The sequence below is a fragment of the Oculatella sp. FACHB-28 genome (genome assembly GCF_014696015.1).
GTDB lineage: Bacteria > Cyanobacteriota > Cyanobacteriia > Elainellales > Elainellaceae > JAAUTN01.
The window spans coordinates 1-49525 of record NZ_JACJPJ010000103.1 but is presented as its reverse complement, the minus strand read 5'-3'; the positions used below and the strand labels follow the sequence as shown (position 1 = coordinate 49525).

General features: G+C 49.1%; 37 protein-coding genes and 3 pseudogenes. 23 read left to right on the top strand and 17 right to left on the bottom strand.

Translation table 11 applies throughout. From position 1 onward, the window contains the following. Nucleotides 1–105: pseudogene (locus tag H6F88_RS30505) on the top strand (IS1 family transposase); the annotation flags it as partial. Nucleotides 106–210: 105 nt separating this feature from the next. Here H6F88_RS30505 and H6F88_RS30500 read toward each other — a convergent pair. Beyond that, nucleotides 211–450, bottom strand: a complete 240-nt coding sequence (locus H6F88_RS30500; RefSeq protein ID WP_190646585.1) for a hypothetical protein — start codon at nucleotides 448–450, stop codon at nucleotides 211–213. Nucleotides 451–507: 57 nt separating this feature from the next. Here H6F88_RS30500 and H6F88_RS30495 point away from each other — a divergent pair, with 57 nt between their 5' ends. Next, the gene (locus H6F88_RS30495; RefSeq protein ID WP_242050776.1) at nucleotides 508–1938 is read left to right on the top strand and encodes a glycoside hydrolase 100 family protein; all 1431 of its coding nucleotides are present in this window, start codon (nucleotides 508–510) and stop codon (nucleotides 1936–1938) included. Here H6F88_RS30495 and H6F88_RS30490 read toward each other — a convergent pair. Beyond that, a complete protein-coding gene (locus tag H6F88_RS30490) occupies nucleotides 1914–2396 on the bottom strand; it encodes a DUF2721 domain-containing protein (RefSeq protein WP_190646584.1) in 483 nt (160 codons plus the stop codon). The two genes, H6F88_RS30495 and H6F88_RS30490, sit on opposite strands and share 25 nt — an antisense overlap. 584 nt (nucleotides 2397–2980) lie before the next feature. Between H6F88_RS30490 and H6F88_RS30485 the strand changes: the two genes are divergently transcribed. From H6F88_RS30485 to H6F88_RS30460, 6 genes are all read left to right on the top strand, one after another. Continuing rightward, the gene (locus H6F88_RS30485; protein ID WP_190646587.1) at nucleotides 2981–3763 is read left to right on the top strand and encodes a glucose 1-dehydrogenase; all 783 of its coding nucleotides are present in this window, start codon (nucleotides 2981–2983) and stop codon (nucleotides 3761–3763) included. Nucleotides 3764–3765: 2 nt separating this feature from the next. After that, a complete protein-coding gene (locus tag H6F88_RS30480) occupies nucleotides 3766–6423 on the top strand; it encodes a glucosidase (RefSeq protein WP_190646583.1) in 2658 nt (885 codons plus the stop codon). Nucleotide 6424: 1 nt separating this feature from the next. Then, nucleotides 6425–7249: an aquaporin gene (locus H6F88_RS30475; RefSeq protein ID WP_347277766.1), complete on the top strand. Its 825-nt coding sequence runs from the start codon at nucleotides 6425–6427 to the stop codon at nucleotides 7247–7249. Nucleotides 7250–7374: 125 nt separating this feature from the next. Then, the gene (locus H6F88_RS30470) at nucleotides 7375–8946 is read left to right on the top strand and encodes a GMC family oxidoreductase (protein WP_190646582.1); all 1572 of its coding nucleotides are present in this window, start codon (nucleotides 7375–7377) and stop codon (nucleotides 8944–8946) included. Between the two features lie 37 nt (nucleotides 8947–8983). Continuing rightward, nucleotides 8984–10078, top strand: a complete 1095-nt coding sequence (locus H6F88_RS30465) for a VOC family protein (RefSeq protein WP_190646581.1) — start codon at nucleotides 8984–8986, stop codon at nucleotides 10076–10078. Nucleotides 10079–10089: 11 nt separating this feature from the next. Beyond that, nucleotides 10090–12096, top strand: a complete 2007-nt coding sequence (locus tag H6F88_RS30460) for an amylo-alpha-1,6-glucosidase (protein ID WP_190646580.1) — start codon at nucleotides 10090–10092, stop codon at nucleotides 12094–12096. Here H6F88_RS30460 and H6F88_RS30455 read toward each other — a convergent pair. The 5 genes from H6F88_RS30455 to hisG form a co-directional block, all read right to left on the bottom strand. Then, nucleotides 12086–12490: a hypothetical protein gene (locus H6F88_RS30455; protein ID WP_190646579.1), complete on the bottom strand. Its 405-nt coding sequence runs from the start codon at nucleotides 12488–12490 to the stop codon at nucleotides 12086–12088. The genes H6F88_RS30460 and H6F88_RS30455 overlap by 11 nt on opposite strands. A 47-nt stretch (nucleotides 12491–12537) precedes the next feature. After that, entirely contained in the window at nucleotides 12538–12918 is a 381-nt protein-coding gene (locus tag H6F88_RS30450) for a cupin domain-containing protein (protein WP_190646578.1), read from the bottom strand. 280 nt (nucleotides 12919–13198) lie between these two features. Beyond that, nucleotides 13199–13546 carry a hypothetical protein gene (locus tag H6F88_RS30445; protein WP_190646577.1) on the bottom strand — a complete coding sequence of 116 codons (348 nt, stop codon included), beginning with the start codon at nucleotides 13544–13546 and terminating at the stop codon, nucleotides 13199–13201. A gap of 94 nt (nucleotides 13547–13640) precedes the next feature. Beyond that, entirely contained in the window at nucleotides 13641–15518 is a 1878-nt protein-coding gene (locus tag H6F88_RS30440; protein WP_190646576.1) for an ABC transporter ATP-binding protein, read from the bottom strand. 141 nt (nucleotides 15519–15659) lie between these two features. Continuing rightward, entirely contained in the window at nucleotides 15660–16304 is a 645-nt protein-coding gene (gene hisG / locus H6F88_RS30435) for an ATP phosphoribosyltransferase (protein WP_190646575.1), read from the bottom strand. A gap of 529 nt (nucleotides 16305–16833) precedes the next feature. On the opposite strand from hisG, the pseudogene H6F88_RS30430 reads away from it, so the two are divergent. Together H6F88_RS30430 and H6F88_RS34760 are read left to right on the top strand one after the other, a co-directional pair. Next, nucleotides 16834–17688, top strand: a pseudogene (locus H6F88_RS30430) (chloride channel protein); the annotation flags it as partial. Continuing rightward, the gene (locus H6F88_RS34760; RefSeq protein ID WP_347277765.1) at nucleotides 17663–17896 is read left to right on the top strand and encodes a chloride channel protein; all 234 of its coding nucleotides are present in this window, start codon (nucleotides 17663–17665) and stop codon (nucleotides 17894–17896) included. The pseudogene H6F88_RS30430 and the gene H6F88_RS34760, both read left to right, overlap by 26 nt. A gap of 325 nt (nucleotides 17897–18221) precedes the next feature. Here H6F88_RS34760 and H6F88_RS30425 read toward each other — a convergent pair whose 3' ends face one another. From H6F88_RS30425 to H6F88_RS30400, 6 genes are all read right to left on the bottom strand, one after another. Continuing rightward, the gene (locus H6F88_RS30425; protein WP_190646574.1) at nucleotides 18222–18611 is read right to left on the bottom strand and encodes a hypothetical protein; all 390 of its coding nucleotides are present in this window, start codon (nucleotides 18609–18611) and stop codon (nucleotides 18222–18224) included. An 82-nt stretch (nucleotides 18612–18693) separates the two neighbouring features. Next, the gene (locus tag H6F88_RS30420; RefSeq protein ID WP_190646573.1) at nucleotides 18694–19566 is read right to left on the bottom strand and encodes a hypothetical protein; all 873 of its coding nucleotides are present in this window, start codon (nucleotides 19564–19566) and stop codon (nucleotides 18694–18696) included. Nucleotides 19567–19591: 25 nt separating this feature from the next. Continuing rightward, on the bottom strand, nucleotides 19592–19945 hold the full coding sequence (locus H6F88_RS30415) for a peptidoglycan-binding domain-containing protein (RefSeq protein ID WP_190646572.1): 354 nt from the start codon (nucleotides 19943–19945) through the stop codon (nucleotides 19592–19594). A 1038-nt stretch (nucleotides 19946–20983) separates the two neighbouring features. Next, nucleotides 20984–24391, bottom strand: a complete 3408-nt coding sequence (locus H6F88_RS30410) for a HEAT repeat domain-containing protein (RefSeq protein ID WP_190646571.1) — start codon at nucleotides 24389–24391, stop codon at nucleotides 20984–20986. A 404-nt stretch (nucleotides 24392–24795) separates the two neighbouring features. After that, complete coding sequence (gene uvrA / locus H6F88_RS30405; RefSeq protein WP_190646570.1) at nucleotides 24796–27909, bottom strand: excinuclease ABC subunit UvrA; 3114 nt, start codon at nucleotides 27907–27909, stop codon at nucleotides 24796–24798. Between the two features lie 313 nt (nucleotides 27910–28222). Next, a complete protein-coding gene (locus H6F88_RS30400) occupies nucleotides 28223–29326 on the bottom strand; it encodes a calcium-binding protein (protein ID WP_190646569.1) in 1104 nt (367 codons plus the stop codon). A 448-nt stretch (nucleotides 29327–29774) separates the two neighbouring features. On the opposite strand from H6F88_RS30400, the gene H6F88_RS30395 reads away from it, so the two are divergent. The 3 genes from H6F88_RS30395 (at nucleotide 29775) to cysE (ending at nucleotide 32575) form a co-directional block, all read left to right on the top strand. Then, a complete protein-coding gene (locus tag H6F88_RS30395; protein ID WP_190646568.1) occupies nucleotides 29775–30893 on the top strand; it encodes a hypothetical protein in 1119 nt (372 codons plus the stop codon). Between the two features lie 228 nt (nucleotides 30894–31121). Then, nucleotides 31122–31610, top strand: a complete 489-nt coding sequence (locus H6F88_RS30390; RefSeq protein WP_190646567.1) for a hypothetical protein — start codon at nucleotides 31122–31124, stop codon at nucleotides 31608–31610. A 137-nt stretch (nucleotides 31611–31747) separates the two neighbouring features. Then, nucleotides 31748–32575 carry a serine O-acetyltransferase gene (cysE, locus tag H6F88_RS30385; protein WP_190646566.1) on the top strand — a complete coding sequence of 276 codons (828 nt, stop codon included), beginning with the start codon at nucleotides 31748–31750 and terminating at the stop codon, nucleotides 32573–32575. Between the two features lie 127 nt (nucleotides 32576–32702). Here the strand turns inward: cysE and H6F88_RS30380 are convergent, their stop codons facing one another. Beyond that, complete coding sequence (locus tag H6F88_RS30380) at nucleotides 32703–33284, bottom strand: Npun_F5749 family FMN-dependent PPOX-type flavoprotein (protein ID WP_190646565.1); 582 nt, start codon at nucleotides 33282–33284, stop codon at nucleotides 32703–32705. 257 nt (nucleotides 33285–33541) lie between these two features. Here H6F88_RS30380 and nrdJ point away from each other — a divergent pair, with 257 nt between their 5' ends. The 4 genes from nrdJ (at nucleotide 33542) to H6F88_RS34245 (ending at nucleotide 38776) form a co-directional block, all read left to right on the top strand. Further along, entirely contained in the window at nucleotides 33542–35716 is a 2175-nt protein-coding gene (nrdJ, locus tag H6F88_RS30375) for a ribonucleoside-triphosphate reductase, adenosylcobalamin-dependent (protein ID WP_190646564.1), read from the top strand. A 134-nt stretch (nucleotides 35717–35850) separates the two neighbouring features. Then, nucleotides 35851–36066 carry a hypothetical protein gene (locus H6F88_RS30370; RefSeq protein WP_190646563.1) on the top strand — a complete coding sequence of 72 codons (216 nt, stop codon included), beginning with the start codon at nucleotides 35851–35853 and terminating at the stop codon, nucleotides 36064–36066. A gap of 657 nt (nucleotides 36067–36723) precedes the next feature. Next, nucleotides 36724–38436, top strand: coding sequence for a GH3 auxin-responsive promoter family protein (locus H6F88_RS30365; RefSeq protein ID WP_190646562.1), 1713 nt, complete (start codon nucleotides 36724–36726; stop codon nucleotides 38434–38436). A 211-nt stretch (nucleotides 38437–38647) separates the two neighbouring features. Beyond that, complete coding sequence (locus tag H6F88_RS34245; protein WP_277882253.1) at nucleotides 38648–38776, top strand: hypothetical protein; 129 nt, start codon at nucleotides 38648–38650, stop codon at nucleotides 38774–38776. An 88-nt stretch (nucleotides 38777–38864) separates the two neighbouring features. Here H6F88_RS34245 and H6F88_RS30360 read toward each other — a convergent pair whose 3' ends face one another. Continuing rightward, nucleotides 38865–39176 carry a hypothetical protein gene (locus tag H6F88_RS30360; RefSeq protein WP_190646561.1) on the bottom strand — a complete coding sequence of 104 codons (312 nt, stop codon included), beginning with the start codon at nucleotides 39174–39176 and terminating at the stop codon, nucleotides 38865–38867. A 699-nt stretch (nucleotides 39177–39875) separates the two neighbouring features. On the opposite strand from H6F88_RS30360, the gene H6F88_RS30355 reads away from it, so the two are divergent. Beyond that, complete coding sequence (locus H6F88_RS30355) at nucleotides 39876–40037, top strand: hypothetical protein (protein ID WP_190646560.1); 162 nt, start codon at nucleotides 39876–39878, stop codon at nucleotides 40035–40037. A gap of 217 nt (nucleotides 40038–40254) precedes the next feature. Here the strand turns inward: H6F88_RS30355 and H6F88_RS30350 are convergent, their stop codons facing one another. Together H6F88_RS30350 and H6F88_RS30345 are read right to left on the bottom strand one after the other, a co-directional pair. After that, on the bottom strand, nucleotides 40255–41592 hold the full coding sequence (locus tag H6F88_RS30350) for an AAA-like domain-containing protein (RefSeq protein ID WP_190646559.1): 1338 nt from the start codon (nucleotides 41590–41592) through the stop codon (nucleotides 40255–40257). Between the two features lie 271 nt (nucleotides 41593–41863). Continuing rightward, nucleotides 41864–42082: a hypothetical protein gene (locus H6F88_RS30345; RefSeq protein ID WP_190646558.1), complete on the bottom strand. Its 219-nt coding sequence runs from the start codon at nucleotides 42080–42082 to the stop codon at nucleotides 41864–41866. A 235-nt stretch (nucleotides 42083–42317) separates the two neighbouring features. On the opposite strand from H6F88_RS30345, the gene H6F88_RS30340 reads away from it, so the two are divergent. The 5 genes and pseudogenes from H6F88_RS30340 to H6F88_RS30320 all read left to right on the top strand — a co-directional run. After that, nucleotides 42318–43406, top strand: coding sequence for a cyclic nucleotide-binding domain-containing protein (locus tag H6F88_RS30340; RefSeq protein WP_190646557.1), 1089 nt, complete (start codon nucleotides 42318–42320; stop codon nucleotides 43404–43406). A 34-nt stretch (nucleotides 43407–43440) separates the two neighbouring features. Further along, the gene (locus H6F88_RS30335; RefSeq protein ID WP_190646556.1) at nucleotides 43441–44043 is read left to right on the top strand and encodes a hypothetical protein; all 603 of its coding nucleotides are present in this window, start codon (nucleotides 43441–43443) and stop codon (nucleotides 44041–44043) included. Next, complete coding sequence (locus H6F88_RS30330; protein ID WP_190646555.1) at nucleotides 44043–46274, top strand: NHLP family bacteriocin export ABC transporter peptidase/permease/ATPase subunit; 2232 nt, start codon at nucleotides 44043–44045, stop codon at nucleotides 46272–46274. The genes H6F88_RS30335 and H6F88_RS30330 overlap by 1 nt, the downstream gene beginning before the upstream one ends. After that, nucleotides 46271–49225, top strand: a complete 2955-nt coding sequence (locus H6F88_RS30325; RefSeq protein WP_190646554.1) for an NHLP bacteriocin export ABC transporter permease/ATPase subunit — start codon at nucleotides 46271–46273, stop codon at nucleotides 49223–49225. Before H6F88_RS30330 ends, H6F88_RS30325 begins: the two co-directional genes overlap by 4 nt. A gap of 85 nt (nucleotides 49226–49310) precedes the next feature. Then, a pseudogene (locus H6F88_RS30320) lies at nucleotides 49311–49525 on the top strand (IS6 family transposase); the annotation flags it as partial.

Here is a 49525-nt window from a genome sequence, read left to right as displayed (position 1 = left end):
CACCGTAAAACCTTGTGCTACTCCAAATCCCTTGAGATGTTGAAATGTTCACTCCGTTTGCTGCTTCACTATTTGAAGTATCGAGCTATTCCTCTACCTACTTAACCATTACGGTTTCAGCAACGCCCGAAATTCATACTGCTTACCCTGGTCAAAGTCAACGCTAAGTTTGGAGTTGCTAAGTTTGAAAGTTAGTAGTGTTAAGCAGGCTTAAATAGCTTGGATTGAGCCATGCACAACCCCAACAGGTGTAAATGTTGGATACACGTTGGATAAATGTTGGATAAATGTTGGATAAATGTTGACAACTACAACCCGCATCATGAAGGCTTGATAGGATAAGGTCACATACGCCATGACCATCCATTTGAAGGCTCCTGAGTTTGTAGAGGTAAGGATGTTTTCTTTAATTTCACGCCGATTTGAGAGAAGGCGATCGCATTTTGACATCAGGCACACCCGTCAAGTTTGAGTGAGTGGAAAGCAAGGTGGGACAAACTGCACGCAATGTACAGACAGATGATTGATGAGGCTCAAACAGCACTTGAAGCCGCCATTCTTTATTATCAGGGTGAGCCGATTGGCACAGTAGCCGCTCGCGATCCCGAAGCGGAGGCACTGAATTATGATCAGTGCTTTGTGCGTGATTTTGTCTCGTCTGCCCTAGTTTTCCTCATGCAAGGCAAGCCAGACATCGTTCGTAACTTTTTAGTAGCAGTGTTGGGGCTTCAGAGCCGCGAACGACGACTAGATTGCTTTCAGCCCGGACAAGGACTGCACCCTGCCAGCTTTAAAGTGGAAGTGCAGGCAGGGGAAGAATATCTAGTGGCTGACTTTGGGGAGCAGGCGATCGCCAGAGTTGCCCCAATTGATTCCTGCTTTTGGTGGTTAATTCTCCTGCGGGCTTATGTCAAAGCGACAGGTGATTTAGCCCTGGCTCACCGTGCCGACTTTCAGCAGGGCATTCAAATGATATTGCAGCTTTGTCTGGAAGCTCGATTTGACCTATTCCCTACGCTACTGGTGCCCGACGGATCATTCATGATCGATCGGCGTATGGGGGTGTATGGGCATCCGTTAGAAATTCAGGCACTCTTTTATGCCGCCTTGCGGACAACCCGTGAACTGCTGTTACCAGACGGTACAAGCAAGACTTATCTAGAGGCAGTTGAGGCTCGACTCAGTCATCTCACCTATCATGTACGGAAATATTACTGGATTGACCTTCAGCGCTTAAATGAGATTTACCGTTACAAAGGTGAAGAATTTGGTGATATGGCCGTGAATCGATTCAATGTTTACCCAGATACCATTCCTTCCTGGCTGATTGAATGGCTCTCTGGCACCAGCGGCTATTTGGCAGGGAATCTTGGCCCAGGGCAAATTGACTTTCGCTTCTTTGGACTGGGTAATTTAATGTCTGTGATTGTTTCACTTGCCACTGGGCAACAATCTCAGGCGATTGTGAATTTGATTGAACAACGCTGGCAAGATTTGATTGGATACATGCCGCTAAAAATTTGCTTTCCGGCAGTAGAAGGTCAGGATTGGAAAATCATAACGGGCTGCGATCCTAAGAACATTCCCTGGTCATATCATAATGGTGGCAGTTGGCCCGTTTTACTCTGGTTTCTAACTGCCGCAATGTTAAAGATGGGCAGAGACGATCTAGCTTATAAAGCATTAGAAATTGCTGAGAAACGCCTATTGCCTGATCAATGGCCCGAATACTATGACGGCAGAACGGGGAAACTGATTGGCAAGGAAGCCAGGAAATATCAGACCTGGACGATCGCCGCTTTTCTGGCTTCTAAAGCGTTGCTAGAAAATCCTAGTCACCTTTCTCTGATTAGTTTTGACGAAGATCTAGAAGTAGATGCTTGCCTAATTAAAGGTTCGCCTGTGAAAGGGACTCATTTCCCTAACGAGGTGATTTGATAAACTTCATAGCAAATTGCCCGATGAGACATCCGAATTTCTAGCCCCATGAGGAATATGCCTACTAGCAAAACGCCTGTGCCAATCAGAAACAATATCAATGCGATGGTTCCAATTGCTCCTGCTTTCAGTACGACAGATAGGGCGATCACAAACATAGTGAAGATAAAAATGGTGGTTGCACTGTAAGCTAACAACGCTGACCGTTGAATCAATCGATGACGGTGAATCAGGATAGGAAGCTGGCGATCGATCGCTTGCAGTCGTTCTAAGGTGAACGTGTTCCCTGTTTTCTCAGAGCGCACTAACTCAAACCGTTCGTGGGATAGCGCACGGATGCCCTGACCAACGCTGGCGTATCGTGCCAAAGCTCCATTTTGAAACAACATACAGGCTGTAATTAATACGACTGGAGCAATAATTAGTTGAATGGTTTGAGCAATATCCACCGCAGTCATCAGCACTGTTCACTTTTTGCTTAAAAACTTGAAGAATTTGCCAAATCGAGTTCGGGGTCTTTGACCCCAAAGCACACCGTTATCGTAATTCTATAACTTAGACCTGACCAAAAGTTGGGAGGCAACCTATCTTTAAGAGTAGGTCAAAACTGATGGCTTTAATGATCAGAAACAGTCTCACCTATAAGTGACATTTAGCGATTAACTTTGTAAGCTGCTCAGGGGAGAATTACGATCAGCAAGCAAGATGATTGCAACCCTGCTAGAAACGACGAAAGTATCATGAATGTCATTTTTTTAGGTTAACTTTGATGTAATTTAAGTTTGAGTGTGATAGGGTCGTTCTATCCCTGAAGTAAAAAGCTGTCCATCAACGTCTGTAGAGCGTTTGAAGTATTCGTAATAGGCGTAAGCCATTCAATATTTCACAAATGAACCTTTAACTTCTCTAACTTACGTTGCATTTAAGCAAATCATAGGATTCAAATTCTTTGAGCTTTGCTTAATGCTTCATGAAAGCATTTCAAAAAGTTTTAACTCATCCGTTCATTCGTGATCGCATTAACAGCATCATTGGAGTAAGTATGAAACTGGAAGGCAAAGTTGCACTGGTTACGGGTAGCAGCCAAGGAATTGGACAGGCGATCGCCATTCGTCTCGCTCAAGAGGGAGCAAGCGTTGTGATTAACTATCGCTCCCATCCTGAAGGGGCAGAGGAAACCCTTTCAAAGGTAAAAGCAGCGGGTGGTGAATGTCATATGGTTGATGGCTTCACCGTTCAAGCCGATACGGGTATGGTTACTGATGTGCAGCGCATGATCGCAGATAGCATCGCTCACTTTGGCAAGTTAGATATCTTAGTCAACAATGCCGGGATTGAGAAGAATGCAGACTTTTGGAATGTGACCGAGGCAGATTACGATGCCGTAATGAATGTGAATTTGAAGGGCGTATTCTTTGCCACGCAGTCTTTCGCCAAACATGTGATGGAGGCAAAGCAACCGGGCAAAGTGATCAACATTAGCTCGGTTCACGAAGAATTGCCCTTTCCTCACTTTGCGGCTTATTGCGCCAGCAAGGGCGGCTTAAAAATGCTCACTCGCAACCTTGCGGTTGAGCTGGCTCCCTTCGGGATCACGATTAACAATGTGGCTCCAGGAGCGATCGAGACACCCATCAACACCAAACTATTAAACGATCCAGAAAAATTAGGCGCACTGCTGAGTAACATTCCGCTGGGGCGATTGGGCAAGCCGGGAGATGTCGCCTCGATCGTCACGTTTTTAGCATCAGCAGAATCCGATTATGTGACGGGCACCACTTTCTTTGTGGATGGTGGGTTGTTATGGAACTACCAGGAGCAGTAGTCATGACTCCAGAAGAAGTTCGCCTACAGCAAGATCGAGATCGGACTGCCTACTGGAAACGCTGGGGTCCTTATCTCAGCGAGCGTCAGTGGGGAACTGTGCGAGAAGATTACAGTCCCTATGGCTCAGCCTGGGATTACTTTTCACATGAGCAGTCGCGATCGCGCACTTATCGCTGGGGCGAAGACGGCATTGCGGGCATCTCAGACAGTCGGCAGCGATTATGTTTTGCGATCGCCCTCTGGAACGGTAATGATCCCATCCTAAAAGAGCGGCTATTTGGCTTGACGGGCAGTGAAGGAAATCACGGTGAGGATGTCAAAGAGTATTACTTTTACCTCGACAATACTCCTACCCATTCCTACATGAAGTGCCTGTATAAGTATCCGCAGCAGGCATTTCCCTATGCTCAACTGGTGGAAGGAAACCGCAATAGAAGCAAAAATGAGCCAGAATTTGAGCTGCTGGATACTGGGATTTTTGCTGAAAATCGATACTTTGATGTGTTTGTAGAATATGCCAAAGCCTCACCTGAAGATATTTTGATTCAGGTGGCGATCGCCAATCGCGGCTCAGAAGCCCACACCTTACATCTCTTACCCACGCTATGGTTTCGCAACACCTGGGACTGGGATTCAGAGAGTGAAAAACCGTTCATCAAAGTGGTAGACGAGAAAGAATTCAGCGTGGTTGAAGCGGCTCATCCCACTTTGGGAACTCGCTGGCTTTACTGTGAAAGTGGCTCAGACTTGCTTTTTACGGATAATGAAACAAACTACGACCGGCTGTTTGGGGTGCCCAATAAATCACCTTATGTGAAAGACGGCATCAATGATTATGTGGTTCAGGAAAAACAGGATGCCGTGAATGGCGATCGCATTGGCACCAAGTTTGCGGCTCACTATCAGCTATCGATTGCACCGGGAGAAACAAAGACAATTCGTCTACGCCTGAGTGATGTCGCGACGGTTGCTGAGCCGTTTGGGGCAGAATTCACTCATCTTTTCGATACGCGCAAACAGGAAGCCGATGAGTTTTATCAGCGGATTAATCCATTCCCCATGTCAGAGGATGAACGCAATATCCAGCGACAGGCGTTTGCAGGCTTACTGTGGAGCAAACAGTACTATCACTATGTGGTGCAAGACTGGCTCAATGGCGATTCTGGGCAGCCACAACCCCCACCTGAACGCAAAGCAGGACGAAACCGCGAGTGGAGCCACTTGTTCAGTGAAGACATTCTCTCGATGCCTGACAAATGGGAATATCCCTGGTTTGCCGCATGGGATCTGGCGTTTCACTTAATTCCGCTGGTGGTGATTGATCCCGATTTTGCCAAGATGCAACTCGATCGCCTGACTCGCGAATGGTACATGCAGCCCAACGGTCAGTTACCCGCCTACGAATGGGCATTTAGTGACGTGAATCCGCCTGTGCAAGCATGGGCAGCATTGCGGGTGTATCAGATTGAGCAAAAGTTTTATGGACGCAAAGATCGCCAGTTTCTCCAGCGAGTCTTTCACAAACTGCTGCTCAACTTTACCTGGTGGGTCAATCGCAAAGATGTGGCAGGCAAAAATGTCTTTCAGGGTGGCTTCTTAGGACTAGATAACATTGGAGTATTCGATCGCAGCAAAGAACTGCCTACGGGCGGCTATCTCAACCAGGCAGACGGCACCAGTTGGATGGGAATGTATTGCTTGAATATGCTGGCGATCGCCCTAGAACTGGCAAAGGAAGATAATTCTTACGAAGACATTGCCAGTAAATTTTTTGAACACTTTCTCTATATTGCTGACGCGATCGATGGCATTGGAGATGCCAATATTGCTTTATGGAATGACGAAGACGGGTTCTACTACGACGCGCTGCAATTGCCCCACGGACAGCAGTTGCCGCTCAAAGTGCGATCGATGGTGGGATTAATTCCCCTCTATGCCGTGACGGTTCTGGAATTAGAAACATTAGAGCAATTTCCAGGTTTCAAAAAGCGGATGCAGTGGTTCATTCAGAATCGCCCAGATCTGAAAGACAATGTTGCCTGCATGGAAACTCCCGGTATGGGAGCCAGACGATTGTTGTCGATTGTGTACGGCGCAAAACTACGGCGAATCTTGGAGCGAATGTTAGATGAAAGTGAGTTTTTCAGTCCTCACGGCATTCGAGCTATTTCCAAATATCATCAGGAACATCCCTATGTGCTGGAATGTCCTGGGGAGAGCTACTACGTCCACTATGAACCAGCTGAATCAACGACTGGTTTGTTTGGTGGCAACTCCAACTGGCGCGGCCCAATCTGGTTTCCAGTCAATTATCTGATTATTGAAGCGCTTTGGCAGTTTCACAGCTATTTTGGTGATCAGTTTAAGGTGGAATGTCCGACAGGTTCGGGGCGGGAAATGACGCTACGGGAAGTGGCGATCGCCCTTTCTCACCGTTTAGTTGCCCTGTTTGAGCAAAATGAGTCGGGTCGCCGTCCGCTCTATAGCGACTTAGAAACTTTTCAATCCGATCCGCATTGGCGCAACTATATTCTGTTTCACGAATATTTTCACGGTGACAACGGTTCAGGGTTAGGAGCCAGTCACCAAACTGGATGGACAGGATTAGTGGCTGCCATGATCCTGCAGAATGCCGAACACCGGGCACAAGGAGGTTAAAGTGAACACACTTAAACAGCATTGGCCCGAATACTTGATGGAAGCGGCACTGCTGGGGCTGTTTATGATTTCTGCCGGAGTGTTTACAGTCATCTTTGAGCATCCCCATTCACCGATTCATCAAGCGATCGCCAATGCTGATTTGCGTCGATTCCTGATCGGTGTGGCAATGGGAATGACAGCGATCGCCCTAGTTTATTCTCCCTGGGGTAAACAATCTGGCGCACACATGAACCCCGCCGTCACACTCACCTTTTACCGACTGGGCAAAGTAAAACGACAGGATACTGCCTTCTACGTTCTATTTCAATGCTTGGGTGGATTGCTGGGGGTTTACCTGGTCGCCTTAGCCTTCAGAAATGGATTTACGCAACCGCCCATCAACTACATCGTCACCATACCCGGAGCAATGGGCTGGATTGCCGCCCTGCTAGGTGAATTTGTGATTGCCTTCATTATGATGCTCACAGTCTTACTCACCAGCAACCACAAAAAGCTCAGTCGTTATACAGGCATCTTTGCAGGTTGTCTGGTAATGCTCTACGTCTTCCTAGAAGCCCCGCTCTCCGGGTTTGGCATGAACCCCGCCCGCAGTTTTGCCTCTGCTTTTCCTGCCCAGGTTTGGACGGCATTTCCGCTCTATATCTTTGCTCCATTGATTGGCATGTTTTCTGCTAGTGAATTATATCTGTCTGTATTTGGGCAACGGGCCGTTAAGTGCGCCAAGCTCAATCACCATACGCACAAACGCTGTATTTTTCGCTGCAACTACAACCAGGAGGGTGAGGTCGATTTAAGCGATCGCCTCTCACTCCCTAAACCGTAGGTTGGGTGAACCAAAGCATAACCCAACATCCACAGAATCTACACATTAGCGAAATTCTACACGTTGAGTCTTGTTCCTTAACCCAACCTACATCTTTTAATTCCTCATCTCTAAAAGTAGCTTCTATGATCCCCAACACTCACTACGACCTCATCATTATCGGTACAGGTGCAGGCGGCGGCACACTCGCCCATCAGCTTGCCCCTACCGGAAAGAAGATTTTGATTTTGGAGCGTGGGAGCTTCTTACCGCGCGAAAAAGCTAACTGGAGTGCCAAAGAGGTTTATCAAAAAGAGCGATACCACACTGATGAAAAGTGGTACAACCTTGAGGGCAAATCCTTTCGTCCAGGTGTAGGGTATTGGGTTGGCGGTAACACCAAGGTTTACGGTGCGGCACTCCTGCGAATGCGAGAACGAGACTTTGATACAGTCACTCACCATGAGGGGGTTTCCTCTGCCTGGCCCTTAAAATATCAGGACTTCGAGTCCTATTACACGGAAGCAGAAAAACTCTACAACGTACATGGGTTGCAGGGTGAAGACCCGATTGAACCACCCATGAGTGAGGGCTATCCCCATCCTCCCGTGAGCCATGAGCCTCGGATGCAAGATATCAGCGATGGTTTTCGGCATCAGGGCTTGCATCCCTTTCATTTGCCATTAGGAATCAAGCTGGATGAAACAAATCCAGACTTTAGTCCTTGCATTCGCTGCAATACCTGTGATGGCTTTCCCTGCCTAGTTCACGCTAAAGCCGATGCTGATGTAAATGCAGTGCGTCCGGCTCAACAGCACAGCAATGTCACTCTAGTAACCCAAGCCAAAGTGGTGCAACTGCACACCAGCGCATCGGGACGAGAAGTGACTGGTGTGGAAGCAGAAATTGAGGGAAAATCACAGCTTTTCACCAGTGATATAGTCGTAGTTTCCTGTGGCGCAATTAACTCTGCGCTTTTACTGTTGCGTTCTGCCAATGATCAGCATCCCAATGGTTTGGCAAATCGCTCAGATCAGGTAGGACGCAACTTTATGAAGCATTTGGCAACGGCAATTCTGGCACTTAGTTCCAAGCCAAACCCCGCCGTCTATCAAAAGACGATCGCCATTAACGACTTCTACTGGGGCGAACCAGATTTTCCTTATCCAATGGGGCAAGTCCAAAATACGGGCAATGTGCTGGGAGACATGATTCCGGCTGAAACACCTGCTGTATTAACACCGCTTGTTAAACTGGTTCCAGGCTTCGGGCTTGAACAAATTGCCAGCCATTCAACGGGTTGGTGGCTACAGTCCGAAGATTTACCTGATCCAGACAATCGGGTTCGGGTAATGGGTGACAAGGTCTGTTTAGAGTACAAACCCAACAATACAAAAGCGCACGATCGTTTGGTGCAGCGCTGGATCAAAGTATTGGAAACCAATGATCACTCGATGCAGCCTTTTATCATTCCAATGGGCATTTATCCACGTAACAGCATTCCCTTACAGGCAGTGGGACATCAGTGCGGTACCTGTCGTCTGGGCGAAGATCCAACCACCTCAGTGCTTGACCTTAACTGTCGCACTCATGATGTAGACAATCTCTATGTGGTAGATGGCAGTTTCTTTCCCTCAAATTCTGGCGTGAATCCCACATTGACGATTATCGCAAATGCGCTGCGAGTCGCAGATCACTTAAAAGATCGGGTGAAATAAAAGCCTAAACAATTGTATTCCTTCAAAAATCAGAATAATGCCAGGATTCGGTAAGATACTCAAGCGAACTTTTTTCTCTTTTGGGGTGGCGGGGGCGATCGCCCTAACTGCTCCTAATCGCGCCATTTCCCAAAATCAGCCACGTCAAACTTCATCAGCCCCAATTATCCTCACTCAAGCGACTGTCGCAGAGTCAACGGTTCAAGCGGTAGCCAGTGTAGGAATGACAGTATCAGACATGGAGAGCATCCTGGAGTTTTACACCGAAGTCTTACCCTTCCGCAAAATTTCAGATGTGGAAGTATGGGGCAGTGAGTATGAACAACTGCAAGGTATATTTGGGGTGCGAATGCGAGTGGTGCAGTTACAGCTAGGCGATGAGGTAATTGAACTGACGGACTATCTCACCCCTGAGGGGCGACCGATTCCAGCCGACTCACGCAGCAACGACCATTGGTTTCAACACATTGCAATCGTCGTGAGCGATATGAATGAAGCATATCAACATCTGCGACAACACAACATTCAGCACGTTTCTACCGCCCCACAACAACTACCCGATTACATTCCAGCCGCCGCAGGGATTGAGGCGTTTTATTTTCGCGATCCAGAAGGACACAATTTAGAAATTATTTACTATCCAGAGGGCAAGGGCGATCCTCGCTGGCAAGAATCTAGTAATGAGTTGTTTTTAGGAATTGACCATACGGCGGTCGCCATCTCCAACACATCAGCCAGTCTCGCATTCTACCGTGATCTGCTAGGACTAACAGTTGCAGGCGAAAGTGAGAACTACGGCATGGAACAAGCCCATCTCAATCAAGTATTTGGGGCACATTTGCAAATCACTGGACTGCGGGCACCTTTGGGCATGGGCGTTGAATTTTTGGAATATCTCACGCCTTCTGATGGGCGATCGCTACCGAATGATGCTCAGGCAAATGACCTGATAGGCTGGCAAACTACATTGGTAGTTGAAGATGTAGATGCAACGGCACAGCGAGTGCGATCGGGTGGCTATGATTTCGTCTCATCAGGTGTAATTCGGTTGCCGGATGATCAGCTAGGATTTCGCGAAGGCTTTCTAGTGCGCGATCCTGATGGTCACTTGATCCGAATTGTGGAGCAATAAGACTTTTACACATGAATATTGAATTTGGGCGAGAAATTTGCGGTACGCTGCCAACAGCCGAATCGCGAGAATGGCTAGTCACCAACGGTATTGGCGGATATGCCTCTGGCACAATTGCAGGACTGCTGACCCGTCGCTATCATGGCTTACTCATGGCAGCACTAAATCCACCATTAGGACGTACCTTACTCGTCACCAAATTGGATGAGACTGTTTACTACAACGAACAGTCTTATTCGCTTTTTACAAATCGTTGGGTAGGCGGTGCGGTCAGTCCGGTGGGATATTATCACATCGAGCGTTTTTTTCTAGATGGAACGACTCCCGTTTGGCAGTTTGGCTTTAGCGATGTCCAACTCGAAAAGCGAATCTGGATGCAGCCCGGAAGCAATACCACCTATGTGCAATACACGCTGAACCGCGCCACGCAACCGCTGCAACTCACGCTTCAGGCATTTGTTAACTACCGCGATTATCACGGCAGTACTCAAGGCGATAGCTGGCAAATGAGCGTTGAGGCGATCGCCCAAGGCATCCAAATTACTGCTTTTCCGGGTGCAGCTCCAATTTATTTACTGAGCAATTCTGCCAGCGTCACTCCGGCTCATGAATGGTATTACAACTTTGATTTAGCGGCAGAACGCGCTCGCGGATTAAGCGATCGAGAAGACCATCTCCATGCTGCAACCTTTGCTGTCACTCTCGATCCAGGGGCATCTGTCACAATCGTTGCCAGCACTGAGCCGCAACCTAGTTTAGAGGGTGAGAGCGCTCTTAAATTAAGAACAGCTCATGAGCAAAAGTTAATTCAACTGTTTGAAATTAGCCGTCCGATTCACGCGGAGAAAACTCCAGACTGGATTCATCGACTGGTGTTAGCTGCCGATCAGTTTATTGTTGATCGCGAAGCGTATGCAGAGCACTCTCGCTCTTCACCCAATGATCCTGTGGGCAAAACTATTATTGCTGGCTATCACTGGTTTGGAGACTGGGGACGCGACACGATGATTAGTTTACCGGGACTGACGTTGTCTACAGGTCGCCCAGCAATCGCCCGGTCGATTCTTCACACCTTTGCCCAGTATGTCGATCAGGGAATGTTGCCTAATCGCTTTCCTGATGCCGGAGAAACCCCCGAATACAACGCGGTTGACGCGACGCTCTGGTACTTTGAAGCCATTCGCCAATACTATGGTGCAACGGAAGACGATGACTTGTTGCGCGACCTGTTTCCTGTGTTGGCAGACATCATCGATTGGCACTGTCGCGGCACTCGCTACAGCATTCATCTGGATGCGGCAGACGGCTTGCTCTATGCCGGAACAGCGGGTGTGCAGCTAACCTGGATGGATGCCAAAGTTGGCGATCAGGTGATTACCCCTCGGATTGGCAAACCGATTGAGATCAACGCGCTCTGGTATAACGCTCTTCGTACTATGGCAAAGTTTGCGCGGCAGATTGGTAAACCGCATCAGGAGTATGAGGCGATCGCCGATCGCACCCTAGCCCAATTCTCTCGCTTCTGGAATAACGCAACGGGCTATTGTTACGACGTAATTGACACGTCCGATGGAGATGATGACTCCCTACGACCGAATCAAATCTTTGCCGTGTCGTTACCTCAAAGCCCGCTCACGCCATTTCAGCAGCAGCGAGTGGTGGATGTCTGTGGGCAAAAGCTGCTCACTTCTCATGGGTTGCGATCGCTCTCGCCTGACCACCCTGACTATGCAGGATGCTACGTTGGGAATGGAGCCGAACGCGATCGCGTTTACCATCAGGGAACCGTTTGGGGTTGGCTACTCGGTGCCTTTGCCCTGGCACATCTGCGAGTCTACAACAATCCTACACAGGCGCAAAAGCTCCTAGAACCGATGGCAAATCACCTCACCACACACGGACTAGGAAACCTCAGCGAAATTTTTGATGGTGATGCTCCCATGACTGCAAAAGGCTGCATTGCCCAAGCCTGGACAGTTGCAGAAACTTTGCGTGCCTGGTTAGCGATTAAGAATTAGAAGATAACTTATGTTTGATCAATTTGATTGCTGAAACGACCAGCAGAAATAACCCACAGCACAGTGCCGCAACCAGGTTTTCTCCTATTCTTGACGAGAAGATAATGATAAATCCTTGATCTTTAATTAACGCTGAAAAACTTGAAACACAAAACGGCATCAAATAGAGCCTGAACGTTTGCCAATGATCCCATTTACCATGACTCGGCTTTCCAGATGAGACGCTTAACAATAGAGCCGTTCCAATCACAGCGCTGATGCCAATTGCGTTAATCCAGATCTTAGGTGAGGGATCAAAGTAGAAATAAACAATGGCAACATACCAAATCAAGTAGCACCAAAGAATAGCTTTATTTGACTTGATCTTATAGAAATACTGAATTAGCCCTTTCATATCTCATTCAGCACTCTTCTAGCTTCCCTGATCTGGAAAATGAGTGTTCAAAGATGTAGCGTGACAGTCGTTTCTATCAAAATCGGTTGGTATCCCGCATCACCAGGTGACACTACAGAAATGAAAACGAGTGGCTTATCTCCATCGTTGAACACACCATGTACGCAGCCCACTGGAGCAACAACAACATCTCCAGCGGCGATCGCCTTCATCGTTCCCGCCTTGTCCAGATAATATTTGCCGCTTCCCTCTAAAATAGTCCAGGTATCCTGCCCGTTAGGATGAAGGTGTGGAGAAATCTCCTGTCCTGGTTTAACGTACCAGGCAACCACAACCGCATCCTGAGATTCTGTGATCACTGAGCGGATGGGTTCCCCATCTGCTGGTTGAAGAAACTGAGAACTGTTGAATATTCTAGTGATACTCATCCTTGCGCTCTACCTTGCTAAGAATGGGGCAGATTCACCAACATAGTTCTGGTTTTCCCAGATATTTCTACAATACGGAATCCGTTTCGTAAAAAAGCAATATTTGGTGTACGGGCGAAGCATTCGGCAAAAGAATTGTGCTTTAGGGGTAGGGACTGTGACCGAATGCTCCGCCCCTACCGATGCCGCTACTCTACAGACAGATTTGGTATAGGACGATTATTTCACTGAATACCCTAAAACATTGTTTCATTAGTAACCTTTGGACAATCGAGATGGCTCAAACCCGTGTTCCAGCTAAGCGTTCTGCCCAAGTTTCGTTTTGATCTAAGGATAAAACAACCCTTTGGTAAAACTCATCTTTGAGATCGAGGACGAGGTAGTGGCGATCACCCGTCACATACCAAAACTCTCTGCCGCGATCGCTGTAATAGGTGCCTGCCGCAAATAAACCAGGAATCGCAGTTCCAGGCATTCTATACTGCAACCGAGAAGAGGGTTTCTCGGTTGAAACTTGCTCGATTTGAGCAAGAGGAATCTCAAAAGCGTAGTTAAACTGTAGCGCTAACAGTTTTTCTAAAAAGGTTAGGTTTATTTTGAGGCGATCGCCTTCTATTTGTAAATTCATTTGAGCCTCCTCATCCCCAATTCCAACGTCTTCTGGAGTGTGCCTAGAGTTAGCTTTTCGCGCAAAGCGCGAAAAGCTAACTCTTAAAGAGAACCTAAGCCTCCAACATTTGCAGGCGATACAGGCTGGCATAGAGTCCGCCTTGTTCCAGCAATTCTTCATGGCTGCCCGATTCCACCAGTCGCCCTTGCTTCAGAACTAAGATGCGATCGACCTTGCGAATCGTTGAGAGGCGGTGAGCAATAATGATTGCAGTTCGCCCAATCAACAGTTTATCTAAAGCCTGCTGAATCATCGCTTCTGTCCCTACATCCAGGTTAGCTGTCGCTTCGTCTAACACCAGGATGGGAGGATTACGGATTGCCGCCCGCGCAAATGCTAAAAGCTGCTTTTGTCCGCCCGACAGGTTTGTACCCCGCTCCCGCAGCAACGTATCGTACCCCTCAGGTAGTTGCTCGATGAAGCTGGCGACGTTAGTCTGCTCCGCTGCGGCTTTGATTTGCTCGATCGAGTAGGTTTCTCCCAAAGCAATGTTGCCCTTAACATCACCCGCAAATAGAAAACCATCCTGCAAAATCACAGCCATGCGGCGACGCAACTCTCCCTGAGGCATGTCTCGCACATCAACATTGTCGAGTAAAATTTGTCCTCGATTGATTTCATAGAGACGGCAAAGCAGGCGAATGATTGAGCTTTTTCCTGCTCCTGTTGGTCCGACCAGCGCTACTTTTTCACCAGGACGAATGGCGAAGTCTAAGTCTCGCAAGACATATTCATCTGGCTTGTAGCCAAACCAAACGTGGTTAAAGCAGATTTCACCAGGAACGGTCGAAGAAGGAGGAAGGATCAGGGATGAGGGACGAAGGGAAAGGTCTTCGGGAGCGATTTTGGTGCGAGGGGATGAGTCAGTGGAAAGGGTAGGAGTTTCGGGATCGCGAATTTCGATCGGTTCGTTGAGGATGTCGCTAACTCGCTCTAGGGCAGTGAAGCCTGCCTGGATAGCGGTAAACCGTTCGGCAAACTGACGCAGCGGGTTAAATAGGCGTTGGGCAAACAAGATGAAGGTTGCTAGAGCGCCCAGAGATAGGTTGTCTTGCAGGACGAGTAAGCCGCCCAGCCAGAGCACTCCCCCGATCGCCACCAGCGCAATCCACTCTAGTGTGGCTGAGACGGCAGAGTCATAGAAAATGGTTTTGTCAACTTCGGTAATGTAGCGTTGGTTGACAGTGCGAAATAGTTCGGAGTTAAACTGCTCTCGCCGAAACAGCTGAACCACTCCAATGCCGACAATGTTTTCTTGCAGGGTGGAGTTGAGAGCAGACAGTTCCTCTCGCGCTTTGTAGTTGGCAACGCGAAACTGATGCTGAAAGAAAATCGTCAAACCTGTCACCGGGATCAGCATCAACACCAGCATCAGGGCAAGCTGCCACTGCAAGGTAAACATGATGACGGTGATCACCAGCATCGAGAACAGATCGCTGACGATGCCGACCGCCCCCGTTGAGAACACATCTCCTAGCGCATCTACGTCACTAGTGAGGCGTGTAATCAGGCGTCCTACAGGAGTGCGGTCGAAAAATCGGGCCGCAAGGGAGGTGACGTGATAAAACAAGTCATCTCGAATCGCTGCTGTGATCCGCTGTCCCACCTTCTGGATCAGGTAGCCTTGCACGCCGTCTAACGTTAGCCGAACGGCGATCGTCAGCATGAGCAAAACGACCAGAATGTTAAGCCCCTGAGAGAGCGATCGCCCTTCTAGAAACCAGCTCACAGGTTCTTCGCGCAGCAGAGAAATCGCCTGCCCCACCAGAATGGGCTGAACGGCTTCTGCTAAAGAAAGTGGTACGAGGAAGGTGAGGGCGATCGCCAACAGCCGCTTATTCCGCAACGCATAGGGAACTAGCCGCCGCAATAGCCGCCAGTCTGTTTCTTGAATTCGTCTGCCCCGAGCCTCTGTCGTTGTGCTGGTCATGCCAACCCCTGAACGTCAACCGCGTCGCCCAAAGCCACGCATCCCAACTGTAACGCAGGAGACTTTTTATTTGATACTAGCTCTTGCTGACTTAGCCAAAATCTAAGCCCTTACAGGGACACGCGCTTCTTTTCAGACTGACTAAACGGGAGCCAGCGTGGCAGCTCTAATCTGCTCGATTCGCTCCTGTAAGCCATCCTGATTGAGCCGATAGCTGAGAGGATGGGCAACCAGACGGGCTGTACTGTCGAATAGGCGATCGATTTCAGTCAGGTTATTCTCCTTCAGCGTTCGCCCAGTTGCTACCAAATCAACGATCGCTTCTGACATTCCAGTAATTGGACCTAGCTCGACCGAGCCATAAAGCGGCACAATTTCTACGGGCAAGTCCAGGCTTTGAAAATATTCGTAGGCACAACGGACAAACTTGGACGCGACCCGACTGTGCGGCGGTAGATCCAACGCTGAACGATAGGAACTGGCAGCATTCACCGCAACCGACATCCGGCACAGCCCAAATCTTAAATCTGCCAGGTGAGCCACTTGAGGCTGCTTTTCACGCAAAATGTCATAGCCGACAATTCCCAACTGCGCCTGACCATATTCCACATAGACGGGCACATCATAGTTTCGCACCAGCAGCGCTTTAGCTGTGTGGCTAGCATCCCAGACCTCTAGCTGGCGATTGGAGGAATCTAGCAGAATGCTAAAATCCAGTCCCACTTCTTTCAACAACCGAACGCTGTCTCCCAACAGCCCACCTTTGGGCATTGCAATAGTCAACATAGAACCAAAATAGGAATGAGGGTTTGGGCAAAAGCCATCTTGATAGAGCGTATCATCAAGCAAATCCCCTCTACCATTTTTGGCGATCGCTTTTATCCGTAGACTTGCATCAAGTTAGTTTGTCGCTAAGTAATCATTTAAGTAACTATCTAATTTCTCAGTGCACTCTGGCAAATTTCTACGTCCTAACCCAATCCGAAAATTTTGCTTCCCATAATCAAAATAGGGACTGGGTAAAAGTAGAACTCCTTGCTGATTAACTAAATCGACGCAAAACTCTTCCACATCCCCTGCTTGCTTCAGGCTTGGAAAGGCGTCGATCCTCCCTTGGGTGCTGCCCAATTGAAAAAATCGGCATGGCTCGCAAAGAAGCGATCGCATGTTTCAATTCCAATTGTTTGATAAGTTTGTGCGATCGCCTGCCGTAGTTCTGGGCTTCTTTGCGTTTCTGTATAGCCTTTTCTGGTTAAGTTGACAGTATCCTATTGATTAGTTTTGTAGGTTTAGCAACATAAACCAAGAATAGGTGATGAAACAAAATCCGCTGGTTTTCACTCGATCGGTATTGTTATGGGCAAGCCTTGGCATCATTTGCGGCTTATTTGCCTCTATATATTGGATTGTTTTATCGGGAATGATTCAATTTCTTGCCCCAATCAATGGGCTGTCTCTGTTGTTTGTAATGCCACTAGCGGGCTTGCTGATTGGCTTGGTGATTGCTCGATTAAGAAACCCAGGTGAAATTGGACTCATTATTGACAACATTCACCTGAACAAAGGACGACTGGCAACCCGCGAAAATCCTTCTATGATTTTATCCTCACTGATCAGCATTGCCAGCGGCGGAAGCGCAGGGCCAGAATCACCGATGGTGCAAGTGACAGGTTCAGTTGAGACATGGCTCGCCGATCGCTTTCAGCTTAAGGGAGAGGCACTTAGAAGCCTCAGTATTGCGGGTATGGCATCTGGCTTCACGGTCTTATTTGGTGCGCCACTGGGTGGAACGTTTTTTGCCTTAGAAATCCTGCATCATCATCATGTTGTCGAGTATTACGAAGCAATTTTGCCTGCGATCGTTGCCAGTTGTGCCAGCTATACAATCTTTGCAGCCATTACTCAGCTTGGCATCGGTCCAATCTGGCACTTTCCTCAATACAACATTGACAACATCGACGATTTTGCTCAAGCAATGCTGTATGGAATTGTGGGAGCAGTCGTAGGCTGGTTCTTTATCATTGTGTTTCGCAAATGTGAGTACTTATTTGAGAGGCTGCGTGGACCTATCTACTTACGCACTACTCTGGCAGGGTTAGGGCTTGGCATCCTAGCAATGGGGTTTCCGTTAACTCGCTATTTTGGTGAATACCAACTCGAAGAAATTGTCAAAGGAACCTTTAACCACGACATTTCTTTTACAATTAGCAGCAGCCAAAATACTGGCGATTTGCATTACAGTCACCGGAGGCTGGCGGGGCGGAATTATTATTCCCCTATTTTTCACGGGAGCTTGTTTAGGAAAGGCGATCGCTGTTGTTTATCCTGAATCTAACGCCGCTCTAGCCATGATTTGTCTCATGGCATCTCTCAAGTAACAGTCACTCGCACTCCAATCAGTACAACGCTACTGCTCTCAAAGTTGACAGGCTTCAGCACGCTCACGCCAATTCTCTTTGCTAGCATGGTTGGTTTTTTCCTGGCTCCTCGCATTCCTTTTATCGCATCTCAGCTCAAAGCAAATGAGCCTATCAAAGAAGCCGATTAAGGGTTCTGTCGATACTGTCAACCTAACTGCTAAACAGTTCTATCAGTCACATAGTCATTCACAAAAAGAGATCACATGGACAATAGTTTTCAATTCACGCAGCACCGTAGGATTGAGGTGAGTACTTAGCCGCGCAAATTGGTTAGAAGTTTGTCTCACACTGAAGGGTTTCGCCAAAAGATAACACCAGCAATGAGCAAGAGAACTATCGACACTGCGTCAAAGTAAATGATCCGTTGAAGTCCCTGCGTTAATTCTGGTGTAGTGATACATAGTCCAATGAAAGCAAGTTTGCTGACTACAGCAGCAGTAATAACCATCATTCGCAAATGATGGAGAAATGCTCCGTAAACTAAGGCAGCACCGAGTACCCCCAGCATGACCTGACGATGCCTGACTAGCAGCAAGATGGCATCATCTTCAAAAGTAACATTGTACAAAGATGTGATTCCAGTTGGATTTAATGCAGTGATGACTGGAGAAGCTGTAATCACACCAATGATTACTAAGATTGCGATCGCTGCATTTCGACCTGGTTTAGACATTCAAGTTTCTACTGAAAGCAGTTCCATAGAGGATACGATGCCTTTGATGTGAATCTCGGCTACCCTCCATAAGTTGTCCATTTTACTGGTTGAAGCGTAATACTTGCTGAATCGTGTTAAGTCGTCGTCTTTGATCCTGCTCTAGCCACGCGATGTCGTTGTCAAATCCAGGCGCTTCGAGTTCTCCAGTCACAGGGTCATAATAGGAGTAAATCCGAGCACACAATAGTGCCTCCTCTAGCTGACTGCCTCGCTGACATTGCTTGAAGTTTTCTACAAAGTCAGCTCCGGCTTCAGGTGCTTGGTTCCATAGATCGACTGCTTGTACCAAGATTTCAGGCTCTAACGTTATGCCTTCTCGTTGAGCATCTTGAAGAATGTGAGGAATAACTTCGTTCTGGATGTGGTGAATTGCGGCTTGGTCGGCTGCCTCTGGTGATGCTGCTTCCATCTGCCAAGCAAAGGTGCCTTGGTTGATTACTCCATTGCCTGAATCAATATGGCTGCTCCAACTTTCAGTTTGCTCACCCTCTATTGTTCGAGTTCCTTCAGCAACCCCTATGGCGATCGCTCCAACACTATCAGCATGGGCAAACAGTTCATGGGCTTCTGCTCTGAGGTCAGGAATTGGAACCGAGGAAACGGAGTGACTACTGTCGCTTTGAACGTGGGGTGTCACGTCTTGAGAAGTTAGCTTGTAAGCAACTGCCAGTATGACCAGAGTCGCTGCACCAACCAGTGCTCTAATCCTTTTAAAGCGCGCTGTTGTGGCAGTTCGACGATAGCGGCGCGATCGCGAGTGACACCTCCGCGATGGATCTACAATGCGCTCGGTGCGCTTTTTCGCTCTGCACATACGCTCTCGACCCCAGTATTGCTCTGGGACTTGAGTCTGGTGCAGCGGGTTGGCTGTGTATACTTGTTGTGGCAAAATATCGTTACTACGCGTCAGCAATTTTTTCTTGTCTCGCAGAGCGAAACTACAAATTAATCATTGCTTTCCAGGTCTGAAAGCCGACAATTCCATCTGCTGGAAGGTTTGCCTGCTTTTGGAACCGCTCAACAGCTGCATCTGTTTCACTACCAAAGATGCCGTCAATAGCTCCATTATAAAGTCCAGTCTGTTTCAGGAAGCGCTGGACATCAGCAACAGGCTGTCCTGTTTCACCACGTCTTAGCACAGGTACTGCATCTGTTGCAGCGTAGTTGCTCAAGGGATAACCCGCTTGCATGAGCAACTGTGGCTCAACCCGTGGGGCTTCTGCTCGGACAGATAAACTAGCTACAAGCAATAGACTACAAGCAGAAAGACCGATCAAAGCTGAATTTAGCATGTCGTTCTCCTTCTTCAAGGTTGCTCTTTTGAGTGTGAAGAGACAGCAGCTAGACCTCACTACCGCCACTCATAAAACTTCACAAGCCCTCAGGTCGCACGACTTTAGGACTACGGTGTATCTTACTACACATTTATCGAAAGAAATTCTACCTATTGGGGGGTTTTTGATTTGCACCTGTAGAAGGACGGTTTTAAGGTTCAGGGGCAATTTTTATGATTATTGCTCAGCACTTTAGCAACAGAAACGTAAGCTTTTGAGGCATTTGATGTAAAAAAGCTACACGGGAGAGCAAGCGGCTCAAGATGCAACAGCCGTGGGGTTTGGGTCGCAAATAATTTGTGGAGACAAACGGCTCCTGAATGAATCAAGAGGTATATATCAATTCATAGTTGAATAAGCTAGCAATCAGGTTCAAGTGCAAGCCAAACTGTTTTCTGCGGTTGCGACAACGTCCTGCAAAGGTACGAAAAGTCTCGAAGCCACAGTTTCACGAGTCCCTACAGCAAAGATTTCACCGCCGCGATCGCCCTTCCAACCTAATCACACTCCTTCCCGTTCATGCCAAAATTTAGACAAGAGGAATGTGATTAGAATTTTTAGAATATTGGAAAGTTAATCTACTGTGTTCAAACTTACCCGAGTAGTCTTTTGAACTACTCCAGGAGTCTCTAAGCTTACTGAAGCAGGCTTAGAACCTACTCGACTAGTGTTTGAACCTACTCGGCGAGTGTTTTGAACTATTTGACTAGTATTTGAGAGTGCTCGACTAGTGTTTGAGACGGTTCAACGAGTGTTTTGAACTACTCGACTAGTACTTGAGACTGTTCAATGAGTGTTTGAACTTACTCCGTGAATGCTTTGGACTACTCAAGTAGTACTTAAGAATGTTCGGCGAATGTCTAAGAGTGCTCAGCAAATGTTTTGAACTACTTGATTAGTACTCGATAGCCCTTTACCCATCTTGTGCTTGAACATAAGGCTGTTAGTTTACCGCTTAGTTGGGGCGATCGCTTTGGAAAGGCGTTTGCATTCTCCCTACTCTCTCACCACCAAACCCCACAGTGCATCAACACCATCACCAACATACTCTGAGTCTTGGTGCTGCTCAATCCATTCAGCAACAGCGAAAACAATATGTTCAGCGGGAACACCAACAGCAGTTTTTTTACCTAACTCACCCAACGCCGACGCCGCCCTGTAGCGCACCATGAAGTCTGGGTCTTGGAGCAAGCCTAGCAACCCTTGCACCACTGCCTCTGAGTCTTTGCCTAACTTGCCCAACGCCTCGGCAGCGCTGGAACGCACCATGAAGTCTGGGGCTTGGAGCAAGCTCAATAGCCCTTGCACCACTGGCTCTGAGTCCTTGCTTAACTTGACCAACGCTTCGGCAGCTCTGTAACGCACAATGAAGTTTGGGTCTTGAAGCAAGCCCAGCAGTAGTGCAACGGCTGGCTCTGAGTCCTTGCCTAACTTGATCAACGCCTCGGCAGCGCTAGAACGCACAATAGATTCTGGGTCTTGGAGCAAGCCTAGCAAGCCGTGCACCGCTGGCTCTGAGTCTTTGCCTAACTTGCCCAACGCCTCGGCAGCGCTAGAACGCACAATGGATTCTGGGTCTTGGAGTAAGCCTAGCAACCCTTGCACCACTGCCTCGGAGTCTTTGCCTAACTTGCCCAACGCCTCGGCAGCACTGTAACGCACTATGAAGGCTGGGGCTTGGAGCAAGCTCAGCAGTCGTTGCACCACTGCCTCGGAGTCCTTGCCTAACTTGCTCAACGCTTCGGCAGCGCTGGAGCGCACTATGAAGGCTGGGTCTTGGAGCAAGCCCAGCAGCCCTTGCACTACTGGCTCTGAGTCCTTGCCTAACTTGCCCAACACCGCAGCAGCACTGTAGCGTACCATGAAGGCTGGGTCTTGGAGCAAGCCCAGCAGCCCTTGCACTACTGGCTCTGAGTCCTTGCCTAACTTGACTAATGCGTCGGCAGCACTAGAATGCACTATAAAGGCTGGGTCTTGGAGCGAACCCAGCAACTCTTGCACCACTGGCTTGGAGTTCTTACCTAACTTGACTAATGCCGCTGCAGCGCTAGAACGCACGTCGGATTCTGGGTCTTGGAGCAAGCCTAGCAACCCTTGCACTACTGGCTCTGAGTCTTTGCCTAACTTGCCCAACGCCGTAGCAGCGCTGGAACGCACGTCGGATTTTAGATCTTGGAGCAGTCCCAGCAGCAGCAGCAGTGATTCTTCTTCTTCTCCTAGGGCTGCTTGATATTCCTGTAAGCGAATCTTTTCAAGCTGCTGATCCTTTGCTTTCAACAACTGCAACGCTTGAATTTCGTAACGAGTCTCATTCAAGCTGCAAACGATGCGGAAGACCCGTTGACGAATTTTGGAAGTTACTAAAGCAGATTGGCTAACTTCTAACTCTACTAGCCGTTGCAGCACATCTAAAGCTAATTCGTCTACAACTTCAATGTCCTCTGCTAAACAACTGCCTGCAAACAGCAGATTGCGGTGTAGCCAGTTCTCGTAAGGAGTTGGCTGTTGCAGGATGGTTTGAATCACTTTTGTGGGATTCGTGCGGCGCTGTTGGGCAATCAGCAGAAGCAACGCTTCTCGCCAGTGGGCATCGTGCAGATGCTCTCGAAAATGTTCTAGCACCACCTCTAGCCCTTCTTCTTGGCGATCGCGAATCTCCTGAGCAGTTAAGTATTCTTGAAATGTTTTGTGCACAAAGGCATAGCAGTCTTGTCCCTGTTCGTTGAGCAGTCCAGTGCGATCGCGAATGTGGTCTAAAAAGCGTTTTGCCTCTGCTTTGGCTTCGTGAGGTTCAATCTTCTTTTGCTCTCGAATGAACTGGCTCAACTGCGTCATCAGTTCATGCCGATCAATCAGCGTGCCACCTTCCTGTTCTCCTGTACTGCCCTCTGGATGGTTGTGAATCCAGTAGGCTAAACGCTCCATTAATCTCCTCAAATCATCCAGCGTGAGATACCGCAGCACAGAATGAGTGGTGATTTCTCTGCCTGCATCCCAGGTCGTGAGCAAGGTTTCTACCGCTTTGTCATAGAGTCGGTGACGCTCTTTTGGTAAACGAGCCTGATAGCGATGAATCAGCGCAATGATCGTCAGCAGTAGTGGATTTTGTGCCAGTCGCTTGATCCGTGGCTGTTCTGTCAGTGCTTTGCTCAAGCTCTCTTTGCGTCGGTCTGCTTCTGCGTGGTCGGCAATACGGCTACCGTACCAACGACGAGTAAATTCCTCAATTTTGGAGTCATCAAAGGGCAACAGTTCAAAGTGAGGAAATTCATCGGTGCGGAAAAAGTCACGCCGATAGCCTGCCGGACGGGATGTGATGATAGCTCGATTTTGAGCATACTGCCCCAGAAAACACTCCAGCCGCAGCACCACTTCACTACGCTTTGCCGGATCAGCAACTTCGTCTAATCCATCCAGTAAAATCAGCGCTCGTCCATCCTCTAGCCAATATTCAAAGAATCCAGGGGGCAGTGATTTAACCGAAAGGTTAACCGTTGCAAACTGTTGGATGAATTGCAGTGGGCTGAGGTCTGGATGTCTCTCCAAGTCCCGAATCCGAATCAGGATCGGTAGCCAATCAGTATCTACGGACAGTCCTAAGTCCTGCGGCCGTTTTAGCGCTAGCTTAACGGCAAAGTAGCTCATCAGCGTGGTTTTGCCTGACCCTGGCGCACCCAACAACACTTGCTTTTGAGCTTTGCTTTGGCTGAGAAGAAGCTGCGCTGAAAACTTTTGACCAGAGCTTTCGAGTTGCGATCTTCGCCGTTGTTCCCACAGTAATGCATCCTGACGACTCTTAAACTGCTCTATCTCCATATCAAACCGATCTAAAGATGAAGCTTGCTTTTCCTCCTGCACATCGGGCATTACAAAAATCTGAACCAGTTTTTCAGACTTATCGGTTTCCTGTCCCTCAACCGCAATGCCGCCAAACTTAACATCATCAAACCGATTCACCAGTTGCTTGAAATAGTCCTCTTTAGCAATCTGAAACCTCAGAAACGTGTCAGTTTTGGAGAAATAAGTTTCAACAAATACTTTGAGCCAGGGTTCAACGAGTAACTGATCAACTTTCTGCATCTTAGGATCTTCTTGTGCGGCTTCCCGAAACGCAGCAACCAAAAAGTCAACTTGAGGAGCCCCCTGATTGTTGAGTGGCTTCTGTAACTCCTGAAGCCCAGATCCTTTAAAGAACTGTTCTAAAAATTTAGGAATAAAGTCAGGTTCACAGCGAAAAAAGAGTTGCCGATGCTGTTCCTGTGCTGCTTTTGTAGCGGCTTTTAGCGCCTTGTCCAAATCACTCGAATGAAGTTTGCTGCTAACACCAGTGAGTACTGTCTCCGAAACTTTGAGCGTTGCCCACTCACCCAACCATGCCCCAATCATCACTGACACTGGCTCCATACTTCAACCATTGACCGCTTTGGACAGTAGTATGGCTTAATTTGTTGTGGACAGTAGAAAACTTTAAGGTTTAGAAGAGGATAGTTGAACAGTCCAATCTGTAATCCAGGAACCCGTAGGGGCGCAGTATTCGGGCAAAAATGCTTGGTTTAGTTTAGGGTTTACCTGCCGAATGCTACGCCCTTTCAGAGAATATTTATAGAACAGGTAGAACAGCAGGATGTTAGTTGAGTTGAGTTTTAGTTCGATTGACTCAAATTCTTGGAGTTGATTTGAGTTTTTGGAGAATGGCGAATATCTCTAGGGCGTAGCATTCGGGCGGAAATTTTCTGTTTATTTTCGAGGGTGTCTGCCGAATGCTGTGCCCCTACGGGTTGCTAGTTATGGGTTATTTGAGCATCCTCTCACTGTTCTTCCGCTTCTGCTGGCATGGGGGGATGTTGAGCCAGGACTTGTTTGAGATATTGACCTGTGTAAGAGCGATCGCACTCTGCCACAGCTTCGGGAGTCCCCACCGCAACGATTTCACCGCCGCGATCGCCCCCTTCTGGACCTAAATCAATTACCCAGTCGGAGCAACGAATTACATCTAAGTTGTGTTCGATCACCAGGACAGAGTTGCCTTTGTCTACCAGGCGTTGCAACACGTCTAGCAGTTTGTGGACATCGTAGAAAGAGAGTCCTGTGGTCGGTTCGTCGATCAGGTAAAGGGTTTTTCCGGTGGCGCGACGGGAGAGTTCGGTTGCCAGTTTGAGGCGCTGTGCTTCACCGCCTGAGAGGGTGGGAGCAGTTTGCCCAAGGCGAACGTAGCCTAGACCAACATCCACCATTGTTTGCAGACGAGCCGCAGCTTTGGGGATGTTTTGGAAAAAGTCGAGGGCTTCGTCGGCAGTCATGTTGAGCGCGTCGGAGATGGACTTGCCTTTGTACTTCACCTGGAGTGTTTCCCGGTTGTAGCGTGCGCCTTTGCAGACTTCACACTGGACATACACATCAGGTAAGAAATTCATCTCGATCACGTTGACACCCTGACCACCGCAGGCTTCACAGCGTCCACCTTTGACGTTAAAGGAGAATTGCCCCGGCTTGTAACCTCTGGCTTTTGCCTCAATTGTTTCGGCATACAGATCGCGAATTACATCAAACACACCTGTGTAAGTGGCAGGGTTAGAACGAGGAGTGCGACCAATGGGGGACTGGTCAATCACGATCGCCTTATCCAAAGAACTCAACCCCGTTAGTTCTTTCATCTCTTTGGGCTGGGGAATTTTGCGCCCAAAGTGATGTTGAATCGCAGGATAGAGCAACTCATTGATCAGTGTTGATTTACCGGAGCCAGATACACCCGTGACGCAAACCAGCTTGCCTAACGGAATTTCAACGCTAACAGTCTTCAGATTGTTGCGGTGAGCGTTCCTGATCTTGAGCGATCGCCCATTTCCCTTCCGTCGTTCGGCTGGTGTTTGGATGAGGCTGCGTCCCGACAGATAAGCACCCGTGAGGGAATCTGGCGCTTTCAGCAAATCTTCTAGCGATCCCTCAGAAACAATGCTGCCACCATGCACACCTGCACCGGGGCCAATGTCTACCAGGTAGTCGGCAGCACGAATCGTTTCCTCGTCGTGTTCGACCACAATCAGCGTGTTGCCGAGGTCGCGCAGACGAGTAAGGGTACGGAGCAAGCGACCATTATCGCGCTGGTGCAGTCCAATGCTGGGTTCGTCCAGGACATAGAGAACTCCTGTTAGACCGGAGCCGATTTGGGTTGCTAGTCGAATTCGCTGAGCCTCTCCGCCAGAAAGGGTCATGGCGGTACGGTCGAGGGTAAGGTAATCAAGTCCGACATCCAGCAAGAACTGCAGACGGGCTTTGATCTCGCGCAGCACCAGGTCACCGATTTGGGCTTGGCGATCGCTCAATTCCAGTCCATTAATTCGACTTAGGGAATCGCGAATAGCAACGCTAGTCAGATCTTTGATGCGGCATTGCCCCAACCGCACCGACAGCGCTTCAGGTTTGAGGCGATCGCCCTTACAGACTTCGCAGGGTTGCTCAACCAGATATTGCTCTAGCTTTTGCTTGTAAACCTCTGAGGTGGATTCGCGATACTGCCGTTCTAGCATCGGCAACACGCCCTCATAGCGGCGCTGATAGCCTTTGCCTTCCTGGTAGCGGGAATCGGACTCAATATGAATCTTCTCCTCAGAACCATGCAAGATTACGTGCTGCTGGTCAGGCGTAAGCTGATTCCAAGGGGATTGGATCTCGAAGCCAAAGGCTTTGCCGACACTAAAGAGCAGCGAAAAGTAATAGGTATTGTCTTTGTCAGACCAGGGGGCGATCGCCGCATATACAGGCAAAGCAGGATCGGGCACCACCAGTTCGGCAGAAAAGGTGCGAAGCGTGCCTAAGCCATGACAGTTGGGGCAAGCGCCGTAGGGCGAGTTAAAGGAGAATAGGCGGGGCGACAGTTCCTCCATCACCGCTCCGTGTTCTGGGCAGGCAAAGTTTTCGGAAAAGACTAGCTCAGCGGGCTGATCGTCCTCGTCTGAGTCGTCAGTTTCCAGTTGAGGTGCGGGTTGGTCACCGTATTTGCCACCTAGCTCAGCGGCGATCGCCAACTGTCCCGGTGCGATTGGGATCACGTTCGAGCCATCGCCTGACTTGGCTGTAGATTTATCCGAGCGATCGCCCTTTGATTCCTTCAGTAAGTCAATAATGGCGATGCCTCCGGAGCGGCGCAGACAGGTGCCCAGCGAATCGACTAGGCGTTCCTGAATGTTGTCTCGCTTGACCAGGCGATCGACCACAATTTCGATGTTGTGAAACTGGTTTTTGTCCAGCTCGATTGAGTCGCTCAGTTCTCGCACTTCACCATCCACTCGAACTCGCACAAATCCTTCTGAAGCGAGGCTTGAAAGCAGTTTTTTGTGCGTTCCCTTTTTACCGCGTACGACAGGCGCAAGAATTTGGAATCGAGTCCGGTCAGGCAATGCCAGAACGCGATCGCTCATCTGATCAATCGTTTGCGGCACAATGGAGCGATCGCAATGGGGACAGTGCGGTTCCCCGGCTCGCCCATACAGCAGCCGCAGATAGTCGTAGATTTCCGTCACCGTGCCCACGGTCGAGCGGGGGTTGTGGGAGGTAGACTTCTGGTCGATCGAGATTGCTGGACTTAAACCCTCGATCGCATCGACATCAGGCTTATCGACCTGTCCTAGAAACTGTCTGGCGTAAGCGCTAAGTGATTCGACATAGCGACGCTGCCCTTCAGCAAAAATTGTGTCAAAGGCTAAGGAGGACTTGCCTGAACCCGAAACACCCGTGAAGACGATGAGGCGATCGCGGGGCAGTTCCAGGTCAATATTTTTCAGGTTGTGCTGTCGCGCTCCCCGAATCCGAATCGTGTTTTGCGGGTTATGCAAATTGACTGGAGGGTTAGGGCGATCGCCATCCACAGGATGTCCATTCTGTTCTTTAATCTGGGACTTTGAAGCCTTGGCACGAGTAGGCATAGAGGCAAACTTCTTGCGCTTCCACCGAAAATATGGAAATAGTTCTTAATAATCTTACCGCTAACTCTTGGGGAGTCGCAGGAAAGACCCACGCAAGGCATAGGATTATTAGCCTCCTATATTACCTCGACTTGCCACATTAGTACATGCGTTTTAGATGCCAGTAGATCTTTGGGCGCAGAAGCAGGCAAAGCACAAAAAGCAGAAGCTTAAGCCGATAAAACCGCTTCTGCTCTCTGCCCTTTGCCTTTCACCTCTTGCCTTCGGCAGAAGGCAAATTATTCAACCCACTGCTCTAAACTGTTCGTTTTGCCTAAACATAGGAAAAATAGCGACCGTTTGCGCTGAGGTTGCTAACTCCTTGAATCACACCAATTATTTCATCTCGTTCGCCGCCAGGTTTGTTGAAGTAAATTATTGTGCTTCCGGGCAAGGAACCAGAAGAAGATGAGGGACGCAAGAAGTAGTTGGCGGCTGTCCCCTTCAATTGGATTTTGTCTCCGGCAGTATTGAAGTCTTTAATCAGCGCATAGTCTGCAGATCCGGTGCTGTTGCTTCTGTCGTCGTAAAAGACCTTCTGGGTAGTGCCTAAAACGAAACGGTCGATGTCTGCACCACCTGTGAGACTGTCAATTTCACCAGCGCCAGGTCGCGTCGCAAATTCATCGGCTCCCACCAGGATATCTCTGCCGGAGTTACCAAGTAATTGATCGCCGCCGCTGCCACCGTAGAGGCGGTCGTTGCCGCTGCCACCGTCTAGCCTGTCCCTACCAGTGCTGCCGTAAAGGTAGTCGTTGCCGTTGCCGCCAACCAGTGCGTCTTCGTCGGCATAGCCATAAAGACGGTCGTTACCCTCCTCGCCATAGAGCAGGTCTTCATCAGCTCCACCAAATAGCTGGTCTTGACCGCTATCGCCTTCTAAGAAGTTTTCGCCTTCTTCACCATAAAGACGGTCGTCGTTCTCACCACCGCTGAGGTAATCTTTGCCATCACTGCCATAGAGGGTGTCGTTGCCGTCCCCACCGTAAAGGTCGTCGTCACCGTCATTCCCAACCAGGCGATCGCTATCATCCTCGCCATAGAGCCGGTCGTTGCCAGTGCCGCCGCTCAGGTAATCCCTGTCTCTGCCGCCATAGAGCAGATCATCTCCTCTGTCACCATAGAGGCGATCGTTGCCGTTGTCTCCTTCTAGATAGTCGTTGCCGTTTTCGCCATAGAGTCTATCTTCGTCGTCACCACCATCGAGCCGGTCTGCTCCACTATAGCCAAACAAAATGTCTTCATCGTCACCGCCATAAATTCGATCGTTGCCGCTATTTCCGTCTAGACGATCGTCACCATCGTAGCCGTAAATCAAGTCATTCGATAAGGTGCCGATATAGTCATTATCTCTGGAGTTTCCGTAGTAGGTTGCCATAGGTTTACGCTTTTGTTTTTTGAGTCTCTGTTGACCAGATTAGGCTGGGTGCAAGTGTTGACACCTCATCCAGACGACTAGCCCAACCAGGTGATTTTGAACTAGCTACAAAGACGAAGAAGAGGGTTAGTAAGTTTCTCTCTAACCCAATAAAAATAGGAAGTTAAAAGACCTCTATGGGGACGATCGCTACCCTCACAAATTATTTCAAAAATGGCTTTCTTTGGCGCAAAAAAGCTTTAATTAAAGTAGCTTTATTTTGCGAAGGAACTTCTTAGAAGAAGCTGCGTCACCGATCGATCAATCCATCTCTAAAAGTACAAACTTCACCCAGCTGGGTGACCCAGTTGTAGGAAGCGATCCGGTTGCCAAAAAAACAGGCTAGTGTCAAAAGGAATATCAGATCATACTTGACTTGGTTTTGCTCCTGCTTAAGGTATAAGGCGTTATGAAACTCCCCATTGCTGCGCTGGTTTTACTTACAGCTACTAGCTTTGCCGCACCCGCTAAAGCTGTCTCTGTTTTGCCTCTTGCCTCACCTGATGCAGAAACTCAACAGAGTGAAATTGAAATTCAAACTGCGATCGCTTCGCAAGATTGCTTGATCTGCGACTCAGCCCAGTCAACAGAAGCAAACACGAAACAGTCCCGCCCCGGTCAGGATGCCCAACGACAACGCCGCCAAGAAATTCGTCAACAGCAAGAACAGCAGCGGCAGCGGCCGGTTGAAGCCCGCCGACAGCAGGAGCAACGACGGCAAGCGCAAGAACAAGATCGACAACGGCAGGAAGAAGCCCGCCAACAGCAAGAACAAGAGTGGCAGGAGGAAGAGTGGGAGGAGGAAGCCGAGCGGGAATGGCAGGAGGATCGCGATCGCGAGCGCCAAGAAGAAGCCCGTGAAGAGTGGCGGGATGATCGCGATCGCTACTCTGACCGGGATGACTATTTTGATCGTGATGATTATTACGATAACGATGATTATTACGATGACGATGACCACGATGATGACTATGACTATGGTGATGACGACTGGCAGAGCGAGCGCTACGAACGCCGTAACCAGTACGATTGGTACCAGGATGCTGACGATGATTGGGATGCGAGAGAGCGAGAAGAACGGGAACGGCAGGACGAAGCTGCTTACAGAAACCGGGAACATCAAGCTGCTGTTTGGCGAGATTGGGAAGAACAGCAGAATGTGCTGCGCTGGCACTGGGATACTTGGCAGCGCACCTATCGACCTACCCTAGTTGAGGCAACTATCCTTGAGCTCACGTCTCTCGACAACAACTGGACGACCGTTTGGATTGAAGGGATTAATACCGCTCAAGAAGTCTCCTTCACTGGCAACGGAGTGCAAACGGTTTATCTGTCACCAGGAGCCTATAGGGTTCGATTTAGCCCTATTCTCAACGACGATTCCTGGCAGTCGGGCTACCTTGTGGTTGGCAGAACAAACCGCTTGAGAATCACGTTTGACCAGAATAATGAGTCCGTTCAGGTCTTTGACGATCCCACCGCATGGACACCGGGCGATCGCCTTCCTGGCTATCCAGATGGCCGCTAGTGATAATACAGAACAGATGGGAAGGGGCATTCGCGACGCGGGTGCCCCTTCCCATCTGTAACCCTTTTTTGACCCATCCGTAGATGAGGAACATCACAGCGTCCAAACCAGTCTTCTAGCGCACACGATAAACTGGAATTGTGTATCAGATTTGTCAGTTTGGTCAGTCCGTGTTTCCCTAGCGATGTGGGTCAGACTGCATTGCACCTGTGATGAGGAGTTTTATTGATGTCTAAGTTTGTCCTCCCGTCCTTAAAGTGGACGGGCTTTCTGGCTTTGTTAGCGACCTTAGGAGTTGCACCTGCGTTAGCCCAAAGCGCTAACTTCGACTCCCTGACGCTGTCCCCCGGTTTCTCATCTGCCGATGGAACCGTGCAAGGATATACCCAAGGTTCGTTTTCCCTTTCGTCAATTGCTAACCGCGATCGCTCCGAAAACCTTTGTGTTGGGTTCGCTGACACCACGCCCGACCATATTCTGGTGCTTCAGCAAGACTTTTCTCAACTCACGCTTCAAGTGAATAGTGGCGGCGGCGATACCACCTTACTGGTACAAGGTCCAAGCGATAGCACTGTTCGTTGCGGCGATGATACCGGACGCACCAACACCGATGCCAGCATTCAAGATTCTAGCTGGCAAGCTGGAACCTACAAGGTTTGGGTCGGTGCCTTTGAGTCAGGAAGTCGACATGAATACACGCTAACTGTGCGTGAATAGTGCCTACAGTAACCCAACCAGTTTGTTTACCTCAGTTTCAGCGACGAAATAAGTCCGCTTGGAGAACGTCCCTCTCTTCGACCCGATGTGACGCTACGATAGAGAGTGGTTTGTCTTACCTAACGGGGTAACTACTCGTGCTAACCACTCTGATTGCTGATTTCCGCATCATTTTTGAGCGTGACCCTGCGGCTCGTAACTGGCTAGAGGTGCTGTTTTGCTACCCCGGTTTACAAGCCTTAATTCTGCATCGCTTTGCTCACAGACTTTACAAGCTCAAGCTTCCGTTTGTGCCTCGGCTGATTTCTCACATTGCCCGATTCCTCACCGGAATTGAGATTCACCCTGGTGCTGCGATCGGCTGTGGCGTTTTCATCGACCACGGCATGGGCGTTGTGATTGGCGAAACAGCAATCATTGGCAACTATGCGCTGATCTATCAGGGAGTCACCCTCGGTGGTACAGGCAAAGAGAGCGGCAAGCGCCACCCTACCCTGGGTGAGAATGTTGTTGTCGGTGCCGGAGCAAAAGTATTAGGCAATCTGGAAATTGGCAACAATGTGCGAATCGGTGCTGGCTCTGTAGTACTGCGGGATGTGCCCTCAGACTGCACCGTGGTAGGTGTGCCGGGTCGCATTGTTTATCGTTCGGGTGAGCGGGTCGAGCCGCTAGAACATGGACGCTTGCCTGACTCCGAAGCGCAAGTGATTCGAGCACTAGTCGATCGCCTGGAATCCTTGGAGCAACAGTTGCAAAGCCTCCAGCAAAACTCACTTCCAGCAGGTCAGTCACGCGAACTAGTTTTAGCACTAGATACAGTTGACTTAAATAGAAATAGAAACAGCTTGAATGGAAGCCTGCCCCAAAATGGTATGTCCAAAAATGGTAGTCAGCCCGAATCGCAAGCTAGCTGCCGGATTCGAGACAAAGTCATTGAAGAATTTCTAGACGGCGCAGGGATCTAGTGTTGGTGAACAGATAATACCCAATCCTTCGTGGAATAGCGGTATCTGTAGGGGCAAAGCATTCGGTAGAGAGATTGTGGTTGGATTGCAGAGTTTGCGACCTAATGCTTTGCCCCTACACAGCAGCCTACGGATTCACTGATTGGCTTGACCATTCCTGGTTCTGATCGCGCAAATACAGGTAGCGATTCTGGGGATCGCCTCGCAACTCCAGATGGTCTACCTGTTCAGGATTTAACAGAAGCAGGCAAAAGTTAGGCAAGGGAAACGCCGGATCAGAGGGCGGTGGTGAGAAAGCATCGTCCTCTGACCGGGGTTTCCCAGGATGCGCCCAGGCAAATTGCAGACGGGCAACATCAGAGAGTTCTTGCCAGAGTGTCTGCCGGGCTTTTGTGAGTGTGTCGTCGTTAAAGTCTTGTCCTACCAAAGTTAATTCACCCGTTAGCCGAAACTGTTCGCGGGTACTGGGAAAGTACCAGCAGATTTCTCCCCAGGTCTGGTGCTGAATTTGGTCTGCCTTTTCGCTACGAGAATCGGTGACAAATTTAAGCTGATTGCTGTCGTTCAAAAAACCGCGAAACACTAGAGTGCGATTGGCAGGACGACCATCCGCCCGAACGGTCGCCAGTTGAAGGTAACGGGCATAAACCAGGGAGCGGTTGCGGTGCAGAGCACGGGAAAGAGGCGATCGCCACGGAGCTAAAGGCATAGGAAGGGGCTAAGGGTTGGGGGCTATGGCATTGTTCCGAGCCTTTTTAGGAGTGGGCATCTTGCCCGTCCGGATCAAGCAGGCAAGGAAACTTTGCATTCAAATTTTCGCCTATTTCAGCCAAAGTGTTTATTTGGATAGATCTTGATAGATCTTTCTGGGTTTTAGCGTATATAGTGTTCATTTTAAGGGTAAGACACTACATCTACGGGGTACATCGCCTCAGCCCTACCTGTAACACTAACGAGATTTGACCTATGGTTCAAGACATCGAACGTACCCGTCAAAGTAGCCAGTTTCCTGAAGCCGCTCCGGCTGCGAATCCGGTATTTTATCGGACATACAGCCGTCGGGGAGAAAAAGCAGAAAACCTGCGCGAAACCTGGGATGAAGTGTGCGATCGCACCCTCAACGGCATCATTCGGCTGGGCAAGCTCACCTCTACAGAAGCCGAGCTCCTGGGACGAATGCAGCGACAGCTTAAAAGCTTGCCCTCTGGTCGCTGGCTGTGGGTTGGTGGCACAAAGTGGGTAGAAAGATCTGAAAACTTTTCGGGAGCCTATAACTGCACCAGCACTAACGTCGTAGATTGGCGGGCATTTGGGCTGATGATGGATTTGGCGATGATGGGATGCGGTACAGGAGCCGTGCTAGAGCCAAAGTATATCAACCAATTGCCCGCAATCCGTAATCGGTTAGTGGTGACGATGCAAGGAGCGATCGGAGCTACTCCAGTCCAGCAGCGACGAGATGAAACAACGGTCGAAATCTCTGGGAACCAAGTTCAAATTTGCGTTGGCGATAGCCGCCAGGGTTGGGTCAAGTCTTACCAATCGCTGCTAGAGCTTTCCACCGATGAGCAGTTTTCGGGTGTCGTACAGGTGGCGATCGACCTCAGCGATGTTCGTCCTGCTGGGGAAAGGCTAAAGGGATTTGGTGGTGTTGCAAACCCCATCCGTTTACCAGGACTGTATGAGCGCTGTGCTGCAATTCTAAATAAAGCGTTAGGACGACAGCTTAGCTCGATCGAATGCTGCTTGCTGATCGATGAAGCCGCTGCCTGTGTGGTAGCGGGTAACATTCGCAGATCGGCTGGAATGCGTCAGTTTGACAGCGAAGATCAGTCTGCCGCAACCGCAAAAGAAAATCTCTGGATGCAGGACGAAGCAGGCAACTGGCGAATTGACCCTGAACGCGACGTGCTACGCATGGCAAACCACACGCGGGTGTTTCATCGCAAGCCCACTTTAGAGGAATGCACGGAAGCCGTTCGTAAACAGTACTATTCTGGCGAGGGTGCGATTCAGTGGGCTGGGGAAGCCGAGAGACGAGCCGAAGGCGAAGGACGCTATGGTCTGAATCCCTGCGGCGAGATTCTGGGGCAAAACTTTCACTGTAATTTGGCTGAAGTCCACCTCAATCAGCTTGATCCCGAAAATTTTGCCGAACAGGAGGAAGCGTTTACTGCTGGGGCGCTATCGGTAGCGGCATTACTTCAGCATCGGTTTATGGAGCCGCGCTATCAGGAGTCGCGTGCTGATGACCCGATTGTTGGCGTTTCCTTTACTGGGCTGTTTGACTTCTTTGTGCGGGCGTTTGGTGTGGAGTGGCTGCGCTGGTGGGAAGCGGGTCGTCCCGACACCATGAAAGGACTGGAGTTTAAGCAGCGAGAGCAGGAATATCTGAGCCGCTGGAAAGAGATTGTGCATCGGGTCGTGTGGGAATATTGCGACCGCCACCAAATCAAGCGTCCCAACCGCTGCACCACCGTTCAGCCTGCGGGAACCAAATCATTGCTCACAGGTGCGAGTCCCGGATGGCACCCACCCAAAGCACAGCGCTTCATCCGGCGGATTACCTTCCGCAAAAACGATCCGGTCGCGCTAGCTTGCCTAGAGTATGGCTATAGGATTGTGCCGTCTCAGTCCGATAAGGATGAAAACGGTCAGCTTTTGGATGATCCGTTTGATCCCCGCTGCACGGAATGGCTGGTGGAAATTCCAGTTGAGGTGCCCTGGGCAAATCTGCCGGGAGCCGATGAAATTGAGATTGAGAAATTCTCAGCGCTGGCTCAGTTTGACTTCTACATGCAGGTGCAGCAGCACTACACGGCTCACAACACCAGTGCCACGATTGAGCTGCGGGAAGACGAAATTGAGCTATTGGCAGAACGGATTTATAGGGCGATCGCCCACGACGAGGGCTACATCAGTGCGGCACTACTAGCTCGATTTGACGCGCCGTTCCCACGTTTGCCGTTTGAGAAAATCGATCGCGCTACCTACGTCCAGCTTCAGCGTGAGGTGCAGTCGCGCCAGAGAACCGATGATTTCTATGCGGCTCTCACACGCTATGATTCCGGTGAACTCAGCGTCGAAGGCCCCGCAGGCTGCGACAGCGACAAATGCATGATGCCAGAGCAGAAAGGTTGAGTCTCCGAATTTCGCGTTACGATCGGGTCAGCATTACCGTTATAAAGTCGGGAAAGTCCCCCTTGGAGCAATCTCTGGCTTTATAAGCGTTTGTTTACTTAGCATGATCAAAAGTTCTAGCGAGAAGTCCTGCCATGTTTATTGATGAACTTACCCCCTTGTTCAGAGAATTGACAGCCCAACCTTTAGCGTTTGCGGGCGGTTTCTTTTCAGGGCTGTTTCGGCTAAACCTGGCTGAAGATCCGGTTAAAACCTGGCTTGATCAGCAATCGGGTACCTTGTCCTATTCCACGACTAATAGCAGCAACGGCAGTAGCAACGGTGGGCCACAGTCGATATCTATTGACTAGCGCAATTGACTAACGTACTGCTTGGTTTTGCAAGTTGGTTTGAACAGTCGCGAATATCCCGGTAGGGCGTGGCATTCGGGCAGAAACTCTGGCTCATTTTAGGGTTTATCTGCCGAATGCTGCGCCCCTACCGTTAATGGGTGGTTGGTCAGTTTGTTCAATTAACCGCAATTTGGGTAGGGGTGGGTGGCGTTGGTGGATGCGGCTACGATTTATGGATCTCAATTTCCTTTGTGGGGGCATGGCATTGCCATGCCCCTACGAAATTCATGCGTCTAAATCAGCAATGCTGGGGTAGGTTTTGCCATTGAATCTCGGCTCTGACAGGGCTTTGTCTAGGAAATCGCCCCGTACCGAGTTGTGGTTATCTGTAGCGTTCAACGTTGGTCAGCCAAGCTCGAACTGACCCACCTAGTGTGTCGGTCTCACTTGTGTCTCTCAGGAACATCTATGCAACCCCGTTTCCCCTTATTCTGAAGTTAAGTGCATCAGTCCGATTCTTCGAGGATCAGCTTCAGATTTCTGGGAGATTGGCAGTGTATTAAACAGAAATGGCTTTGTTCGTTACGTTGGCGAAAGTCCAATAATTTGAAGTTCTTTAACAAATCCGCTTTAATCAGAGCCAGAGTGGGTTTGTGTGGTGTGAGGTTCGACTGAATGAAAAATCTAGTGCTGTCGCTTTTGCCCGTCTTTGCGAGACAGGCGAAGGCAGGTTTTGTGCGTAAAACTAAACGGACTGCTCAGGTGCAGGAGCAATTTTTGCGATCGCTCCTACGGGCACATCAAAATACAGAGGTCGGGCGCAAGTATAGACTGAGGGACATTAAAACGGTTGACCAGTTTCGTCAACGGATGCCGATTTTGCCCTACAGCGCCTATGAGCCTTACATTGAGCGGATTGCCCAGGGTGAGCAAAATATTTTGACCCCCGATCCGGTCGTTTACCTCAATTTGACTAGCGGTTCTACAGGGAAACAGAAGATGATCCCGGTGACGCGGCGATCGCAACGAGTTTCTCAGCGGATCAACCAGGTCAGCATCGGCTTTGCGGTCGAGGAAGCCAAGAAATATGGCGTATCGATTGGCAAAATGCTGTTGACCAGCTCAGTTCAAGGGATTGGGCAGACCACAGGCGGTATTGACTACGGCCCGGTCAGCGCGAGTACTGTGCGTCAAAGCAACCCACTCTATCGTCAACTGTTTGCTCAGCCCTACGATGCGCTGCAAATCGTAGACAGTTTGGCGCGCCACTATATGTGTCTGCTGTTTTCGCTGCAAGACCCGCAGCTTAGCGTGATTGCGGCAACATTTCCAATTCTGGCGCTGCGGCTATGTGACTATCTGGAATCCTACGCTGAAGATTTAATTCGAGATTTGGAGACAGGGGCGATCGCCCCGTGGCTCAACCTCGAACCTGAATTACGAGCCAAGTTAGAACAGCTCTTTTCAGCTACTCCAGAACGAGCCGCTGAGCTGCGACAAATCCTTAAAACCGAAGGTCGCCTGACTCCAGAATTGGTCTGGCCAAATCTCTCGTTTATCATCACGGCACGGGGCGGCACATCAAACTTCTACTTTGAGCGGTTCCCCAGTTACTTTGGTGATACTCCTGTCTTTGGCGGCATCTATGCCTCCTCAGAAAGCGCGTTTGGCACCTATTACGAATTCAACAACGACAATGCAATTTTGGCGATCGAAAATGCCTTCTACGAATTCATTCCTGAGGACCAGTGGCATGTAGACCAGCCCAAAACACTCTTAGCCGAAGAAGTCAAGCCACATGAGCGCTACCGCGTTTTGGTGACCAACTACAACGGGCTATATCGGTACGACATCGGCGATGTGGTTGAGGTTTTAGGCTTCCACGAAAAAGCACCTCTGATTGCCTTTCGGCATCGGTTAGGCGGGTTACTTTCCTCAACAACAGAAAAAACGACAGAATTTCATGCCATTCAGGTCATGCAGCGGCTTCAGCAAGATTTCAAACTGTCGCTCGAAGACTTTTGCATCACGCTATCAGAGGATGAAATTCCAGCTCATTACCTGGTGAACATCGAACTCACGCCGAATTATATCCTCAGCAACCCGCAAGCGTTTCTAGAGCGATTTGATTTCAGGCTAAAGGAGATTCACCTTTCCTACGCCAACAAGCGTCCTGACCAGGTCCCTGCTCCCCGACTGCGAATTTTAGCGCCGGGCAGCTTTGCCACACTGCGACAACGCCTGATGCAGCGGGGGATTACAGACTCGCAACTGAAACTGCCTCACATTACCGAAGACCGCCAGTTTCTCGCTGGGCTCACGGTTGAGCAAGAGGTGCGATTGCCAGAAGAAACGGAGTTAGAACTGGCACAGATTGCAGTCAAGTGAAAAAGCACTATTAGGTGTACGGGCGAAGCATTCGGCAAAAGAATTGTGCTTCAGCTGCAAGGATTCTGACCGAATGCTTCGCCCCTACCGATACTGCTACTCCACAGACGGGTTTAGTATCAAGTTTCAGCTTGGATAAGAAGTTGCCTTGCCGCTTAATCAAGCACTCATTGACGTAGGTTTTTATCATTCGATCTACAGCCGTTTTCAGATGAGTCGCCACATCGTAGGGGCGAACGGCCGTTCGCCCTCACAAAAGATTGTGGTTTATCCAAGTGAAACCCGCTGTAAGGTTAAACTTGCTGCCTTGCAGATGCAGTGGCGATCGCCGACTGAGTGAGTCTAACCCCTCCAACCAGTATTGTTGAGTAATAACTGCGACTTCTTTGAGAAGCCGCAGATCTCTATTGTGAGCTTAGAAACTCACGTTACTGGATGTCTGCGATCGCCACGTAGCGCAGCAAGATTCGCAAGACCTCACCGGGGTTGAGCGTCAGCCGGATTTCTGAGTCGGAGGGGGGAATCTCTGAACTCCACAAACCGACCTCGGCGTAGCGCAGGTGGTGTAACTGGTGAATCGTGTTTTGTACGAGCGTGGGTGAGCCGATCAGCAAATGGCGAATCGGTTCCCGGTTGGGATAGCGCAGGGGCAAGGGCTGGAGCTGTGGCGTGGAAACGGGCACAGGAGTCTGTTGCAGCAGGGTGGGTGCTGCGGCACGGGTAATTAAGTTGGAGGTCATGGGTTTTCCTTGAACTAGTAACGGGGAGGAAAACCCAAAAATTCAGCCGCCCCAAAACGTCATGACAAGCTGGAGCGGCTGAAAATAGGGATAAAATACCTTCAGCCCCCAGACTGGTTCGAACAGTCGAAAGGGTTAGCTGTCGGGAGTTGCTGGTACCAACTTTCGGCAGCGCGACTAAATTTTTGGGTCTGCAACTGATCAGAACTCACTCTGTCAAAGTCGCATTGCAGCATTAAATCTCATCTCAGCAGGGTTAGTCAAGTATAAAGAATTTCACTGGTTGAATGGCACTAACTTATTAACCTAGCAGTCAAAGACCCGAAATCTTGGTTTAGGGTGCCGTTAGCGTCAGCGTAACGCACCGATCGCCTCTCGTTGATGCGTTACGGCGATCGCCATTTATATAAATGGAAGACGGAGGACGGAAAGAGGCGATCGCACTTTGTATCGGTGATCTCTAAAGGCTTCTCCTCCGTCTTCCGTCTTCCTCACTCTTCTCCTAAAGTTTTCGTCCCCGTAAGGGGAATGGGGTTTGAAACGATGCAGGATTGGATTGACCTGGCTATCTTCATGCAGGTGTTTCCGTCCCCTTGCGGAGAATGGGGTGTGAAACAACAAGATAGGGTATTCAGAATTTACTGTTTATTCTAAATCCTGGTTTCCGTCCCCTTGCGGGGAATGGGGTGTGAAACATCCATGAGCCAACTTATTGATACTGACCAAATTATAGAGTTTGTTGTTTCCGTCCCCTTGCGGGGAATGGGGTGCGAAACCCCTCGTCCAGGAAGCATTACCCCGATTGGGTTTCAGCGGTCAAATCGACGCACCCCCAATTTGATGGTCAATAAGCAGATCTAATTGAGAATCAAGCCTGCTTAAATTCGTCGAAACCCTTATGGAGAGAGGGATCGACACACGTCAACGAGATTATGCGGTTTTCGAGGTTCTGGGGGGCGTCGATTTCCAACGCTGCACCTAATGCGCTTAGACTTTAATCGTCAAGCTTCGCAGGGTGAAATAGGGGAAGGGATAAAGAGGTTGGAATTGGCTCAATTTTTGTGATGATGGCGGTTAATCAAGAAAGGCAGAAGAGAGACAAATGGTCGCTAAAGTAAAGGTGATAGAGCTTGCACCTGAGCTTGAGCAAATTACCCTGCCGCTTGATCAGTCCCAGCTTCTCCAGTTTGGCGGCTACCTTCACTTGGGTAGTCTGACCATCCTTGATAATTTGGTCAAGTCCCTTAGACAAGTCCAGACAAGACTGTAAGGTGACTAAAAGGCTTTGTAGATGATCGCTGTATATGCCAGTCAGCGTAGGCGCTTCCTGCAAAAGCTGATCAAGGGTTACACTTCCTGTCCAGAGGTGATAGAGCGCCAGTTGCAGCAGATAGGGGTGCCCTCCGACCATATCAATTAGCTCTTGAGCTGAATTAGAGGTTTCCCAGTTTAAGCCATACTTTTGAGCCAGGGTTTGCACCTGTGACAAATTAAGCTCTGGTAGCTCAATGGGATACCCGATCATGTTGAGCGAAGATACGCTTAGCTGCGGAGAAATGTGAATATCAGTGGAGTGAACTATCACCAGTCGCAGCTTTTGCAAAACGTTGGACTGTCTAGCTTCTTCGTGCCAGGACTGGAGCAGCATGAGAAACTCCCAGGCAAGTTTGGGATGCTCTGTCAGAATGAAATCAAAGTCGTTAAAGCTCAGGAGTAGAGGGGCGTTTAATTGACTCAGAAGATATCGTGTCCAGTAAAGCGTACAGCTCGCCTTGCTACCCGCTTCCTTTTGCCAATATTGGTTTAACCGGGGCTCTATCCCTAATTGCTGACTCACATGGATACAAAACCACCGGAGAAACCGATCCAGGCTGGAAAAGATATCACTATCGGTTTGCTTAAAGTCCAGGTTAACCGTGTTGTAATTTAGCGTTTTAGCCTGGTCAATGATGCGAAGCAAAAGGGAACTTTTTCCCATTCTTTGGGAGGCTTTGATTCGCAATAAGCTTCCTGATTTGCCGATTTCTGCATAAGCTTTTGCTTGAATAGCAGGATGCTCAATGTAGAACTGGGAGTGAAGTCGTACTGCACCTCCAGGAAACTCTGGAATATCAGAAAGCACAGTTAGATTAGGATCAATCGCCTGCTTCAAATGCAACGGTTGCAGATTGAACCGCTGTTGCAATAAGGCGCGAAAGTTTTTCTTCTTAACGGGTTCTTTCAAGGCTTTGGAGAGCGATCGCCACAGTTGTGCGCCAATATCTCGGATATAACTATAGTCATATCCAGCTTCACGGGCGATCGCAGGATATTCTTCACCCAGCCAAGATCGCCGAAATACTAACTCCTGTGCAGCGGTTAAACTACCTGGAGGCAAAATTTGTTCTATTATCTCCAATGCTTCTTCAGCAGTCATCAGGGTTTACCTCTGACTATTACTGCTCAAGAATCTACCTCAAGTACGAGGGAAAAAGAAGCAAAGATAGTAAAGTTAGGCTCTAACTTAAGAAAAAGTACACAAGTTAAAGTGTGGGGAACGGCATTGCACCGTTCCCCGACAGGCATACAGACCCGTAGAAATCAGAAACTAATTGAAGTCTACTAGCAGTACAAACTGCCGAATCAAGATTTGTAGGTTAAAAAGGGCTAGGCACTAACTACCTTCTCAACCTACGAGTAAACCAAAACTAGCTGTCCAAGTTTTCCTGACGAGCATCTTCAAATCGCTCGTTCAATCCACCTGCAACAGTTTTCAACTGATCTTCGGACAGTTCTCCTTCAGGTTGAAGTCCTTTGTCCAGATTCTCTAGGCGAGCATCTTCAAACCGCTGTGTCAGTCCACCGGACACACCTTCTAGTTCTGTATCTGAAAGCTGCTCTTCTTTTTTGGGTTCTTGCTGACTCATTAGGATATGTCCTCCAGTTAGGGAAATGACTGGTGAGAGCTGCAATCAATTCAAGCTCTCTCATCACTTCTCTAGAGTAGCCCGAAACCCTCAAACACTGAAGGCTTGTGTGTTGGACAAATGTTGGCAAGATGTTGGATAAATGTTGGCAGAACGTTGGATCAGCTTTATCTCCTCTAGTTTCCTCACTTCTAATCCGTAATAATGTGGCTATCAAACTCGCACCAATCACCTCATGGCAGAAGTCTTACTCAGCGAATTAAGCAACGCCGACATTAACTGGATGATCGCTGCGGGTCGTCAAGAGCAGATCAACGCCGGAACTGTGCTTGTCCAGCTTTGCAGAGATCCAGAGGTGATTTATCTGTTGTTAGATGGAGCGTTAACGATCGTAATTCCCAACGCTAAAAGTACTTCTACCGATCATGTTGTAACTGTTGCAGAGAGTGATTGTCAGGATCGAGAAATTACTCGTTTATCACGCGGCGAGATTGTGGGTGAAACATCCTTATTTGATTTATGTTTTATGCCAGCAATTGTTAAAGCAGATGTGAATTCGTTAGTACTGGCAATTCCTCGGCAACGGTTAATAGACAAACTAGAACAGGACATTAACTTTAGTACCCATTTTTATCGGGCGATCGCCCTGATGCTCTCTGAACGGCTGCGGCAAATCTTCGAGATGCCAGGTCAGGTGCAAGCCATCACCGAACAACCGATGAAAGAAGCTCTCTTTGTGTTTGGAGAGCTTCGGGATAGTGATGCAGACTGGTTGGTTGCCGTGGGTGAAATCAAAAGCCTTTCTCCGAATGAAGTCTTACTCCAAGCCGGTAGACCCGTTGAGGCGCTGTATTTCATTCTGGATGGTCTTCTACTGATTTCCTCTCCCGAAGGAGATTATAACCCTCTCACCCTTTGCTTTAAAAGTCAGGGGAAGGCTCCTCGTGAGAAGCCGATCGCTAACCTAACTCGGGGTGAAATTAGTGGCGCTAGCTCTTTTGTAGATTTTCGCCCCCCAGCGGTTACGGTTAGAGCGGTCAATCACTCTCTTGTTTTATCTATTCCTCGTCAGGTACTTGCTGTCAAACTTCAGCAAGACATGAGTTTTGCCTCTCGCTTTTACCGAGTCCTTGCCCTTCAACTTTCTAATAGTCTGCAAACCGTGATGAGTCGTCTGGGCTGCAATAAGAGCAACTACAGTCAGCATCAGGAGATGGATGAAGACGTTGAATATGAGGATGAGCTAGACCTTGATTCGTTGCAACAGGTTTCTCAAGGGGCAGCTCGATTTAACTGGATGTTGAAACGGTTGGGTGTAACTTAAAGCGAGTCACTGAACGGAGCCATCAAATAAAGCCATGAGTGAGCAGTCAAAAACCAGCATTTTTAGAAAGGAGTCCCTGGAGCGATTATCTTCTCCAGAGCAGTTGGATCAACTGATGCAAGTTGTTAGCCCTAAGAGTTGGCTACCTCTGGCATCTCTGGCTTCCTTGATGGCGTTGGCGCTGGTTTGGGGTTTCTTTGGACGGATTCCAATTACCGCAGTGGGTAAAGGAATCCTCGTTCACCCAACCCAATCCTCTAATGAACTAGTGGGATTAACCTATTTTGGTAGCGATGAAGCGAAGCAGATTCAACCTGGAATGGAGATTATGCTGGTGCCTGACACCATCGGCTCTGAACAAACCGACGGCTTGGTTGCTCGGATTAAATCTGTTTCAGAACCATCTGTCACCACTTTAGATGCGGCTCGTCAGTCCGGCATTACGGATCAAGAAAATTTAGTAGAAGTCGTTGCTGAACTGGAACCCGATCCTGCCACTGCAAGCGGCTATCGGTGGTCTTCTGCAAGAGGTATACGGTTAACGCTGGCTCCCGGAATGAGTGCGATCGCCCGCATCACCCTAGCAGAGAAAGCACCCATCACCTTTGTATTTCCATTTCTTGAGGTGTCTCACTGATGTTTATCAACCCTTTAGCCTCTCTGCAACAGTCACTAAAGGGGCAAAAGAGCCGAGTCAAAACACCCACAGTTTTACAGATGGAGGCCGTTGAGTGCGGGGCTGCGGCTTTAGGAATTGTCTTAGGCTATTACAACCGAATTGTGCCGCTGGCAGAGCTACGACAAGCCTGTGGTGTTTCGCGAGATGGGGTGACAGCCGCCAACGTCCTTAAGGCGGCCAGAAACTATGGCATGGTTGCCAAAGGTTTTAAGAAGTCGCTAGAAAGCTTGTCACAACTGCGTTTCCCTTTTATTGTTTTCTGGCACTTCAATCACTTTTTAGTGGTTGAGGGATTTGACAAAGACCGAGTTTATCTCAATGATCCAGCCGTCGGACCTAGAAGAGTTTCCTATCAGGAATTTGATGAAGGATATACCGGGGTCGTTTTGGTGATGGAGCCGAGCGAAGAATTTCAGCCAGGGGGACAAAAACCCAGTCTCACTTTGGCATTAGGAAGCCGTCTCCGCAATTCGGTTGGGGCATTGCTCTACTGCATCCTGGCAAGCTTTTTACTGGTGCTGCCAAGTCTAGTGATTCCTGCGTTTAGCCAGATCTTTGTGGACAATGTCCTAATGGGCAACCGACCTGAGTGGTTGCCTTACTTATTGTTTGGCATGATGATCACGATATGCCTTCAGGGCTTGCTTACCCTGTTGCAGCTACGGTATTTGCGTGGCTTAAAGATTAAGCTATCGGTGAGTTTATCCAGTCGATTTGTCTGGCACGTTTTACGTTTACCCGTCAGCTTTTATGCCCAGCGGTTTGCCGGAGAGATCAGCAACCGGATTCGACTCAATGATGATGTAGCAGATGTAATGTCGGGTCGTCTGACGATCACAGTAATCAGCGCCTTCATGGTGATCTTTTTTGCGATCGCCATGTTCCAATATGACGTCGTCTTAACCCTGATTGTGATTTTCTTTGCCGTTGTGAATGTACTCACTTTACAGTGGGTATCGCGTCAGCGCGTCGATGCAAACCTGCGACTGGTGCAGGAATACGGCAAAGCATCGGGAATTGCGATCGCAGGCTTACAGAGCATGGAAACGCTCAAAGCTTCTGGCTTAGAGTCAGACTTTTTTGCTCGTTGGGTGGGCTATTACACCAAGGCAATCAACGCTCAGCAAGAGTTAGGTTTAATCAACCGCGTTTTAGGATTATTGCCTACTCTCCTTTCGGCACTCACGGCTGCTTCGCTATTGATGATCGGTGGATGGCGCGTGATCAACGGCAGCTTAAGTATTGGGATGCTAGTCGCCTTTCAACTCCTGATGCAAAGCTTTCAGCAACCCGTCAATCGTCTCGTCCAATTTGGCAGCACTCTGCAAACCTTACAGGGGAACCTACAGCGCCTGGACGACGTATTAACTAACGAAGTTGATCCCCAGTTACAAGAACAAGATTCCCCCCCTCCCCCTTCATCTCTCATCCTTCATCCTTCACCCTTTTCTCCTCGTCTGCACGGTTACATTGATCTAAAAGACCTTACCTTCGGCTACAGCCCGCTTGAACCGCCGCTAATTGAGAATTTCAACCTTTCTATTAAGCCGGGACAGCGAATTGCTTTTGTAGGAGGAAGTGGCTCCGGTAAGTCAACCCTCGCTAAAGTAATTGCTGGACTCTATGATGCCTGGTCAGGAGAAATCCGGTTTGACGGAGTTGCTAGAAATGATATTTCCCGTTCTGTACTCACCAATTCGATCGCAGTTGTAGAACAGGATATTCTCCTATTTGCAGGCACCATTCGCGAGAACTTAACCCTGTGGGATACCACAGTTCCCGATCGCGCCTTACATCGGGCTTGTCAGGATGCAGCAATTCATGAAGTGATCCTCTCAATTCCCGGTGGCTATGATGCTCAACTGTTGGAGGGTGCGGTGAATTTAAGTGGTGGACAGCGACAGCGGCTTGAGATTGCTAGAGCGCTGGTCAACAATCCGTCAATTCTGATTATGGATGAAGCCACCAGTGCCCTGGATACAGAAACCGAGAAAATGATTGACCAAAAATTGCGGCAACGGGGCTGTACCTGTTTGATTGTGGCGCATCGGTTAAGCACCATTCGAGACTCTGACGAAATTATTGTTTTAGAACGCGGCAAGGTTGTGCAACGCGGTACCCATGAAGAACTGTGGCAACAACCTGGACATTATGCTCAACTCATTCGCAACGCGGAGGGTGCTTCATGAAGCTACAGCAGATTGACACAAGTTTGCACCAAATTACAGGCAATCAACCCCTGTTATTAAACGACCCTCAAACGGTTTGGCTGGTTCAGTCAGGCTCTTTGGCACTGTTTGCGGTGCCAATCAAAAATGGTGAGGCAGAGGGCGATCGCCACTACCTATTCAACATTTACCCCGGTGAAGCTCTTTTTGGCATTGCATCTCGTCCAGACTGTAACTCACTCGGCATGATCGCAGTTCCGCTCGAACCTACAGAGCTTCTGCCAATTCCATACCCTCCCACTCCCGTACTCTCCCAGTCTTCAATCCCCGATCCCCACTTCCTCCTCGACAACTGGATTCACAAACTTGGTCAGGTGGAGGGACTAACTCAGCCAAAGGCCGCTGGAATTACTCCTGATATGCAATACCTTTCCCTGATGGAAGGGCAAATATTTCAGCCTTCTCCCGACCAGGTCCTGTGGGTGAGAGTCCAGCAAGGAAAGATGCTCTGGTTGGGTCATTCAGACCTGGTTTTAGATCCAGAAACAGGCTGTTTTCCTATTGGAAATGGAGCCTGGTTAGAAGCAGCCGATCACCTTGAACTGTTTTCTAGAGGCACAGCCGAGGTTGAAAGTTGGGATGTTTTGCTAAAGGGGCTGGCTCAACTGCATCACTATTTTCTCTGTTCTGTTGAACTGATTGGAGAACACGAGACTCAGCAAACGTTAGCTCGATTTGAGGCAAGGCAGCAGCTTAACCGACAACTGACGCAGCAAACGATCCATCAGCTTGCGTCAGTGTTACATCCTAGGACAGAGAGTTTTTTTGAGGCAGATACTCCTTTGTTAATTGCAGCAGGAGCAGTGGGTAAGGCACTGGGAGTAACTATTCAGCCACCTGCTAGATCGGAAGATCTGAAGCGATTAAAGGAACCTTTGGAGGCGATCGCCCGTTCTTCTCGCTTACGTTTGCGGCGAGTTTTGCTGCGAAACAACTGGTGGAAGATGGATAGCGGCCCACTTCTGGCTTACACCGTTGAGGATAAACGACCTGTCGCACTGTTGCCCGTTGGAAATGCCCAGTACGAACTGTTTGATCCGGCATGGACAGGTTTAGCTGAAGCCGATGTTTCAACGACGAAGGGTTCTAAATCTGCCTCTGCTAGAGTTCCAGTCGATCAGTCTGTTGCACAGACTATCGATCCCGTTGCGTTTGTCTTCTATAGACCCTTGCCTGATGGCGTGTTGAATGCCATTAGTTTGCTCAAATTCACGTTGCAAGGGCGCACGTCCGATGTGATTGCGATTCTGCTGACGGGCGTAGCTGCAACGTTGTTAGGAATGCTGGTGCCACAGGCTACAGCCGTTTTAATTGATAATGCGATTCCCTATGGCAACTCAGGTTTACTGGTGCAGATTGGGTTAGGGCTACTAGCGGCCGCCTTTGGTGGGGCAAGCTTTCAACTGGCGCAGGCGATCGCCTCCATGCGAATTGAAACGTTATCCGATGCATCTCTACAGGCTGCTGTCTGGGATCGTCTACTCAAGCTAAAAACCTCCTTTTTTCGAGAATATTCCATCGGTGATTTAAACTCGCGCGTATCCGGCATTGGTGCAATCCGGCGCAAGCTTAGTGGTACTGCCCTACAAAGTATCTTTGCTGGATTTTTCTCACTATTGAATTTGGGACTGTTGTTTTACTACAGCTCTAGATTGGCAACTCTGGCACTGGTGCTAGCCGCAGTGATTGTCACTTTTACCACCATTTCTGGTTCCCTAATCATTCGCAAAAATCGCCCTCTAATGGAGCTTGAAGGTGACCTTTTTGGGTTGATGGTGCAACTGATCAATGCGGTTCCTAAGCTGCGAATTGCCGGGGTTGAAGAACGCGCTTTTGCCCATTGGGGACAAAAATATGTAAAACAGCTTCAGCTTGTAGCCAGCACACAGCGTTTAGAGGACATGGTTGTGTTGTTCAACACGGTGTTGCCAACTCTCACGACAGTGATGCTATTTGGGTTAGCCAGCACGTTGATTGATCCAACTCAGTCTTTTGGCAGCGATAGTGGGCTATCAACCGGATCTTTTCTGGCGTTTAGCGTCGCGTTTGGCACGTTTATTGGAGGAGTCACCAGTCTCAGCAATACATTGATTGAAGTGCTGGATGTGATTCCCCTGTGGCAGCGATCGCAATCTATCCTAACTGCTGAACCCGAAATTGACCTCAACAAAGCTAACCCCGGACGGCTATCTGGCAACGTTCAAATTGACCATATATCCTTCCGCTATCGCGAAGATGGTCCCCTCAACCTTGATAGTGTCTGTATCTCTGCCCAACCAGGTGAATTTATTGCACTAGTCGGACCATCGGGCAGCGGCAAATCAACCGTCATGCGACTGTTGCTAGGCTTTGAAACGCCTATCTCTGGCACGATCTACTATGACGGACAAGATTTGATGGGACTGGATGTGATGGCCGTGCGCCGTCAGTTAGGTGTGGTGTTGCAAAATAGCCGAATTAACGCAGGCTCAATCTTTGAAAACATTGCCAGCGGTGCCCTAATTACCTTAGATGAAGCGTGGACTGCGGCGAAAATGAGTGGATTTGCAGAGGATATAAGAGCCATGCCCATGCAGATGCATACGCTTGTGAGTGAAGGTGGAACGAACCTTTCCGGTGGACAACGGCAACGACTGGTGATTGCCCGTGCATTAGCTTTAAAGCCTCAGATTTTACTGTTTGACGAAGCCACAAGCGCCTTGGATAATAAGACACAGGCGATCGTGAGTCAGAGCTTAGATCAACTCAAAGTTACTCGTGTTGTCATTGCTCATCGCCTCAGCACCATTCGTTATGCCGATCGCATTTATGTTATGCAAGCCGGACGAGTTGTACAACAGGGAAAATTTGAAGAACTAGCAAATCAGCCAGGATTGTTTGCTCAGTTGGCTCGTAGACAAACCGCTGAATGAATCAGAATTGCAATTGCACGGGTTGTGTCGCAAAAACCGATGGGTGATAAGGTTGATAGGACTAACCTTGCCTTCTCTTCCTCCGATGTCTACTCCTGCTGTGTTTAAGTGGCGGCACTTTTTGCCAGAAATCATCCTGCTGAATGTACGGTGGTACTGCCGCTATTGCTTGAGCTACTGAGACCTGGAGGAGATGATGCAGGAACGGGGGGTGGAAGTGGATCACTCGACAATCAACCGTTGGGTGCTGAAGTACGCCCCAGAACTCGACAACTGCATTCGACCTCACCTGAAGCTGAC

Excerpts from the sequence above, each read along its gene's own strand:
- H6F88_RS30500 (WP_190646585.1), bottom strand. The coding sequence starts at position 450 with ATGTCAAAATGCGATCGCCTTCTCTCAAATCGGCGTGAAATTAAAGAA.
- H6F88_RS30495 (WP_242050776.1), top strand. The coding sequence starts at position 508 with ATGTACAGACAGATGATTGATGAGGCTCAAACAGCACTTGAAGCCGCC.
- H6F88_RS30490 (WP_190646584.1), bottom strand. The coding sequence starts at position 2,396 with ATGACTGCGGTGGATATTGCTCAAACCATTCAACTAATTATTGCTCCA.
- H6F88_RS30485 (WP_190646587.1), top strand. The coding sequence starts at position 2,981 with ATGAAACTGGAAGGCAAAGTTGCACTGGTTACGGGTAGCAGCCAAGGA.
- H6F88_RS30480 (WP_190646583.1), top strand. The coding sequence starts at position 3,766 with ATGACTCCAGAAGAAGTTCGCCTACAGCAAGATCGAGATCGGACTGCC.
- H6F88_RS30470 (WP_190646582.1), top strand. The coding sequence starts at position 7,375 with ATGATCCCCAACACTCACTACGACCTCATCATTATCGGTACAGGTGCA.
- H6F88_RS30465 (WP_190646581.1), top strand. The coding sequence starts at position 8,984 with ATGCCAGGATTCGGTAAGATACTCAAGCGAACTTTTTTCTCTTTTGGG.
- H6F88_RS30460 (WP_190646580.1), top strand. The coding sequence starts at position 10,090 with ATGAATATTGAATTTGGGCGAGAAATTTGCGGTACGCTGCCAACAGCC.
- H6F88_RS30455 (WP_190646579.1), bottom strand. The coding sequence starts at position 12,490 with ATGAAAGGGCTAATTCAGTATTTCTATAAGATCAAGTCAAATAAAGCT.
- H6F88_RS30450 (WP_190646578.1), bottom strand. The coding sequence starts at position 12,918 with ATGAGTATCACTAGAATATTCAACAGTTCTCAGTTTCTTCAACCAGCA.
- H6F88_RS30445 (WP_190646577.1), bottom strand. The coding sequence starts at position 13,546 with ATGAATTTACAAATAGAAGGCGATCGCCTCAAAATAAACCTAACCTTT.
- H6F88_RS30440 (WP_190646576.1), bottom strand. The coding sequence starts at position 15,518 with ATGACCAGCACAACGACAGAGGCTCGGGGCAGACGAATTCAAGAAACA.
- hisG (WP_190646575.1), bottom strand. The coding sequence starts at position 16,304 with ATGTTGACTATTGCAATGCCCAAAGGTGGGCTGTTGGGAGACAGCGTT.
- H6F88_RS30425 (WP_190646574.1), bottom strand. The coding sequence starts at position 18,611 with ATGTCTAAACCAGGTCGAAATGCAGCGATCGCAATCTTAGTAATCATT.
- H6F88_RS30415 (WP_190646572.1), bottom strand. The coding sequence starts at position 19,945 with ATGCTAAATTCAGCTTTGATCGGTCTTTCTGCTTGTAGTCTATTGCTT.
- H6F88_RS30410 (WP_190646571.1), bottom strand. The coding sequence starts at position 24,391 with ATGGAGCCAGTGTCAGTGATGATTGGGGCATGGTTGGGTGAGTGGGCA.
- uvrA (WP_190646570.1), bottom strand. The coding sequence starts at position 27,909 with ATGCCTACTCGTGCCAAGGCTTCAAAGTCCCAGATTAAAGAACAGAAT.
- H6F88_RS30400 (WP_190646569.1), bottom strand. The coding sequence starts at position 29,326 with ATGGCAACCTACTACGGAAACTCCAGAGATAATGACTATATCGGCACC.
- H6F88_RS30395 (WP_190646568.1), top strand. The coding sequence starts at position 29,775 with ATGAAACTCCCCATTGCTGCGCTGGTTTTACTTACAGCTACTAGCTTT.
- H6F88_RS30390 (WP_190646567.1), top strand. The coding sequence starts at position 31,122 with ATGTCTAAGTTTGTCCTCCCGTCCTTAAAGTGGACGGGCTTTCTGGCT.
- H6F88_RS30380 (WP_190646565.1), bottom strand. The coding sequence starts at position 33,284 with ATGCCTTTAGCTCCGTGGCGATCGCCTCTTTCCCGTGCTCTGCACCGC.
- nrdJ (WP_190646564.1), top strand. The coding sequence starts at position 33,542 with ATGGTTCAAGACATCGAACGTACCCGTCAAAGTAGCCAGTTTCCTGAA.
- H6F88_RS30370 (WP_190646563.1), top strand. The coding sequence starts at position 35,851 with ATGTTTATTGATGAACTTACCCCCTTGTTCAGAGAATTGACAGCCCAA.
- H6F88_RS30365 (WP_190646562.1), top strand. The coding sequence starts at position 36,724 with ATGAAAAATCTAGTGCTGTCGCTTTTGCCCGTCTTTGCGAGACAGGCG.
- H6F88_RS34245 (WP_277882253.1), top strand. The coding sequence starts at position 38,648 with ATGAGTCGCCACATCGTAGGGGCGAACGGCCGTTCGCCCTCACAAAAG.
- H6F88_RS30360 (WP_190646561.1), bottom strand. The coding sequence starts at position 39,176 with ATGACCTCCAACTTAATTACCCGTGCCGCAGCACCCACCCTGCTGCAA.
- H6F88_RS30355 (WP_190646560.1), top strand. The coding sequence starts at position 39,876 with ATGAGCCAACTTATTGATACTGACCAAATTATAGAGTTTGTTGTTTCC.
- H6F88_RS30350 (WP_190646559.1), bottom strand. The coding sequence starts at position 41,592 with ATGACTGCTGAAGAAGCATTGGAGATAATAGAACAAATTTTGCCTCCA.
- H6F88_RS30345 (WP_190646558.1), bottom strand. The coding sequence starts at position 42,082 with ATGAGTCAGCAAGAACCCAAAAAAGAAGAGCAGCTTTCAGATACAGAA.
- H6F88_RS30340 (WP_190646557.1), top strand. The coding sequence starts at position 42,318 with ATGGCAGAAGTCTTACTCAGCGAATTAAGCAACGCCGACATTAACTGG.
- H6F88_RS30335 (WP_190646556.1), top strand. The coding sequence starts at position 43,441 with ATGAGTGAGCAGTCAAAAACCAGCATTTTTAGAAAGGAGTCCCTGGAG.
- H6F88_RS30330 (WP_190646555.1), top strand. The coding sequence starts at position 44,043 with ATGTTTATCAACCCTTTAGCCTCTCTGCAACAGTCACTAAAGGGGCAA.
- H6F88_RS30325 (WP_190646554.1), top strand. The coding sequence starts at position 46,271 with ATGAAGCTACAGCAGATTGACACAAGTTTGCACCAAATTACAGGCAAT.